We start from the raw sequence: 56482 nt of genomic DNA, 5'->3' as shown, positions 1-56482 counted from the left end.
TCGCTGCGCGATGCGTTGAGACCCAGGCGCAGCCCGTCGGCCAGGGCATAGCTTGCCCCGAGCGAGCCGGAGACGCTGTCGAAGCTGCGGCGATAGGTGGGGCTGCCGAGATCGGTGTCGGCGGCGGCGGTCAGTTCGTTGCGTTCGTAGCGCAGCGCCGCTTCGGCCTTGAGCGGGCCGAAATCGAGCGACTGCAAGGTGAAGAGGCCGTACTGGCTGCTCTGGGTGCGCGGCAGGAACTTTTCCTCGCCGATCACCTGAAAGCGGCGGGACGAGATCTGGGCGCCGGTGACGCCTTCCCATGCACCGCTGGGTGCCTGCACCAGCTCCACGCGGCCTTCCATCCCCTTGTTGAAGAAGCTGGTGCCGATGGAGCCATCGCTTTCCAGCTCGTCGTGGCGATACTCGGCCGCGGCTGCGCGCAAGCGGATGCGGTCGAGCACGCCGCCGCCGGTCTCGACCTCGCCGCGCAAGTCGAAGCGCGTCTGCTTGAGGTTCAGGCGAACATTGCTGTGGTCGTGGCCTTCCTCCTCATGCCCTGCGTCGCCTTCATGATCATGATCATGGTCGTGGTGGATCTCGAAGCGGGCGGGGACGCCGTACAGGCTTTCGTAGTGGCTGACGGCAAAACCGAGCGAGCCGGTGTCGGTGATGAGCGACAGGCCGCCGGCAACGTCCCAGGTCTCCGCCGCGCTGTTGCGCAGCCGCCCGCGGACATTGGCTTCCTCGAGCAGTTCGGGGTTGTTGTCCTCCGCGGCGTGTTCGGCGGCATGTTCACGCACGTCGCGGGCATAGAGATAACCGCCGGTGCGCAGGTCGCCGGTCTTGAGGTAGCTGCCATCGGCGTGCGCGACGATGCGGTCGCCGAGCGGCACGTTGAGCACGCCCGCGACCGAGCGCTCATCGGCGGCGGAGCCATAGCGGGCGATCGCGTCCACATGGACCGGCTCTTCGGGCAGGTGGCGGGGAATGCGGCTGTCGATCACATTGACCACGCCGCCGATCGCGGAGGGGCTGAACAGGAGCGCAGTGGGGCCGCGAAGGATCTCGATACGGTCGGCGGTGAGGGGATTGATCGCCGTCGCGTGATCGGCGGAGGTGTTCGACACGTCGATCGTGCCGATCCCGTCAGTGAGCAGCCGCGCGCGATCGCCCGTGAAGCCGCGCAGCACCGGGCGCGAGGCATTCGGGCCGAAGGATGTGGCCGACACGCCCGGCTGACGGGCGAGCGTTTCGCCGATGGTGGACCGCAGTTCGCGCGTGAGATCCTCGCCGGAAAGCACCGCGGTGCCGCCAAGCACATCGGCGGTTGCGCGGGGGCGGGCGCCGGTGACCACGACTTCCTGTGTCGGCTGTTGATGATCCTGGTCGGCGGGCGCGGCGGCGGCGGGGGCGGCCGGCATGTCGGTATTGGCGGGGGCCGGCACATCGTTGGCGTGGGCGGGCGTGGCGATCAGAGCGACAGAGGCAAGCAACAGGCGACGCAGCATTCGATGTCCTAATCGGCGATGGTTTCGCCAGGCATTAATTGCGATGTTATATAGTATCAAGCTATTTTCGGCGGACGGAGGACCTAAACCCGGAGGGCAACCACCCTACTTCGTTTTCGTCTGCTCCTTGGAAGTCGGCGGCGGTGCCTTGGGCGCGGGCCAGAAGGCTATCGGGGCGAGAATCGGCAGGTCCATTGCCTGCCCGTTCTTACGGACAGGCCTTACGCGGGCACCCTGCACAAGGCGGATGGCGGCGCGGTCAAAGCCGTCTCCGGGGCGGCTGATTGCGGCGACCTTGCAGCGATGGGGCCGGCCACTGGGCTTAACGTAGCAGGCAACCACGACGCGCACTTCGACGTCGAGTTTGCGGTGTTGCGGCGGCCATTCGCGCTCGAAAGCGGCGCGGGTTGGTTTCTCGATCCAGTCTGCGCGGGCGAAGCGGACCCCGCCCTCGCCACCGCCGGTGCCGCTGCCGCTGCCGCTGCCGGCGCCATTTCCGGCTCCGCTTCCGCTTCCCGCACCCGAACCCTGTCCGGTGCCGTCGCTACCCTGTGCGGTGCCTGGTGCTGGTGTGGTGGCGGGCGGCGCTTCCGGGTGGATCAGCGGTGATGGCGGCGCGAGCGCGAGAACGGGTGCTGGATTCGCCAAAGTGGGGAGGGGCGGCGGGCTGGCCTTGCGCCCGCCGGCGGCGGCTTGGGGTTTGGCGGTGCTGATGCGGCTAGGCTTCGGCTCGTCCTGCTCAGGCGGTGGTGGCGGCGGCAGCGGCGGTGGGACGTCGAAGATCGAGATCGGTGCCGGCTCGGGTGGCGCGGAGAAGCTGGCTGGCTTGCCGAAGAGGAGCAGGGCGAGTGCGGCGAGCAGAAGGGCGGCGTTGCAGCAGGCGATCAGCGTTCGCTCGCGCCGCCCCAGCCCCGCATAATGCGCGCGCGCGACGGAGTCGCGGCGCGGCGGTAGCGGTGGGGTGTAGCGGTTCAAGCGCGCAGCCCTGCCCTTCGGAATCGAGGTCCAGGCGGGCAGTGTGACGCGGGCGTCTCATCGTGGCAAGCGGCTCAGGGGCGTAGCGTTCGCGCCTCGTATACCAGCGTTTCGCCCTTTTCGGCGCGGAAGCCGATTTCGGTCGTGGCGCTCCCTGTGGCCGAGAGGGGGTAATCGATGGTGACGAACTTTGGCACCGCCGGCCCTGCGCGGCGCTCGGTGGCGAGCGGCTTGCCGTCGGCGGTGATCGCGGCGACCCGGTCGATGTCGGTGCCCCAATAAGTGATGCGCAGGATCGTCGCGCCGGGCTCGCGGGCGAGACGGAAGCGCATCGCTTCGCGGGTCAGCAGTTTGCGCCCGCTGCGGCCGTTCAGCTGAAAAGCCTCGCTCTTTGCCGACTGGAAGGCGTGGTCGCGCTCGGGCTGCATTTCGCCCAAGTAGAACACGTCGATCGTGCGGCGGGCGAGCTCGGCGCGGGCGGTGGCGTCGGCGACATAGGCGTCGCGGGCGGTGGCCCAACGCTCGGGCGTGAAGTGCTTGAGATAGACGGCGGTGCGGCGGTCATGGAGCGGGTAGAAGGGCTTGAGCGTGGTTTCGCCGCCCAGCGGGTCGGCGACGCGATATTGGTGCAGCGCGCCCAGGATCGGCTTGGCCGCTTGGACGGGATTGCCGGCGGCGACCAGCGCGGGACCAACACCTTCGAACGGGCGGTCGGCCGGGCCGAGATCAGCGGCGAGGACGAGCGGGCCGCTCAGGAAGGCGAGCGTGTTCGAGTCGCCAGGGATCGCTTCGGTGCGCAGCGCCATCGGCAGGGAGAGGGTGACGCGCTCGCCCGCCTTCCAGCGGCGCTTGAGGCGGGCATAGCCCTGCGTGGGTGCGAGCGGCATCGGCTTGCCGTCGAGTTCGAGCGTTGCGCCCTCGCTCCATCCAGGGATGCGGAGCGCTAGTTCGGAGGTGCGGCGGGGCGCCTTTTCGACCGTGAGGGTGATGCGCCCGTCCATCGGGTATTCGGTGTCGAGCGCGAGCTTCCAGCCGCGATCGGGCAGGTCGAGCGCGGAGGGGATGTAGAGGTTGACGTAGAGGGTGTCGGCGCTCTGCCAATAGATCGAGTCGGCATGCTTGGCGTGGCTCTCCATGCCTGAGCCGACGCAACACCAGAAGCTTTCCTCGGGCGTCGAATAGGAGCGGCGGCCACCCGCGGCCATGGGCATGAAATAGACGAACATGCCGGTGTCGGGGCGCTGGTGCGCGAGCATGTGGTTGAGCTGGACGCGTTCGTAATAGTCGAAGAGCGACGCGTCGGGCTGCCAGCCATAGAGGTGGCGGGTGAGCTTCAGCATGTTGTAGCTGTTGCACGCCTCGCAGGTGGTTTCGGCGATGGCGTCGGCGAGCTGGCCCGGCTTGCCGAAATGCTCGCGGTCGCTGTTGCCGCCAATCGCATAGCTGTGATGCTGGGTGACCGTGGAGTGGAAGAACCGCGCGGCGGTGGCGTGCGCCGGGTTGCCGGTCAGCTCGTGCAGGCGGGCAAGGCCGATCACCTTGGGGATCTGGGTGTTGGCGTGAAGGCCGGCGAGCTTGTCCTGCTGGGCGGTCAGCGGATCGAGCACTGCCTTGTGGCGCAGGCGCTCGGCCAAACGCAGCCAGCGGGGATCGCCGGTGATCGCATAGGTGTCGGCATAGGATTCGTTGATGCCGCCATGTTCGGCGCGCAGGATCTGCTGGACCTGATCGTCCGACAGGCCCTCGATGATCGTCCCGAAATAGCCCGACAGGCCGAGCAGGAGCGGGAGCGCGCGAGGATTGTTCGCCAGGCGGTGCGCGTCGACCAGGCCGGCATGCACCTTGTGCCAGGTATAGACCGGCACCCAGCCGCCATTGAGGTCGAAGCCGCCGGTGCGGATGTCGCCGCGGCGGACCTCTTCGAACACGATCTTGCCGTCGACGATCTTCCCGCCACGCTCGACAGTGGTGCCGCCGAGATAGCCGTCGCCATGCGCGGCCTGGATGCGGGCCATTTCGGAGAGGGCGTGGTCGAGCCGTGCGGCGATCTCACGGTCGCCGGTGTCCGCGATCACCAGCGCGCAGGCGGTGAGCCAGTGGCCGAGGGAGTGGCCGGCAATGCCCGCGGCTTCCCAGCCGCCATAGACGGGGGCGGGGGCGGGGAGGCCGGCGGAGGTGTAGAAATTGTGGAGCAGGCGCTCGGGATCGAGCGAGAGCAAGTACCGGCGGTTCGCGGCGGTGGCGTCGGCGAAGGGCGAGGGCTTCAGCGTGACGTGGCGCGCGGCGACCGGTTCAGCGCGGGTGGCGCGGTCGGGGACTTTGACCTGGGCGAGGGCGGGGCCGGTGAGGGCAAGGATGCTGGCGCCGGCGAGGAAGTTGCGGCGGGTGGGGGTGAGGGTCATCGGTCCGCTCCTGATTTCATGCGCGCGCTGCGCACGCCTCGATCCTCCCCCGGAGGGGAGGTGGCAGCCCGCAGAGCTGACGGAGGGGTAGTGCGCCACGGGCCGGATCGCTCGCGGAGAATACCCCTCCACCACGCTGCGCGTGGTCCCCCTCCCCCTCCGGGGGAGGATCTACCTACCCTTAGTGGTTGTCGCGGGGCAGGCCCATGGTCTGGGCGATCTTCTGGTACTTTTCAGCACCTTCGAGGATCGCGCCGGTGTTCATCTGGCCGACCACCGAGCGCTGGATTTCCTGCCACGGAGTCTGCGACGCCGGGTACTTGAAGCCGCCTTCGGCTTCCAGCTTGGCGCGGCGGGTAGCCAGCTCCTCGTCGGAGACCAGAACGTCGGCAGTGCCCTTGTTCAAGTCGATGCGGACGCGGTCGCCGGTCTGGATCAGCGCCAAGCCACCCATGGCTGCTGCCTCGGGGCTGGCGTTGAGGATCGACGGGCTGCCGCTGGTGCCGGACTGACGGCCATCACCGATGCACGGGAGCGCATGCACGCCCTCGCGGATCAGATAGGCTGGCGGACGCATGTTCACGACCTCGGCCGCGCCGGGATAGCCGATCGGGCCGGCGCCGCGCATGAACAGCAGCGTCTGATCGGTGATGCCGGTCGCCGGATCGTCGATGCGGTGATGATAGTCCTCGGGACCGTCGAACACGACTGCCGGACCCTCGAACGCGTCGGGATCTTCCGGGTTGGAGAGATAGCGGTCGCGGAACTCGGGCGAGATCACGCTGGTCTTCATGATCGCGGCGTCGAACAGATTGCCCTTGAGGACAATGAAGCCGGCATCTTCCACAAGCGGCTGTACGAACGGACGGATGACCTTCTCGTCCTCGATCGTCGCGTCGCGGCAATTGTCGCCCATCGACTTACCGTTCACGGTGAGCACGCCCTCGTGGATCAGGCCCTGTTGCATCAGCTGGGCGGTGACCGCTGGAACGCCGCCGGCGCGGTAATAATCCTCGCCGAGATATTCGCCGGCCGGCTGCAGGTTGACCAGCAGCGGAACCTTGTGGCCCTTTTCCTGCCAGGTCTCGATCGGCAGATCGACGCCGACATGGCGCGCGATTGCCGCCAAGTGGATCGGCGCGTTGGTCGAGCCGCCGATCGCCGAATTGACGACAATCGCGTTCTCGAACGCTTCACGAGTCAAAATGTCGGAGGGCTTGAGGTCCTCGGCCACCATTTCGACGATGCGTTTGCCGGTGATGTACGAGACTTCCTGGCGGTCGCGATACGGCGCGGGAATAGCCGCCGAGCCAGGCAGCGACATGCCGAGCGCTTCGCACAGCGAGTTCATCGTCGTGGCGGTGCCCATGGTGTTGCAATAGCCCGTCGACGGCGCGGACGACGCAACGAGCTTGATGAACTCCTTGTCGTCGATCTCGCCGGCGGCGAGCATCTGGCGCGCCTTCCACACGATGGTGCCCGAGCCGGTGCGCTCGCCCTTGTGCCAGCCATTGAGCATCGGGCCGACCGACAGGGCGATCGCCGGAATGTTCACGGTTGCCGCCGCCATCAGGCAGGCCGGCGTGGTCTTGTCGCAGCCGATCGTCAGCACGACGCCATCGATCGGATAGCCGTAGAGCAGCTCGACCAAGCCCATATAGGCGAGGTTGCGGTCAAGGCCCGCGGTGGGGCGTTTGCCGGTTTCCTGGATCGGATGGACCGGGAATTCGATGGCGATGCCGCCGGCTTCGCGGATACCCTCGCGCACGCGCTCCGCCAGCACCAGGTGGTGGCGGTTGCACGGGGAAAGATCGCTGCCGGTCTGGGCAATGCCGATGATCGGCTTGCCCGACTGGAGTTCTTCCAGGCTGATCCCGAAATTCAGGTACCGCTCCAGATAAAGGGCGGTCATGTCGATATTGTCGGGATTGTCGAACCAAGCGCGTGAACGAAGCTTGGGCGGGTTCTGAGCTGTCATGGCAGGTCCGTTACTGGGAAACCGAAAGGCGGTAGATCATGACATGCCTGTACGGCTTGCCCGGATCAACACGAGCGGAAACGAATTTCGACTGATTTGGTGCATCGGGAAATTTCTGGGGCTCCAGCGCAATGCCGTCACCCATGCGGTACAGATGGCCGGACTTGCCGTAATAGGTGCCGTCTAGGAAGTTGCCCGTGTAGAACTGGACGCCGGGCTCCGTGGTGAGCACTTCGAGCACGCGGCCCGAGGCGGGATCTTCCAGACGCGCGGCCAGTTCGGGCTTGGCGGTCAGGCCCTTGTCGAGCGCGAAGTTGTGGTCATAGCCCTGGCCATAGCGGATCTGCTGGTCAGTGCCGTCGCGAAGACCCTCGCCGATCATGCGGGCTTTACGGAAATCGAACACGCTGCCGGAGACCGGGCGAAGCTCGCCGGTCGGGATCAGCGCGGCGTTGACCGGCGTGTAGGTGGTGGCGAGGATGGTGAGCAGATGGCCCATCGCGCCCATCGGCGAGCCTTCGCCGGCCAGGTTGAAGATCGCGTGGTTGGTCATGTTGACGACGGTCGGTTTGTCGGTGGCCGCGTCGAACGCGATCTGGAGCGCGCCGTCTTCGTCGAGCGAATAGGTGACCTTCACGTCGAGCTTGCCGGGATAGCCCGAGTCGCCCTCAGCGCTGGTGAGGCCGAACACCACGCGCGCCGTGGGGCCGCTCTCGACCGAGAGGATGCGCCAGTTCTTCTTGTCGAAACCCTGGCCACCGCCGTGCAGCGAGTTGGTCTTGTCGTTGAGCGGCAGCTGGTAGCTCTTGCCGTTCAGCGTGAACTTGCCGCCGGCGATGCGGTTGGCATAGCGGCCGACGGTGACGCCGAAATAGTTGGGATGGTCGACATAGGAGGCGAGATCGTCATAGCCCAACGTCACGTCGGCGATCTTGCCGGCGCGGTCGGGCCCCTTGAGCGATTGCAGCGTGGCGCCGTAGGTCAGGATGCGTGCGGAGACACCCTTGGCGTTGGACAGGGTGACCGCCTCCACCGCAGTGCCGTCCTTCAGCGTGCCTGCCGCTTCGCGCTTGGCTTCGGCAGCCGTCGCCGACTGCGCCACAAGCATCACGCCGAGCGCCGCTGCGCCCATGAATGTCGCCTTGCCCATCCCGTGTATCTCCTCTCCAGTGCCTCGGCGCCGTTGACGCGCCCTTCCTCACCCATATAGTCAGACAAAAATCGTAATGGAAGCTGGCTGGGAATCCTTGGTTGGACTCGCTAGGCCTTCCATTCCAAGGAGAGAAGGATCGCGATGCCCGCACCCATAAACGCAGCATCCACCGCTCGGGCGCATTCGCCTGGGTCCGGCGGAAGCTATCGACCGGCCCTGACGCTGCTTGCCAGCCTGTTCTTTATGTGGGGCTTCATCACCGTTATCAACAACACGCTGCTGCCGCACCTGCGCAGCGTGTTCGAACTCGACTATACGCAGACGACGCTGATCGAGTCGGTGTGGTTCATCGCGTATTTCGTGGCGTCGATTCCGTCGGCCAAGCTGATCGAGCGGATCGGATACCAGAAGTCGATCGTGATCGGCCTGGTGGTCATGGCAGCCGGCGCGCTGCTGATGGTGCCGGCGGCGCGCATCCCGTCTTATGGCTTGGTGCTGACCGCATTGTTCATCATCGCCAGCGGCATCACGCTGCTGCAGGTCGCGGCTAACCCCTATGTGGCGGTCATCGGTCCGCCCGAGACTGGCTCGTCGCGCCTGAACCTGGTGCAGGCGTTCAACTCGCTGGGCACCACGCTCGCGCCTTTGTTCGCGGGCTATCTGATCCTGGGCCGTTCGAAGGGCGGCACCGCAGAGGCCGGCGTGACGCTGACCGCGGCGGAGCGTTATGCCGACGCGCAGTCGGTGATCCTGCCTTATCTGATCGTCGCGGCCGTCCTGATCCTGCTGGCGGTTGTGATCGCGCGCTTCCCGCTTCCGGCGATCGGCCAGGCGACGCAGCGCGTTTCGCGTGAGGATCGCCGCAGCCTGTCGCTGTGGAAGCACCGCAACCTGGTCTGGGGTGTTCCCGCGATCTTCATCTACCTGATCGCCGAGATCGGTGTCGCCAACCTGTTCATCAACTTCGTGTCGCAGCCCGACATCGCCAACATCACGCACGAGCAGGCTTCGCGCTATCTCGCGCTGCTGTGGGGCGGCATGATGGTGGGCCGCTTTGCCGGCAGCCTGATCATGCAGAAGATCCCGGCGGACAAGGTTCTGGCTGCCTTTGCGATCGGCGCGTTCGTCGTGATGCTGCTGGCGACCTTTACCACGGGGCCTGCCGCGATGTGGTTCCTGATCCTGGTGGGCCTGTTCCACTCGATCATGTTCCCGACGATCTTCACGCTGGGCATCAAGGGCCTGGGTCCGCTGACTGAAGAGGGTTCGGGCCTGCTCATCATGGCGATCGCTGGTGGTGCGCTCGTCGTCGTGCAGGGTTGGTTGGCTGACACGATCGGTCTGCAGATGTCGTTCCTGCTGACGGCGGCGTGCGAGCTGTACATCCTGTTCTACGCGCTGTGGGGCTCCAAGCCGACGCACGCGCTGCCGGACCAGCAAGTGGTGTGATCCGAAACGGGCCGCGCTTCGGCGCGGCCTGGACTGAACTGGAATGCACGGGAACGGGGAGCGGCGGTGCCGGTCCCCGTTTTCGTTTGTGTGGTCCTCAGGCCTGCATGGCGCTGCGGGTGTCCTCAAGCGCCAGGTCGACCAGCGTGCGCATTGCCTCCGCAGCAGCGGCGGCGTCGCCGGCAGCAATCGCGTCATAGACGCGGACATGGTCGGGAATCGGATTGCGGGGCAGGGCGCGGGCGCGTTGCTTGAACTGGGTGGTCCAGCTGACCGCCGCGCCGATGCTGGCGCTGAGCGCCACCACGGCTTCGTTGCGCGTCGCCTGGAGCAGCGCGTTGTGGAAGTCGCGGTCGGCGGCTCGGCCTGCCTCAGTGGCGAGCGAGTGCTTGCGCATCGCCGTCAGCGCTGTCTTCATCGACTTCAGGTCGTCGCGGTCGCGGCGCTGGGCCGCCAGGCTGGCAGCGGCGGGTTCGACGATCTGGCGCAGTTCAAACAGGTTGCGGATGAACTCGATGTCCGGCTCGCCGGTAAAGGCCCAGGCGAGCACGTCGGGGTCGAGCAGGTTCCAGCGGTTGCGCGGTAGCACGCGGGTGCCCGCCTTGGTCCGGCTTTCCACCAGGCCCTTGGCGACCAGCACCTGCACTGCCTCGCGATACGCGCTGCGCGAGACGTTGAGCGTTTCGGAAAAGGCGACTTCGCCCTCCAGCCGGTCGCCAGGGGCATATTCGCCCGAGACGATCGCGGCGCCCAGCTTGTGCGCTATCGCCCCGTGCAGGCGACGGCCCGTGCCGCGCCTGGGGCGTGATTCCGCACCCTCGTCTTCCCCCTGATCCACGATTTCCAGGGCCTCTCCGGCTGTCTTCATTCCACCCCGTTCATCATCGTGGTGCGTTGTTGTTGCACGTTTGTATCAGCCAAAGGAGAGGAACGAAAGATTGCCTAACGGGCGGAACGAGAATATGTCTGACTAAAAGGAGAGGACAGTGCCCGCTGAACGACCGTCTGGAGCAGAAGTGCCGCGTTTTCGCGCGCCATGCCGGCGGCTTGCGGATGTCCCGGCCACCATGCCCTGTTTCCCCAGCCGCCGACCGGCACGCCGCGCAGCAGCCGGCGCGGTCCGCGCACAACATCTGAAATCGAGGAACGCGAGATGAGCCTACGCCTGTTGCAGCATCGGGGCGCCGACGGCACCCTGTCGGTGGTCGCAGCCCAGGGAGGTCGCGCCGCGACCGTGCCCGGCGTGGCCAGCGTGCGTGAACTCGCGCTTCGGGCGATCGAGGCCGGGCAGAGCTTGGCGCAGGCGATCGAAGCTGCTGGCGAGGGCGCCGCGGTCGACCTGCAGGCCGAATTCACTGCTGGCAATTTCGTCTCGCCGATCAGCCATGAGGATCCGGCGCACCTGGTGATGACCGGCACTGGGCTCACCCATCTCGGCTCGGCCGAAGGGCGCGACAAGATGCATCGCGAGGCGGCTGCGGCTGAGAAGCAGACCGATTCGATGCGCATGTTCCTGGAAGGCGTGGAGGGCGGCAAGCCCGCTGCCGGCGAGACCGGACAGCAGCCCGAATGGTTCTATAAGGGCGATGGCTCGCAGCTGGTCGGCCCGGGCGAGCCGCTGGCCATGCCGGCATTCGCGCAGGATGGCGGCGAGGAGCCGGAGCTGGCCGGGATCTACCTGATCGGTCCCGACGGCACGCCGCACCGGCTGGGGCTGTGCCTGGCCAACGAGTTCAGCGACCATGTGACCGAGCGGCACAATTATCTGTGGCTGGCGCATTCCAAGCTGCGCCAGGCAGCGCTTGGCCCCGAGCTGCTGGTCGGCGAGGCGCCGCGTGACGTGCGCGGGGCGAGCCGCATCGTGCGCAATGGCGAGACGCTGTGGGAGAAGCCGTTCCTGTCGGGTGAGGACAATATGTCGCACAGCCTGGCGAACCTGGAGCATCACCACTTCAAATATCCGCTGTTCCGGCGCCCGGGCGACATTCACGTCCACTTCTTTGGCACCGCGACGTTGTCGTTCAGCGACGGCATCCGCACGGAAGAAGGCGACGTGTTCGAGATCGAAGCCAAGCCCTTCACGCTGCCGCTGCGCAACCCGCTGGCGCGCGAAGCCGCGCAGAGCGTCGTGGTGAAGGCGCTCTGATGGCCGCGATCAAGATTGCCATCGTCGGCATGGGCAAGATCGCCCATGACCAGCACCTCCCTTCTATCGCTGGGAACCCCGCCTTTGAGCTGGCCGCGACGGTCAGCTCGCGCGGCGAGGCCGTGAACGACCTTCCGCATTTCCGCACGCTCGGCGAGTTGCTTGAGGCCGGGGTGGACATCGACGCGGTGGCGCTCTGCACGCCCCCACAGGTCCGCTACGACCTGGCGCGGCAGGCGATCACCGCGGGCAAGCATGTGTTCCTGGAAAAGCCGCCCGGCGCGACGCTGGCCGAAGTGGCGCTGCTCGACGCGCAGGCAGAGGCTGCGGGCGTGACGCTGTTCGCCAGCTGGCACTCGCGCTACGCCGCGGGCGTGGAGCCGGCGCGCCAGTGGCTGACCGGGCGCAAGATCAACAGCGCTTCGATCGTGTGGCGCGAGGATGTGCGCGTCTGGCATCCCGGCCAAGACTGGATCTGGGAGCCGGGTGGCCTGGGCGTGTTCGACCCCGGCATCAACGCGCTGTCGATCGCCACGCATATCCTGCCGCCCTTCTTCCTGCAGGAGGGCCGCTTGTCGCTGCCGGCCAACCGGGCCGCGCCGATTGCCGCCGACCTGCATTTTCGCGCCGGTGACGGCACGCCGGTGCACATGGACCTGGACTGGCGCCAGACCGGCCCGCAGAGCTGGGACATCACCGTCGAGACCGATGGCGGTACGCTGAAGCTCGAAAAGGGCGGCGCGGTGCTGACCACGCCGGAAGGCACGCAGACCGCCGAGGATCGCGAATATCCCGGTCTGTATGCGCGCTTCGCCGAGCTGGTGCAGGCTGGTGAGCGCGATGTCGACACCGCACCGCTGCGGCTGGTGGCCGACGCGTTCCTGCGCGGCCATCGCCTGGCGGTGGAAGAATTCCACGACTGAAGACCTGATGCCGGTCGCTTCCAAGGGAGGTGGCGGCATCTTCATGCTGACGCCGGGCAATCCGGCAAATGGGAGAGAAGAATGATCCGCACGCTACGCCGCACGGCAATTGCCTTGCTGCTGTCGAGCACGCCGCTGGCCGCGACTGCGCAAACGGCGCCGCCCGCCGCGCCTGCGCCTGCTCCGGCGCCTGCAGCTGGTACCGCCATCGTCGAGGTGAAGGCCGATCCGGCCGCCCCGACCTATGACCGGCGCATCTTCACTCAGTTCGCCGAGCATCTCGGCACCGGCATCTATGGCGGCCTGTGGGTCGGCAAGAATTCCAAGATCCCGAACACCAACGGCTTCCGCAACGACGTGGTGTCGGCGCTGAAGAACCTGGCAGTGCCGGTGATCCGCTGGCCCGGCGGCTGCTTCGCCGACGAGTATAACTGGCGCGAGGGCATCGGCCCGCAGAACAAGCGCCCGGTCAAGATCAACACCCATTGGGGCGGCGTGACCGAGCCTAACACCGTTGGCACGCACGAGTTCTTCGAACTGCTGCGCCAGGTGAACGCAGAGGCCTATGTCGCCGGCAATGTCGGCAACGGTACCGCGCGCGAAATGGCCGAATGGGTCGAGTACATGACCTCGCCCGCCGGCAGCCTTGCCGATGAGCGCGCCAAGAACGGCCACAAGGCACCGTGGAAGGTCCCTTATTTCGGCGTCGGCAACGAGCTGTGGGGCTGTGGCGGCAACATGCGCCCTGAGTTCGCGGCGGACGAGACGCGGCGCTACGCGACCTTCATCAAGGCGCCTGCCGGCACCAAGATCCTGAAGATCGCCGCCGGCGCGAATGTCGACGATTACAAGTGGACCGAGGTGATGATGCGCGAGGCTGCCGGTCAGCTCGACGCACTGTCGCTGCACTACTACACGCTGCCCCAGGGTGGCTGGCCGCCCAAGGCCGATCCGATCAACTTCGACGAGAGCGGCTGGGCCGATGCGCTTGCCGGCGCGTGGCGCATGGACGAGCTGGTGACCAAGCACAGCGCGATCATGGACAAGTATGATCCGCAGAAGCGCGTCTTCCTGGCGGTGGACGAATGGGGCACCTGGTATGCCCAGGATCCGGGCACGCATCCGGGCTTCCTGCGTCAGCAGAACACGCTGCGCGACGCACTGGTGGCCTCGATCCACCTCGACATCTTCGCCAAGCATGCCGACCGCGTCCGCATGTCGGCGATCGCGCAGATGGTGAACGTGCTCCAGGCGATGATCCTGACCGACGGCAGCAAGATGGTGCTGACGCCGACCTATCACGTGTTCGAGATGTACAAGCCGTGGCAGGACGCCAAGGTGCTGCCGATCACGATCAACGCGCCCTGGTACAACAAGAACCAGTTCACCATGCCGGCCGTCAGCGGATCGGCTGTGCGCGGCAAGGATGGGCGGGTGCATATCGGCCTGTCCAACCTCGACCCGAACCGCCCGAACACGGTCAGCGTCAAGCTGAGCGGCGTGACTGCCGGATCGGTGTCGGGCCGGGTGCTGACCGCGCCGGCGATCAACACGCACAACACGTTTGACGCGCCCGAGGCCGTCAAGCCGGTGCCGTTCAGCGACGCGCAGGTGAGCGGTGATACGCTGACGGTATCGCTGCCGGCCAAGTCGGTGGTCGTGCTGAACCTGCAATAAGGACAAGGGCGGCGCCCAGGCGAATGCGCCGGGCGCCGCTTGCCCGTTTGACGTTTCCGGAGAGGTCCGATGAAGTTGCTTGGTTTATTGTCCGCCACCGCCGCACTGGCGCTGAGCGGAGCCGCTCCCGCACAGCAGGCCGCTTCGACGGGCACCACGCTCAACGCGCGGCTGACGGGCGATCTGGCACCGACCCACGACCCGGTGATCGCGCGCGATGGCGACACCTATTATGTGTTCGGCACCGGGCATGGCGAGCGGCTGGTGGAGACCAAAAGCTCCAAGGATCTGACCCATTGGACCGCCGGTGCGCCGGTGTTCACCAAGATGCCTGACTGGGCACTCAAGGCCGTGCCCGGCACCAACGGCATGTGGGCGCCCGACATCGCCTTCGTGAATGGCCGCTGGCGGCTTTATTATTCGGTATCGACCTTTGGCTCGAACCGCTCGGCGATCGGCATGGCGACCAATGCGACACTCGACCCCAAGTCGCCGAACTTCGCGTGGCGTGACGAAGGGCTGGTGGTGCAGTCGATGCCATCGGACAATTTCAACGCGATCGATCCTAACTTCGTGATCGACGCACAGGGGCGGCACTGGCTGTCGCTCGGCAGCTTTTGGACCGGCATCAAGCTGTTCGAGTTGGACCGTAAGACCGGCAAGCCGCTGAACGCCGCCAAGCCCTATTCGATCGCACAGCGCCCCGCGCCGGCAGGTGGTCCCGCACCGGTGGAGGCGCCGTTCATCGTGCCGCATGGTGGCTTCTACTATCTGCTCGTGTCCTATGATTATTGCTGCAAGGGCGTGAACAGCACCTACTACACCGTGGTCGGCCGCTCGAAGGCGATCACCGGGCCCTATCTGGGCAAGGACGGCAGCAAGCTGATGGAGGGCGGCGGCACGATCTTCCTGCGCGCCGACCTGCAGGAGCAGCAGCGCTTCCGCGGCCCCGGGCATCCGGGCTGGCTGCATGACAAGGATGGCCGCGATTACGTGGTCTATCACGCCTACGACAAGGAGACCCGCGGCGCGCCGACGCTGCGCATCGCCCCGGTACGCTGGGGTGCCGACGGCTGGCCTGTCGCTGAATATTGAGGAGAGTTTGAGATGATCGACGTGAACCGCCGCCTGTTCCTGGCCGGTGCCGCCGGCACTGCGGTTGCCGCACAGGCGCAAGCTGCCGGGCTGGCGACGCCTGCTGCCGCCACTGCCGCGCCCGTGCCGGTCAACCCGCTGGTGCGCAACCGCGCCGACGCGCAGGTCTTCCGCCACACCGATGGCTGGTACTACCTGACCGGGTCGGTGCCGGAATATGACCGGCTGGTGCTGCGCCGCTCGCGCACCATCGCCGGGCTGGCGACGGCGCAGGAGCGCGTGCTGTGGCGGCATGAAAAGACGGGGCCGATGTCGGGCTTCCTGTGGGCGCCCGAGATCCACCTCTTCCAGGGCAAGTGGGTCATGTATTTCGCGGCCGGCCCGAGCGGCGGTGGCGAGGATGTGTTCCGCATCCGCACCTATGCGATCGTGTGCGACGGACCCGATCCGATGACCGGCAACTGGAAGGTGCTGGGCAAGTTCGAGTCGCCCTTTGACGGCTTCAATCTCGACTCCACGATCTTCGAGCATCGCGGCGTGTCCTATTTCTGCTGGGCAGAGCGCGAGCCGGGGATCGATACCAACTCCAACCTGTATCTTGCGCCACTCAAGACGCCGCTGACGCTGGGCGCCAAGGCGGTACGCTTGACCGTGCCGACGCTCGATTGGGAAATCCGCGGGTTCAAGGTCGCGGAGGCGCCGGCGGTGCTTGCGCGCAACGGTCGGCTGTTCATGACTTACTCGGCGAGCGCCACCGACGACCGCTATTCGCTGGGCATGCTCACCGCGCGCGACGACGCGAACATCATGGACGCCAAGAGCTGGGTGAAGTCGCCGCAGCCGGTGTTCGTCAGCTCGGAGGTGACCAGCGTCTATGGTCCCGGCCACAATAGCTTTACCGTCGACGAGCAGGGCCGCGACGTGCTGGTCTATCATGGCCGCGACTACAAGGCGATCAAGGGCGATCCGCTGTTCGACCCGAACCGCCATACCCGCGTGCAGCGCATCTATTATCGCGAGGACGGCACGCCGGACTTCGGCATCCCGGTCGGTAACGGACCAGTGCCCGATCGCTTCAGCCCGGTGGGTGCTGCGGACAGCTTCCTGATGCATGAGGGCGATCGCGTTACCGTGGGCAAGGGTCCCATCCCCGCGTCGCAGTTCCGTGCGGTGCCGAGTGCCGGCGGCGCGGTGATGCTGGTGCCTGTGGATGCGCCGGATAAGTGCCTGATCGCAGGGACGGACGGCACGGTGCGCCTGGCGCCCATCGCCAAGGATCGTCAGTTCGCGATGCGCAGCGGCTTCCTGCGCCAGAGCGTGGGCAAGGATGAAGTGCGCTTCGCACTGGCCGGCCGGCCCGGACAGTATCTGCTCTATCGCGGGGGCAAGATCCTGGTCGGCGTGCAGGATCGGGCCTTTCCGCCCAGCACCAACTTCAAGGTCAGCTGAGCGTGGTGGTCAATCGTCGCGAGCTGTTGTCGGGCAGCCTGGCCGGGGCTGCACTGGCGGCGAGCATTCGTCCTGCGTCGGCGCAGGCGGTGCAACTCGCGGCGACACCGCCGATGGGGTGGAACAGCTGGAACAGCTTTGCGACGACCATCACCGAAGCGCAGGCGCTGGAGACCGCGGCGATCCAGGCCGCCAAGCTGCTGCCCTCGGGCTACGAAATCTTCACCATCGACATCCAATGGTACGAGCCCGAGGCGAAGAGCTACACCTATAACGCCAAGCCGCAGCCGGCGATGGACGGCTATGGCCGATTGCTGCCGGCGCCGAACCGCTTTCCCTCGGCGGCAGGCGGCAAGGGGTTCGCGCCGATCGCTGCGAAGGTGCATGCGCTGGGGCTGCGCTTCGGCATCCACCTTATGCGCGGCATTCCCCGGCTGGCGGTGGAGCGGAACTTGCCGGTGCTGGGCACCACGGCGCGGGCACGCGACATTGCCGATACGGGGAGCATCTGTCCGTGGAACCCCGACATGTACGGCGTGGATATGGGCAAGCCGGGCGCGCAGGCTTATTATGACAGCGTCTTCGCGCTGTATGCGAGCTGGGGCGTCGACTTCGTCAAGATGGACGACATGAGCCGGCCCTATGACGCGCATGCGCCCGAGATCGAGGCAGCGCATCTGGCGATCCAGCACAGCGGCCGTCCGATGCTGCTGAGCCTGTCGCCCGGCGAGACGCCGGTGGCGCGGGCGGGGCATGTTCGCCGCTTTGCGCAGATGTGGCGGATTAGCGATGATTTCTGGGACGAGTGGCCGTTGCTGGAAGCGCAGTTCACCCGGCTGGAGAACTGGGCGCAATATGCCGGGCCGGGCGGCTGGCCCGACGCCGACATGCTGCCGCTTGGGCGGCTGGCGCTAGGGGAGCGCGATACCAAATTCACGCCCGACGAACAGCAGACGCTGATGACGCTTTGGTCGATCGCGCGCTCGCCGCTGATCATGGGCGGCGACTTGCGGCATCTGGACGATGCGACGCTGGCGCTGCTGACCAATCCCGAAGTGCTGGCGGTCAACCAGCGCAGTAGCGAGAACCGCCCGCTTTTCCTGCAGGACGGGCTGCGGGTGTGGACTGCGCGGCGTGAGGCGGGGCGCTACCTCGCCTTGTTCAACACCAGTGCGAAGACTCAGCGCTTTGCCGTGCCGCTTGCGGCTTTAGGCTTGGGGCCGCGCGTTCGGGTGCGGGATTTGTGGGCTCGGCGGGACCTGGGGGTGGCGGAAGCCACTATCTTGTCGACGCTGACTTCGCATGGGTCGGCGCTCTACAAGCTGGAAATCTGACAGACAAATTCGCGTAAGCGCAGGTGCCGATTTGCCACGGTTGCGGCGAATCGTTGCACCTGCGCGAGATAAGGCTTGCGCTCCCCCGATCCGGCGTCCTAAAAAATTTAGTCAGACTAAAAGAGCGGCGGGTCGCCGCCCAAAGAGAGGAACTATGGCTTTGAAGCCCGCTTTTCTGTGCACCGCGTCGCTTTTTTCGCTGATCCTGGCCGCCGCGCCGGCCACGGCGCAGACCGCGGATCAGGCCGGAACCCCAGTAGCCGACGCTGCCGCAGATGCTTCTCCCGCCCAGGACGCGGGCGCTGAAGAAGAGATCGTCGTCACCGGCGTGCGCGGCTCCATTGTCGGCGCGCTCAACGTGCGCCGCGACTCCGTGCAGATCGTCGATTCGGTGGTGGCCGAGGACGTCGGGAAATTGCCTGACAATAACGTGGTAGAAGCGCTCCAGCGCGTCACCGGCATCCAGGTCACCGATCGTGCCGGCGGCGAAGCGGCGGCAGTGACCATCCGTGGCCTGTCCGACCCGCTGACCACGCTCAACGGCCGCAACATCTTCACTGCCGCGGGCACGTCGTTCGCGCTGCAGGACGTATCAGCGAATCTGGTCAAGCAGATCGACGTGTACAAGACGCGCGCCGCCGACCAGATCGAGACCGGCCTTGCCGGCCAGATCGACATAAAGACGCGCCGTCCGCTCGACTTTGACGGGTTCACCATCTCTGGCCTGGCACGCGGCATCTACAGCGAGCAGGCCGACAAGATTAACCCCAACGTCGCGCTGCTGGTCAGCGACCGCTGGGAAACGGGCATCGGCGATATCGGCCTGCTCGTGAACGGCAGCTACTCGCGCTACGAATATCGCAACCAGAACGTCCAGGCGGGCGCGCTGGTCCCGTTCGCGACCGAGAACCCGACTGCCGGCAGCGGCCTTGGCCCGCTCGAGCGGATCTTCCCGGGGCCGAACAACGTCAACTGGACGCCGGGCCTCGACTATGGCCTGCCCACCGCGCCGGGATCGACGCTCAACATCAACGGCGTCGCCACGCCTTATTATCTGTCGCGCGACGCGGTCATCAGCTCTGACCTGTACGGCAAGCGCGAGCGCCCGTCGGTCAACGCAGCGCTGCAATGGGCGCCCAACAGCAGCTCGGTCTATACTGCCGAGTTCTTCTACAGCGGCTTCCGTGGCAACACGTCCAACAACCTGCTGTTCAGCTTCGCCGACTGGTGGGGCAATCTGGGTCCGAACCCGGGTTCGACCTTCGAGCTGTATGACGGCACCAACATCATCAAGTCGCGCCGCGCCGGCGCAGTCGCGGGCTTCAACAGCGCCGATTATTCGACCAACCGCACCGACAGCTATGTCTATGCGCTCAACGGCGCCTGGGACGTGGGCACCGGCGGCAAGATCACCGCGGACGTCACCTATCAGGACAGCACCAACGAAACCGCGTTCTTCGCGATCCGCACCAACCGCGGTCCGCTCGACCTGGACGTCGACTTCAACGCTGGCGGCGGCATTCCGGCGTATAGCTTCGGCAATGCAGGCGTCCTGACCGATCCGAACGCGTGGACGCTGGGCGAGCTGTACGACAGCGGCACGCGTAGCACCGGCAGCGCCATCACCATGATGCTGGACGGGGAGCAGAAGTGGGACGAGGGCTTCCTGCGCCGCATCAAGCTGGGCTTCCGCTACGACAACCGCGATGCGTCGACCTTTGTGCGCGATCAGGGCGGAGCGCCGCTGGGCGCGTCGCTGGCGTCGCTTGGCGAGGACGGGATCTTCACCAATTCGGGCTTCTTCGACGGCCGGGCTGATATCCCGACGAGCTGGACGCTGCCGGATGCGCGGGCGCTTTATGGCGATGCCGATGCGCTGCGCACCCGCTACCGCGCAGTGAGCCCGAACCTGTTGCTGTCGGACCAGCTGTCCTTCACGCGCGTGTTCGACATCAACGAGATCAACACCGCGGCCTATGCGCTGGCCGATGGCGAGATTTCGGTGTTCGGCCGTCCGCTCCAGCTTCAGGCCGGTGTGCGCTTCGTCATGATCGACACCGACTACACCTATTTCGACCGCACCACCGGCGCGGCGACGCGGGTGTCGACGGGGTCGGAGAAGTTCCTGCCGAGCCTCACCGCGCGCTATGAGCTGGCGCACAATCTGCGGCTGCGCTTCAACTATGGCGAGACGCTGCGCCGTCCGGCGTTTGGCGACTTGAACCCGAACTACACGCTGACCGGCGATCTTTCGAACGTGGGCTTCGGCACCGGCACCGCCGGCACCGCCACGCTGACGCCCACCCATTCGAAGAACATGGATCTGGCGCTGGAGTGGTATTTCGAGCGCAACAGCGCGATCTATGTGACAGGCTTCCGCCGCGAGATCGACGGGCTGGTCGTGCCGCTCACCGTGCGTGAGACGCTGCCGAACAACTATCTGACCAACAACTATACCGAGATCTTCAACATCACCCGCCCGATCAACGCATCGAGCGGTGTGCTGAAGGGTGTCGAAGTTGGCGTGACCTACTTCCCGAACTACCTGCCCGGGCCGCTGGACGGCCTTGGCTTCACGGGCAGCGCGACGATCCTGGATTCCGAACAGACGATCCCGATCACCGACGCGAACGGCGCCATCACCGGCGAGACGACCTCGTCGTTCTTCGCGGTGTCGAAGTTCTCGTACAACGCCACGCTGGCGTACGATAACGGCCCGATCGGTGCCCGCCTGTCGTATATCTGGCGCAAGGGCTTCCTCAACAACAACGAGGGCCGTTCCTTCGCGAACCCGATCGGCATGTGGCGCCAGCCTGAGAGCAGCCTGGACCTCCAGCTGACCTGGAACGTCAAGGACGGCGTTGCGGTCACCTTCGACGCGGTCAACCTGACCAAGACGAAGCAGCAGAACTACTATCAGTTCGACAATGTCGGTGGACCGGAGCAGTTCAATTCGAGCACGCTGCTGCTCGATCGCACCTTCGCGCTGGGCCTGCGCTTCTCGATGTAAGGGCCTCCGGCGCCCGGGTGTTGGGCGACGGGTGAGGTTTGGTGGGGCGTCTCCTGCGGGAGGCGCGCCATTTTTTGTGCTGGTTCGCGGAGTTGGTCCTCGGGTTCCTCAACTCGGTTCTCGGGCGGGCCGGGGCCCAGATTCGGTGAAGCCGGGGGCGGGGAGTGCCGTCGCGGCGGCGTGGCGGCTGGGCCCCGGCCTTTGCCGGGGAACTGGCGGCGGCTTGGCCGCAGGCTCTCCCCTCGTGACCTCGGCCTTGCACCGGCAGAAGAAGAAGCGGGATCCCGGCTCAAGGCCGGGATGACGGGGGGAGGGGGCTCAGCTGAGGCGCTCCTCTAATCCGCTAAGTCAGCCTGTATTCAGGCGGTGGGTGCTAGGCGACTTGCATGCCCAAGCTTCTCACTTCCCTGCTCCTGGGTGCCGCCGTGCTGGCGACGCCTGCCCTGGCCGCGCCCCGTGAAACGCCCGAGATGCGGCTGCAGAAGATGCTGGAGGGCCGCGTGGCGGGTGCGCCGGTGAACTGCATCGCCCAGGGCCCCGGCATTTCGAGCACGATCGTCGACGGCAAGGCGATCGTATATCGCTCCGGCCGTACGCTGTACGTGAACGAGCCGGAATCCGATCCCCGGGCGCTGCGCGGCGACGATATCCTGGTCACGCGAACCTTTGGATCGCAGCTGTGTAGTACGGACGTGGTGCAAATGGTCGACAGGCTGGGCGGTTTCCCGCGCAGCCCCGTCTTCCTGGGCAAGTTCGTGCCCTACACCAAGCCCGAGGCGGCGCGCTGAAGCGCTTCCCGCGAACCGCTCAGGCGGTAGCCATGCGGCGGTCAATCTGGTCCAGCTCGCCGCTTTCGCGCGCCTTCTTGCCATAGACCGCTTCGAACAGCGGGGTTGCCATCACGGTGGTGACGATCGCCATCAGCACCAGCATCGAGAAGAGCGTCGGGCCGATGATGCCCTTTTGCAGGCCGATGTTGATGATGATCAGCTCCATCAGGCCGCGCGAGTTCATCAGGGCGCCGATGCCAAGTGCGGTGCGGTTATCCTCGCCCGAGAGGCGGGCGGCGGCGTAGCAGGCGCCGAACTTGGCGATGACCGACACGACCAGAATGCCGAGCGCGATCAGCAGCAGCGACACCGAATTGACCATGTCCATGCGGGTGTTGAGGCCCGAATAGGTGAAGAACATCGGCAAGAGCAGGACGACGGCGAGCGGCTCGACCTTGCGCTTCAGTTCCTCGACGAACAGCCCGCGCGGCATGCAGACGCCGATCAGGAAGCCGCCGAAAATGGCGTGAATGCCGATCGCGTCCATCAGGAAGGCAGACAGGCAAAACAGCAGCAGGGTGATGGCCAGCACCTGGGTGCTCATTTCGCCGCGCGCTTCCACAGCGCGGCCGAGCGGGGCCAGCAGGCGGCGGCCCCACAGGATCATGAAGGCGGTGTAGAGCACGGCGCCTACAATCGCGATAACCGCCACGCCAGCGCCTGCACCAAAGGTGGCGAGCACCACTGCGAGAACGCACCAGGATGCGGCATCGTCGAATGCCCCGGCGGTCAGTGTCAGCGTGCCTAGCGAGGAGTTGGCAAGGCCGCGTTCGTTGATGATGCGGGCCAGCATCGGAAAGGCAGTGAGCGCGATGCAGGCGCCCATGAACAGCGTGGCGTTGGCTTGCGTGATGCCGGCGGTGAACAGGCCCGGCACGGTGAGCAGGAAGGGCGTGATGAGCGCCGCGAGCAGGAACGGCGCGGCGATGCCGGCGGCGGAGACCGCGGCGGCGCTCTTGGCCTTGCTCTGGAAGTGATCCAGCCGCAGCGTCAGCCCGACCATGAACATGTAGAGCCCGACGCCCAGCTGTGCGCCGACATAGAGGACGTTGCGCGTTTCCTTGGGGAAGATCGCGAGCTGGAGATCGGGGAAGAACAACCCGAACAGCGAGGGGCCGAGCACCACGCCGGCGATCATCTCACCGACGACCTGGGGCTGGTGGAGCAGCTTTTGCCCCAACCAGCCGACGACGCGGCACACCAGGATGATGATCGCGAGCTGCAGGAAGAAATGGATGCTATAGTCCGCGGGCGAATAGCTTTTGGCGGCGTTCACCGCGGGGCCGTGTGGATTGAGCACATCGCCCAGTGCGGCCCACGCCTCGTGCAGCAAATCCGTCACGCAACTTCCCCCAAACCTCGCGGCAGCTTTCGTGCCTGCGCCCGCGTGCAGTTAAGCCGCGATCGGCGCGGGGTGCAATTGAAATTGTGCCGGTGAGGGGGCGCTGAGCGGGCGGGGGAGCGCGCCTCGCACTGTGGCGCTCTTACTTTGTCATAGGCCGGCGCTCTTAGTGACACCAGCGCGAGAAGGTCGACGATCGGGACAGGGCGCGAGCACAGGGTCACCGTCACCCGCGCCGATACTAACACTGGCACAACCTGATTGTGGGATTAGGCCACTCTATGGTGATATCGGGGTGATCTGGAAGGGGCGGAGGTCCCGCTTAGAGTGGAGGATGGGTAACCTCGCCGTAGCCTCCGCCCTTGTGGGAGTCGCTGAGCGCGCAGACGCCTCCTTGAATTCGGCTTATTGACGGCTGTGGTCGGGGCGCAGAGAATCGGCCAATGCCAAACGCCGACGATCGACGGGAACAGGTCCGTGCACGCACCCCCATCGCCGCCCTGATTGCCGAGACGGTGAACCTCGAGCACGAGCGATCTGCGCTGCGAGGAGCGTGCCCGCTACACCCCGACCGATATCGCGGGCTGTATGTCAGCGCGGACCGCGACCACTTTCACTGTTTCTCCTGCGGCGCCGGAGGCGACGTGGTGCAATGGATCATGCAACTCGAACATGTATCCGAAGAAGAAGCGCTTGCCCGGCTAATCAGCCGCGCTCCTCCTACGATCAGCTGATTAAGGCGGCTCAACAAAATCACACGGCCCGCCCAACATCTCATCGTCAGGTCCAACGCGGCTACAATCTTCGTTCAGCAGGTGGTTCGCCTCGACGGCGTGGACGCTGAAGTGCTCGCCTTCTTCATCGCGATAGAAGCCGAGCAGCCTTTTCCACCTGATGACGGCTAAGCTGGCCGCGAGAGCGTTCAGGTCGGCGACCTGCACGCCGGTCGAGTAAATGTCCTCGGCGCCACTCGAGTCCATCGGAATGCGGGCGCGCTTCCAAACGTGGTCGCGCGAGGCCGGAGTGCTCGTGGTGAGGCGGACGGATCCACCAAGCCCGGCTTCCGTGACGTTAAGCCCCATCCCGACGTCGATGAAGGCGAGTCCGCGCTGCTCAAGCTGGAGGACGAGGTCGCGCTTGTGGGAGGCGCCATCGGTGCACACGAACACGAAGTCGAGGCCGTCGAGCATGGCGTAGGTGCTCGGCCCGATCTTGGTCCTGTGCGGAACGATACCACGGTGAAGGCGGGAGTAGATGCGGTCGAGATATTCGACCTTCGACAACCGTCGCGTCAGATCGTCAACGGATGCCGAGCCGGGAGCTCGGAACGCGTTGTGCTGAAGAAACACGTCGTCGTCGAACAGGTGGATCGCGTGAACCGGCGTCTTGCTGACGAAGTCCAGCACATAGCTGCCGGTCCCGCCCAATCCGATGATGCCCACGCTCTGTCCGGCGAGTCGCGCTGCCAGTGCGCCCGTGCCCGATCGGGATGTGGCCGTGTCGACATAGTGAAACGGCGATCGGCCTTCATCGTCCGCCACCACGCTGCCGGTGCGAGCCGTTGCGGTCGGATCGAGCGCGGCGGCGTGACAGGAGATCTGGCGAACGAACGTGCTGACCTTCTCGTGATAGTCGACAAACTCGCGGCCGAGCGGGCGACTACAAAGCAGATGATCGACCTTGAGGCCCTGGGCCAGGTTCCCGCCGAAATTCAGGTGGACCATCTCGGTAAGCCGTCGTCCTTGGCTGTCGCAGGGAACGGCACCCGCGAACCACGACTGGTGGTCACGAGGTGCTACCGTGCAGTCGCCCGCCAGATCGAGGCGTGAGACCAGCCGACCCATTCGCACACGACGCTGGTCGTCGACGTAAGGAACGTGGTCGACGACAAGATAGCCGTGGACGACGGACAAATCGTAGCCGTCGTCCACGAGCCGCGTCAGATCAGCGCTACGACTTATCAGTTGCCGTGACACTGAACACCTCTCCTCCGGTAAGTCGGATTGCTTCCCGAGCGATCAGCGAACCTTCGGGCCGCTCCGGCGGACCGCGACGATAGGTGACCGTGAGCGACCGGCTTCCGGCGCTCTCAAGGCTGGTGCCCGGGAAAGCCTTCCCTACCAGATCCTCGAAGGTGACTTCCGGGCGATCGAGGACCACGGGTCTGCCGTTGATGTTGATTGGCACCATGTGCGTCACCGGCGCTGCCCGCTCCACCTCGACCTGCGGCGGCCACGGCCCGGTGAGGTCCAGCACCGATCCAGGACGCATCGGCGCCTGACCTGGCTGCGAGCGGACCTCATGGTCCTCACCGACACCGAGAATGGACCGGATCTCCTCCTCGATGATGGCGGGTCCACCCCAGTCCCAGGACACGCCATTGACCCGAAGATGGTACAACTTGGTTCCGCGGAACGTGCGGAAGGTCGGCGTCTCCTCCAGCGTCACCTTTCCGATCGGCGCAAAGTGCGCCGCATGCCCACCATCGATCCGAATCACAGTTCCAGACGGGAGGCCGGCGGCGGCAAGCACGTCGACCGTGTCGATGGAGCGGCTCTCGATCTGCACCGGCAGTCCATCGACGATGATGGTGTTATCCTGATGGTTCATTCAAATTCTCCTTCTTATAGGTGGGGGCAGGCTCAGCGAAGCGCCTCGCGGATCATCGCGCTCGTGCGCTGGTAGAGCGCGGCAGTGGAGCGTTCCCGGTTGCGACACCTGGTCTCGCCGATAATGCGCTCGACGAGGTGCCCGGACAGAGTCGATGCATTTTCATCGATCGCAGCCTCGGCGGCGACCTCGACGGCATGAAGCGGAAGGTCGTCGTCACTGGGCCATCGAAGTCGAACCGGGCGCAGGAGAGCCGCGAGCCTGGGCGAGAGCAGTCCCGGGACGTGCGACTGGATCATCCAGCTCACCTGGGACAGATCCACCGTGCCGCCGGCCGCATGATCTCGCCAAGCGACCGCTTCATGCGGATCGATCATGCGTGCGAGGTGACCTTGAGCGTCAGCTCCCAACTGCTCGATACCGGTCACCGAGATGACCGGATTGGCGCACCTGGCCGCAGCCATGGCGAGAACCGGCGCTGAGGGAAGCACAAGGTCCGGCCCCCGTCGGCTCTGCCACAGCTGCTGCATGCCGTCCGGCGCGCCCAGGTCCAACAACACGTGCGGCAGCCCAGCGAGATGAGAGAGCCGGCGCGCCAGATGCGTCCGGCCTGCGCCTGCCTCCCCTTCAAGGAGGACGGCGCCGAAGTTCATCCTGCCAGTCTCGGCCGAGCGGATCGCCGACTCGAGCAGCGAAGGGACATCGGGCTGCCAGCTGAAATCGGCCAATCGCAGCCCGTCGATCGCCGCCCTGCTGCCACCGAGCACGGGCAGAGGAGCTTCCAGGCCGAGCGACATGGGCCGGGACGTGTAGCTCCGGCCGACGATGGCCGTTGCTACCTTCTCGCCCTCGCCACCTTCCCACCTCGGCACGGTCAAGCTCGATGCAATAACAGTCGTGTTCATTCGCCCCTCCAGAACCGAAGCGGGCGCCGCCCGCCGCCAGACAGGCCGCGTGCCTTGATGTCGTGCTCGGTCTCGCGCATGCCGGCGAGGATCAGCCGCTCCAGCGCCAGCGCTTCCTCGCGCTCGACCAGATCGCGAAACCCGTGGAAGCGGTCCTCCTGCCACTTGAGCCAGTCCATCACGCGGTCCCGCTCCCACCGTTCGGTGAAGCGCATCACGAAGAAGGGTTCGCTTTCGTCTCCGCTCTCCAGGGAGAGCCCAGGCTTCCTGCCTTTGCGATCGAGCGTGAAGAGTTCGATCTCATCGTGCAGGATGCGACGCTCCTCCGCCGCCGCCCTGGCCTGCTCCTCGGCGTCCGCCCGGACCTGCGCCTCCGCACGGACACTCACCACGATCAGCACATGCAGAACCTGGCCATCGAACAGGTGCGCGACCCTCGCCCATAGCCTCCAGCTTGCCGGCCGCTCGCACATCCATTGGTAGATCAGGCGGTTCTCCTCGGGGCTGCCGTCATGCTGCCACAGGATCATCTCGTCGGGCTGTGCATCAAGGCCCGCGGTTCGCAGCGTGACGCTGCCCGCCCCGTGATCCAGCGCAGGAAAGAATGGGTGCTGCCTGCCTCCGAGGACCAGCGGCCGCTCGATCTTGACGGGCCCGACCAGATCGCGGTGCGCACCGGTGCTCACAGGAACCTCCCTGCGGCAGTCACCTGCTCGTAGCTTGGGCCAAGCACCCTCGCACCGGCGCCGGCGGTATAGACGTTGCCCGCGAGCCAGAACTCCTCGGCGATCCGGTCGTCGTCGGAAACCTCGGTCCACCAGACCTTGCGGCCAGGATCCCACCGATAGCCTCGTGCCTTCAGCAGATCCTTCGCCGCAAAGCCGGCACCTTCCGCCCGGATGATCCAGCTGGGCATGGCCGCATTCTCGAGCAGCACCGACAGCACGGTCCGATCGTGGGGAAAATTGTGACGAAGAAGCTGAAGGAGGGCGTCGACATCGGAGCCAGCCCGATGGCCTTCGTGAAACCAGCCGGTCTGCTGAAGAAGATAGCCGAGCGCCCTTCCATCGAAGCCGTTCGCGCGCCAGTCCACCTGACGGAAGGAGCACGCCCAGTCGAGGCCCCGGGCGCCTTCGAGCCGCCGCTCGACCCACGGGCGATCGAAGGCGGCGTGATGTGCGACGACGATCGACGCCGATCGCAGCAGGCGAACCGCCTCTTCATCGTCGATGCACCTGCCCGCAACGTCGGCGTCGACGAGCCCGGTGATCGCGGTGGTTTCCGGCGAAAGCGGCGTCCCGGGATCCTCAAGCCATTGATGAACGCGGCCGATATGCGTGATGACTCCGTCCCGATCGAAGCGAAACGGGCGCACCGCCAGCTCGATCATGGCACCGAGGTCGACGATCGTGCTGGTCGTTTCAACGTCCACCACGATGCCGACGCGGGAGGTAGCGTCGTTGCCGACCCCCGTCGGCCCTTCCCTCACGTCCAGGCGATGCAGGACGCGCGTGTTCTCCCCGCCGGCCGCGTCGATGCGGCCGGCGGCTGCCAGCTTTGCCATTTTCATTCTCCGAAAGTTCTCGTCGCGGCTGCGTGCGTCCCCGCGGTGGAAGCGCCGAGGCTAGGCTTCTAGGCGCTGCTCGATGTCGACCGCGAAGGTCGAATAGTCGGAGGAGTCGGCATCCTTCTCGATGCGGCGCAGCATGTTCGCGATACCGTTCGGGACGAGGGCGATCGCGAGCGGCGCCGCCGGATGGAACCCGGCCCGGATCTCGACGAGATCCACCACGTCTTCACCGAAGCGACTGCGCAGACGCTGGACGACCTCGCTGGGGTGTCGGGCAACCGAGGCATGGAACGCCTGGAGCAGCACGCCCTCTCCTTCATAGGAGATGGTCGCGCAGTAGAGGGTCTGCCTGGGAGCCGACCTGCACCTGCGGCTGCGCCCCCGGTTCGGCCGGGAAAGCGGCGCCCTCTCATCCTCACCGTCAGCACCCTGAAGCTGGCCGAAGACATCCGGCTCGGCATCCAAGCCGAGCGAGAGCCCATGCAGGATGATGGCTCGCACGAAATGCTCCCGATCGAGACACGCCTCGATAGCCGGCGAGCCATCGAACATGCGCCGCGGCGAAAGCATCCAGCCCATCGGATCCACACCACTGGCTTCCCGCTGAAAACGCGCACCCGCCTCGGCAGCGACGGTCGCGACGCGGCAGAGCGCGCGGCGAGTGGTAACGACCGTCGCGTCTTGCGGAAGGTCGGGATCGAGCGGATCGTCGTAGGTGAACGTCATGGGCGGAGTCTGGGTCAGGGGCAGACTCGAAAGAACGGTGGCTTGCACGGCCTTCTCCATGTCGCCGGGTTCTTCCAGCGGCTGGCGACGGGACCGGCTGGAACGCCATCACAGATGGTGCGTCACCCAGATATGTCAATGACTCTGGATATGTCGATATATATTGATGCCTGACCACTCGTGAACGGCCGAAAACCTTTCGGATCCTGGCACTTGCACGCGAGTAAATATCCATTAATCTAGAGGAGTGGAAAAGATGTCGGCCATCCAGCTCATGAGCGCGCTCGCTCAGCCAACCCGGATGGAGGTCTTCGCCATTCTCGCGAAGCACCGTCCCGGCGGCCTTCCGGTCGGCGAGCTGGCCAGGCTCGTCGATACGCCAGCCAATTCAATGTCCACCCACCTCGCCATCCTGGCGAGGGCAGGGGCCGTGATCGCCACCCGCAACGGGCGCGTGGTCACCTACACCGCCGCTCCCGAAGCGATCCGCGACCTCGCGCTGTTCCTGGTCGGTGAATGCTGCGGCGGCTGCGAGCACGTCAGCAAGAATCTGGTGCGCGAACTGGACAGCGCCTGCGGCCAGTGACCCGGGAAAGCGCCGAACGCTTCCACGCCCGTCCGATAGCAGCGGTGGAAGCTGCCAACGATGAGAGTAGTTCAGCACTGTTGCTGCACTAGCTGCAGTCCGGCACAGTGCTGCTGTGCAGCTAAACCGGACCGATCTCGCTGACTTCAGCTATTTCCTTGCGATTGCGCAACATCGCAGCTTCCGGCGCGCGGGGCTGGACGTCGGGGTAAGTGCCTCAGCCCTGAGCCATTCGCTCAAAGGACTCGAAGCTCGGCTCGGCGTACGCCTGCTCAATCGCACCAGCCGCAGCGTCACACTCACTGCAGCGGGCGAGGAACTCCGCGCAGCGATCGCGTCGCATTTCGAGGCGATCGGTTCAGCAGTCGATGTGCTCAACCGCTACCGCGACGACCCGGCAGGACGCATCCGTCTCAACGTACTGGAACATGCCGCGACGATGTTGCTCGCACCGGCGTTACCGAGCTTCATCTCCCGCTATCCGCACATCGAGATCGACGTGGTCGTCAGCAACGACATGGTCGACGTGGTGGAAGCAGGCGCCGATGCGGGCATCCGCTACGGCGGGACCGTGCCCGAGGACATGGTAGCGCAGCGGCTGTCCCCTGACATGCGCTGGGTCGGTACGAGTGCGCCGTCCTATTTCGAACGATTTGGGGCACCGCTTCATCCGGACGACCTGAAGTCGCACAACTGCCTTCGCTTCCGTTTGGGCGATGACAGCCGCTACGCTTGGGAGTTCGAGCGTGAGGACGAGGATGTAGCAGTGGACGTGCCCGGCGCGATCACGATCGACAACAGCGCACTCGCCCTGGACCTGGCGCGCCGCGGGGCGGCCATCGCCTATGTGCCTGAACCTCTGGTCTCACCTTATGTCGAGCGGGGCGAGCTTCGGATCGTTCTTGAAGACTGGGCATCATATGGTCCGGGCTTTCACATCTATTACCCAGGCCGTCGGCAGCTTCCGACCGCGATCCGCCTGCTGATCGATCACATCCGCGCAAGCGACTGGCGCGCATAGATCGTTGAGCGTCGCTCATCGGTCCATCAACACGACGACGGCTAATCGGTAGCGATCGCGCCCCCCATAATGGTCTTGTCCCGGCGGTTCGGGACGATTGATCGAGGTGGGATGCAATGGCGAGCAGCGCGCAGCCGGGACTCGCAGAAAAGCAAACTTCGGCGCACGCCGTGAGCGACGGGTGGGGTGCGGTTGTCGCGCTGACGCTCTGCGTTGCGACGCTTATCGCGTCGGAGTTCATGCCGGTCAGCATCCTGAGCCCGATTGCGTCCGACCTGCACCTCACCGAGGGCGCGGCAGGCCAGGCGATTTCCGTGTCCGGCCTCTTCGCGGTCCTGACCAGCCTGACGATCACGTCGGTGACGCGCGGTCTTGATCGCCGGACGCTTCTCCTTGGATTGACGGTTCTGATGCTCGCGTCGGGCGCGACGGTTGCATTCGCGCCCACCTTCGCGGTGCTGATGGCGGGCCGCGCACTGCTCGGCATCGTCATCGGCGGCTTCTGGTCGATGTCGGCCGCGACCGTCATGCGTCTGCTGCCTGCGGACCAGGTGCCCCGGGGTCTCGCGATGCTGAATGGCGGCAATGCGCTGGCGACCACGATCGCAGCCCCGCTCGGCAGCTTCCTCGGCCAGTATATCGGCTGGCGCGGCGCGTTCTTCGTCGTCGTCCCGCTAGCTGCGGTCACATCCATGTGGCTGTGGCGCACGCTGCCGCAGATGCCTTCGCCACGAAGCGCGCGTGCCGCCAACGCGCTCGCGGTGCTGCGGCGCCCCAAGGCGCGCATCGGCATGGCTGCGGTCGCCCTTCTTTTCATGGGCCAGTTCGCGCTCTTCACCTACCTGCGCCCCTTCCTCGAGGGCGTGACGCACCTCAGCGTCTCGCTGCTCTCGCTCGTCCTGCTGGGCATGGGCGGTGCGGGCCTTATCGGCACCTGGCTTATCGGGCGCGCAGTAACCTGGAGCCTGTCCGCCACGCTGATCATCGCGCCGCTCGCGATGGCGATGATCGCCCTCGGTCTGATCGCGCTCGGCACGATGCCCCTGCCCACCGCCGCGCTCCTGGCCGGCTGGGGACTGGTTGGCACTGCGCTTCCGGTCGCCTGGTGGACGTGGCTTAGCCGCACCCTTCCGGATGATGCCGAAGCGGGCGGCGGATTGATGGTCGCCGTGATCCAGCTGGCAATCACGCTGGGTGCAGCGGGCGGCGGGCTGATGTTCGACGCGGCAGGACATCGCGCAACCTTCGTGGCCAGCGCGGTCCTGCTCTGCGGCTCGGCCATGCTGGGGGTCCTCGGCAGCCGCAAGCCTGCACTTCCATGAACGACCGAAACCGGAGAATTCAGATGAACATCGACCCGAAAAGCACCATCGGTGGGCAGCTAAGCCGCCGCGGCATCCTCCAGATCAGCGGGGCGGCCGCGGCTGCGACAAGCCTGATGACCCTCCCATCTACGGCCGCTGCCGCCGATCACGCGGCGGGCTGGGACAAGGTGTTTCCGAAAAGCAGCCGCGTCGATCATCGCAAGGTGAACTTCAAGAACCGTTACGGCATCACGCTTTCCGGCGACCTCTATCTGCCGAAGGCTCGAGGCGCCGGCCGGCTGCCAGCCTTGGCTGTCAGCGGCCCGTTCGGCGCGGTGAAGGAGCAGTCGTCGGGGCTGTATGCCCAGACGATGGCGGAGCGCGGCTTCGCGGTGATCGCGTTCGACCCGTCCTACACCGGCGAGAGCGGAGGCCAGCCGCGCAACGTCGCCTCGCCCGACATCAACACCGAGGATTTCAGTGCCGCTGTAGATTACCTCGGCCTTCAGCCCTTCGTCGATCGTGAGCGCATCGGCGTCATCGGCATCTGCGGCTTAAGCGGCATGGCGCTGACCGCCGCGACAAGCGACTCCCGGATCAAGGCGGTCGCCACCGCCTCGATGTATGACATGTCCCGCAGCATCAGCCGGAGCTACCACGACAGCTATACGCCTGAGCAGCGTCGCAAGGTCGTCGACTATCTCAGTCAGCAGCGCTGGGCCGACGCCGAGGCAGGCAGGCCCGCATTAGGGCTTCACGAGGTGCCGTTCGATAAAGCCGGCAACATCGTCAAGGGAACCCGCGTCCTCCCCGAAAGCCTGCCCGCGAACCCCGACCCCGTGCTCGCGGCGTTCTTCGACTACTACCGCACGCCACGCGGCTTCCACGCGCGAGCGATCAATTCCACCACCGCGTGGACGGCGACAACGCCGATGTCGTTCTTCAGCTTTCCCATGCACGCGAACATCGGGATGATCTCGCCCCGCCCGATCCTGCTCATCGCGGGTGAGAACGCCCATTCGCGCTACTATTCGGAAGACGTGATCGCGGTTGCGTCGGGCCCCAAGGAGCTGATGATCGTTACCGGGGCCGACCATGTCGATCTCTATGATCGCATGGACAAGATCCCGTTCGACAAGCTGCAATCCTTTTTCAACCAGCATCTCGTGCTGCGCTGAAGGATGCAGCCTTATGCAGCCACTTATCGGTATCGTTACCGCGGCGCTGGTTCAATTCACAATCACCGATACGCCACGGATCGGCGCAGAAGCTGGAGTTGAAGACATGGAAATCACCCGCAAGGAAGAGATGAAAACCGTTGATGGCCCAGCCGACTATTTCACCGGCGAGGTTACCATTGCCGGGCAGTTCCAGCGGCCAGGCCCGTCGCGTGTCAGCGGCGCCATCGTCCACTTCGAGCCGGGCGCGCGCACTGCCTGGCACACGCATCCCGCCGGCCAGACCCTGATCGTCACCGAGGGCGTGGGCTGGACGCAGGTCGAGGGTGGGCCGAAGCTCGAGTTCCATGCCGGCGACATCCTGTGGTGCCCGGCCGAACACAAGCACTGGCATGGCGCGACGCCGCACGAGGGAATGACGCACATTGCCATTCAGGAGTCGATGAACGGCACGCCGGTGACCTGGATGGAGCAGGTAACCGAAGAACAATATCTCGCGCCGCTTGGCGAGGCCACGGAGGTAGTATCGTGATACTGGACGAGGCATTCACGCTTGCCAACGGCGTCACCATTCCGAAGCTCGGCCTCGGCACCTGGCGGATCGGCGATGACGCGGTCGGCCAGGTGGTGCGGGACGCCATCGGCACCGGCTATCGCCACATCGACACCGCTCAGGCCTATGGCAATGAACGGGGCGTCGGCGAGGGCATGCGCGCGAGCGGCGTCGCGCGCGACGAGTTGTTCGTGACCACCAAGCTCGCCGCCGAGTGCAAGAACTTCGCGGAGGCCCGCGAGCGGATCGACGGCTCACTGCGGTCGCTCGGCGTCGATCACATCGACCTCATGCTGATCCACAGCCCACAGCCCTGGGCGGAGTTTCGCGACGGCGAGCATTTTTTCGAGGGCAATCGTGAGGCCTGGCGGGCACTCGAAGAAGCGTATCGAGCCGGCAAGCTCCGCGCGATCGGGGTCTCCAACTTCGAGGCCGCTGACCTGGACAATCTGATCGACCACGGGAGCACTGCACCGATGGTCAACCAGATCCTCGCCCACGTCGGCAACACGCCGTTCGATCTCATCGACTACAGTCGCAGCAAGGGCCTGCTGGTCGAAGCCTACTCGCCGGTCGCGCATGGTGCGGCGCTCAAGGATGAGAAGCTGGTTGCGCTGGCCGCCAAATATGGCGTCGGGGTTGCGCAGCTCTGCATCCGCTACTGCCTGCAGCTAGACTTGCTGCCGCTGCCGAAATCATCGACTGCCGGACATATTCGCGACAATGCGGCGATCGACTTCGTCATTTCCGACGAAGACATGGCAGCGCTGCGGAAGGCGGGTGATCGCACCGATTACGGTGAGGCGAGCGCGTTTCCAGTATTCGGCAAGAAGCGGCAGCCCGTGCGGGGCGGATAGCTGACAATGGCCGCGCGTCTCGCCTCGAATGTATTGGCCATCGCGCTGCTGAGCGCGGCTGGATGCAGCAATGCCGAACCGGGCGACACGAAGCGAAACGAGAATTCGATCGTGATCAGTCCGGCGGAGAAGGCCCCAACCATGACAGCCGTTCAGATTGTTTCCGGCTCCCGAAGATGGATCGCGCGGATCGATGATGGTCCTGCAGCGCGCGACTTTCTCGCCCAGCTTCCGCTGGAACTGACGCTGGAGGACTATGGAGGCAACGAGAAGATCGCGGATCTGCCCCGCCCTTTGACGCGGAAGGGAGCTCCGGGTGCCATAACACACCCCGAGCAGGCGACCTGGCATTCTACGCACCATGGGGAAATCTCGCGATCTTCTATGGCGATGGGCATCACTCGCCAGGGCTGATCCGCCTTGGCCGGCTCGAGGACGGCCTGGCGGGACTCGCCGGGGGAGCACAGCTTTCGGTGAACATCCTGCGCCTATAGCAGCGGTCTTCCGCGAGTGCCCCGCCTGGCGGCATCCTGCTCTATGGCGATCCCTAGCTTCTGAGCCGTACCCTCCGGCTGCGACAGGACGATCTGACCACCCCGCATGTTCACGTCAGCGGCCATCCGGCTCGTATCGCTTTCGCCAAGACAGCTTGCCTTCCCGCACCACCGGAAATGCAGACCGTCACTTTCAACACCTCCGCTGTCTGTCGATGGCGGACCATACTTGCTCGTCAGCATGGAGTGCTAGGCGGCAGGGGTGGTTCCCGCCGGCGGCAGATAGGTAACGTTGCGGATGCGTGCGCCGTCCGGCCATCCCAGCATCCGTATGGAGATCCTACCGCCCTTGCCGTCGTCGAGATCCGCGTTGTCGAGCACGCTTCCGCCCTTGAGCGGCAACCGCCCGCCACGCACGTTGACGAGGTCGCGAACCCGATCCTCGAAGGTCGTGGCGCGCGTGCGGCGTCGCACCGTCAGGCGTCGTTCGCGGATCACTTGCTCCACGTCGGCCTCGCTCATGCCAAGTCGGAAGCCGGCGAGGTCGAAGGTCGCAGGGCTGCCCTTCGTCGTCTGTGGCGCTGCCGAGGTCACGCCGGTCTGACCGGCTGCGGGAACCTGCGCCGCCGCCAGGGCGAACGCCATCAAATGGATCATCACAGTTCCTTCAGATGTCGATTTGGCCGGATCGCCGAAGCGAGCGAATGCGCAGCTGCGCGACGCCGCCGATGACCAGGTACATGATGAGGTAAGGCCAGCCATTTTGAGCAAGGCCGATGCGCATCGCGACTGCCGTCAGTGCCGCGACGATAAACGGCACCGTTCGCATCGCGCACAGCACGGTGAACAGTATCCAGCTCGCCGTCGGGCGCACCAGAGCGGCGATTGCGGTAAGCATCACGACTGCGAAGCCGAGTGGATCGCTGTTGGTGAAGAGAGTGACGATCATGCCCGGCGCGATCAGGAAGAATCCGCCGAGGATGAAAATCGGGACGAACGGTACGGTCTGGACCACCATGCTCAGACCCCGAAGTTTCGCGTCGATCCTCTGCAAGTGGCCTGCGTGGCCGAGGCTCTCGGTGGTCTGCTCTGATCCCCAATCATCGTCGCCCTCCCTCGTGGAAGGGACGCAGCTCAGTCGGCGGCGTCCCGTTGAATGGGACGCCGGCCCCCTGAGCCGGGTGTTGGAAACCAGAACGAGCTGGCGCGGGCACCTTTAACCGGGTGGTCTGGACATACGTGTCCGCCACCCGGCCGAAGAAGCTCTTCGACCGTCTTTGGTCTTTCGACCGACTCTCGTTCAGGGTTTCCACGCCCCGGCTCGGGAACCGCTTCCCGTGCATCGGGGAATATAGATCGACCTTTTCCGCATGGCGATCATTTTCAGGATGGATCGTAAGGTACCACGATCATCGGGAGTACGCGTGATCAATCCGCGTGATCGAAGATCTGGTGATATTCACGATGCTCGTGCGGCCGCACACAGTAGCTGGTCGACCGGTCTTTCGAACGGAAGTCGGCTGGGGGCAAGTTGGCGGGAGATGCGCATGCGGCGCCGTCGACATCAAGCAGCTCGTCGACCTGCTGGTCAGCGCAGGTGTCTCCCTGCGGACCGGATGAGGGCGTTCAGGTCGGCGACGCGCATCGAACGACGCGCCGGCTCGCGGGCCACCTCCTTGCGGAGATAGGCGACGTTCGGACCATCCGCGACGTGACCGGGCAGCGGCCTGGTCGGAATCGGCTCGATCCTGAACCCCGCGCCAGACTTCATATGTGCGGAGCGCACGAACCCTACGCCCGACCCGTTCGTCGCCCCTGAAAGAGGAAGCCGAAACGGCAGCTTGGAGAACCAGCGCGAGGGCACGGGATACACCGGCGAGTGCGAAGTTATGCGCGTCGCTCTGGTCTGCAGCTCTTCGGGCGTCGCGCGCCGGTAGCGCTCGTAGATGCCCTCGTCCTCGATCTGGATGCCAACCCAGTGGCGGAACCGATCTGCCGGCCGCCGCGGTTCCGCTTCCTCGAAGGCCAGCCGGAGACGATCAGCGTCATCCGGATCGCTGAAGTACAAGTTGGCGACCGAGTTTAGCAGCTGGAACTCGTTGATGGCGTCAATATCAACCATTCGGTCCGCGACGATCCAGCCCTTGGATGCGCCCTTCGGCGCGTAGGCCTTCGGGTCGAAGGACATCATCGCCACTCGGGGCGTAATGGGCATCACGACCTGCGTACCGACGCTGATCAGACCGAAGCTATGGTCCTTCATCCGCTGGAGATACACACGGTTCGTCAGAGCGGCCGGATCGTCGGAGGTGAAGAAGTCGCGCGCGGTCTCGTTGCGCACGAGCAGCACATCGAGATCATGGATGTGCCGGGCCGTCTCGGCCCACGTCTTCATGACGGACAGCATGACACGCCGGTGGGATGTGTCCGCCTCGTCCTTGCGGATGTCCTCGAACCCCTGATGCGAGACCCTGTCCATGTCGACAAGCGCGGCCCGACGCCGTTCCATGGCCGCCGCAGTCCTGCTCACCTGCAGGTAGGCGAAGTCCCGCAGCAGCCGACGCTGCGCCTCGTCGATCGCCGCGCCTGCGATCACGTCGCGCACGATGGCCGCGTACTTGCCTTCTTCGCCCTGAAGCAGCTTTTCCAGCACGAGATCCTCGCCGTAGAAGTAGCTCCGCGAGCACTGGTTCTTCACGGGCGCTCCCAGCACGACCCGCCCGCTTCCGTGATTGAGCAGGTTGATCGCGAGCCCCTCGCCGTTCCGGGTGAACGGCTTTAGGTGGCAGCGCGGCACGTAGTGCTGGTTCTTGTTGTCGGGCATATCAGCCGCAGGCCTGATCGGCCGAGGGGGCGAATGCCTCCAGGATCCTGCATTCGGCGACCGTACCACCCGCGCAGCTCGCAATCACGCCGGCCAGTTCCCGGCGCAACGCGGTCAGGTCGGCGATCTTGCGGTCGATCTCGTCCAGATGCTGAGTCGCTATCGCATCGACGGTGCCGCAGTCGCGGTCGCGCTGCTCCGCCATCGCCAACAGCGCCCGAACCTCGTCCAGCGAGAAGCCAAGGTCGCGCGTGCGCCGAATGAAGCGCAGCCGTTCAACATCCTCTGGCCGGTACGACCGGTAGTTGCCCTCCGTCCGGGCTGGCGCAGCGATGAGCCCGGCGCGCTCGTAGTAGCGCACCGTCTCCACCTTGGTACCGGTGGCCGCCGCCAGCTTGCCGATCGTCAGCGCAATCACGTCTTGACCCTGTACCTGCTACAGGGTCCATATAGCGCGTCGCACGACGAACACGAAGGGCGACGACCATGGCCTGCGGCAGTTGCTGCGCATCATCTCCGACCACCGCAACTGGCAATCCGCGCTGGCGTCGCGCGCTGTGGATCGCACTGGGCGTGAACGCCGCGATGTTCGTCGCCGAGATCGTGGCTGGCGTGGCCGGCGGATCGAAGGCGTTGCAGGCGGACGCACTCGACTTCCTCGGCGACAGCGCAAATTACGCGAGCGGCATCGCTATCTACGTCTTCATCGAGGCGAGCCGGCGCTTCATCTAGATAAAGTCCTAGGGCAGGATGATCGTCGCTGCCATCGGGGTCTCGTCGTGAATTTCGCCTCGATGCAGCTGCACCGCGGGCAAGGGCGCCAGCTTTAGCGTCAAGACGCATACTTTGAGGTCATGGCCGACATGATCGGCTCGAGCGGCGTCATCGCCGGTTCAGTTGCGATCCGCTTCGCTGGCTGAGCCTAGATCGTTTCGGTCATGGCCGTCGCGATTGGTTGTGGGTGCTGCCGCGCACCTGAATCCTGCTGCGCGACACCATCAACGTGCATCTCAAGGGCGTGTCGTCGAGCCTGCGGCTGAGCTAGGTCCACGCCGCCGTCACGACAGTTGCGGGCGTCGCCGGCTGCACGACCTACACGTCTGGTCGATGTCGACGACGTCAGCTGCACCGTGCACGTCACGCTAACAGCGCAGGCGGATGTCGACGCGGTGCGGCGTAAGGCGGCGGAGACACTGGACAGAGCACGTCACCGTGCAGACCGAAGGCGCCAAGGCGGCGACGAGGAAGAAGTGCGGGTGATTGCCTGACGACCTCGACTTTACGAGCTTCCCCATGCACAATCCCTGCAACGCTTTGCTGCATCCTGAGGACGATCATAAGCCAGCCACCATCCGAAAAGCTCAGCTTCCGGCCGCGAGCTCGATTACTGCAGCTGCTGGGCGACCAGCTGATCGGTACGCCGCGGCTCGCCGTGTTCGAGCTGGTCAAGAACGCATATGATGCCGATGCCGAGGAAGTGCGGGTTGTCATCGACGGCATCGCGAGCGGCTCGCCCTGTATCACGGTGACCGACGATGGCGACGGCATGTCACCAGACACGGTCCGCGACATCTGGCTGGTGCCGGCACATGACCATAAGGAGATTCAGCGCAAGGCGATGCGACGGACTCGGCTCAATCGCCTACCACTCGGCGAGAAGGGCGTGGGACGCTTCGCCGTACACAAGCTGGGCGATCACATCGAACTGGTGACGCGTGCGGCTGGGCAGCAGGAAGTCGTGGTGGTGATCGACTGGAGCGCGCTGATTGCTAAGCCGTTCCTTTCCGACGCGACCGTCGAGGTCGTCACGCGGGAGCCTGTGGTATTCAAGGGTCAGAAGACCGGAACCCGGATCACCATGACGGAGCTGCGGGACCGCAAGTGGACACGCGGCGATGTCCGGCGGCTCCAGCGGCAGATCACGTCCATATCCTCGCCGTTCACCACCCGGTCGGACAGGTTCGAAGCGACACTTTCGGTGCCTGAGCACAAGGACTGGGTCGCCGGCGTGCCTGACGTAGAGGCGCTTCTCGCAAGGGCACCTTGGAGGTTCAGCTTCTCGTTCGAGAACGGCCGCCTCAAGTACGAATACGACTTCCGCGGGGTCACCGGCATCAAGCTCGCGTCACGTCACGTCGAAAAGAGCGATCAGCCGCTGCAGATCGTAGCCGAGCGCGACGACGATACGCCTGGCGGCGGTCGTGGAACGCGGCAGGTGACCGCCGATGCCACGCTGGCCGCCGGCATAGGTCCCGTCGCCGGCACCTTTTACGTCTACGATCGTGATCGGGCCATCCTGAACAAACTCGGCGACAGCCAACTCGTAACTGGATTTCTCGACGAAAACGGCGGCGTGCGCGTCTATCGAGACGGCATCCGGGTCTACAACTACGGTGAGCCCGGGGACGACTGGTTGGGGCTCGACCTACGCCGCGTAAACACGCCCACGCGCAATATCAGCCGCAACATCGTCGTCGGCGCGCTGGATCTCCAGCTAGGAAGCAGCGACGGCCTTACCGAGAAAACGAACAGGGAAGGCTTCGTTGAGAACGACGCCTATCGCCGGTTCAGGCAGATCGTGCTGGGCGCGCTTGCGCTGCTCGAAACCGAGCGCAAGATCGACAAGGACAACATCCGGATTCTCACGGACACGGGTAGGGATCCGGAGACCGATCGGGTCCGCAGGCCACTCGCCGAACTGCGAGCCGCGGCGAGCCGCCACAAGCTGTCGGCCGAGATGGACCCGCTGATCAACCGGGTCGAGCGCGATTACGAGGAAATGCGCGAGACGATGCTGCGCGCTGGACTGTCCGGCATGAACCTCGCCGTGGTCTTTCACGAGATCGAGCAGGGTGTGCGGGTCCTATACGACGCCATCGAAGGGGGCGGCAATCCAGGCGCCATCCAGACCCAGGCGAAAGAGCTGGTGCGCATCCTCGACGGCTTCACCGAGCTGCTGCGCAAGGGCGACAGGAAGCCGCACAGTCTCAAGAACCTCGTGCGACGAGTCCGTGACATCAATAAGATCCGGTTTCGGACGCATGGCGTGCGACTTGCCGCGCCCATGCTGGAGGAGGACGCACCCGACCTGGAGCCGAGCTTCGCCTTCAGCCTAGCGCTGGGCGCGCTCAACAACCTGCTCGACAATGCCTTCTATTGGATGCGCTTCCGTTGGCCCGAGGAAGACGGACCTCCGCCGGCGCGTTCGCCGCGTGCGGTGTGGATGGGCATCAGCCACGACATAGCGGAGGGGCCGGCGATCGTGATCGCCGATACTGGACCGGGTCTCCAGGACGATCCCGAACGTCTCACACGACCGTTCTTCAGTCGTCGCCCCGACGGCATGGGCGTGGGCCTCTACTACGCCAACATGGTGATGGAACTGAACGGAGGACGGCTCGCCTTTCCCGACCGCGAGGACGCCGGTGTACCCGAAGAGTTCGACGGCGCCGTTATCGCCCTGGTCTTCCCGAAACCGAAGAGGAACTGATGTTCGCCGCTCCTCGCTTCCTGGCCGTCGACGACAAGGCCGAGCACCTCACGGCAATCCTGGAAACCTTCCAGCGGCTCGGAGCGCCCTGCATGGGCATTCAGTTCGATCCGGCTCAGCCCCTTGAAAGGTTATCCTTTCGAGGGGTCCGAGCCCTTTTTCTCGATCTTCACCTCATTTCCGGGGTGAAGACCACCGACGACAAACAGCACTATGCCAATATCGCATCGATCCTCGAAGACAACATCAGCGAGATCGGTGGCCCGTTCATTCTGATCCTGTGGACTGAACATGCGCAGTTGGCCACCGCGCTTAACGACTATCTCGATCAATCGCTCGATCCGGATAAGCCATGGTGCCGTCCGCTGGCAGTGATGTCACTGCCCAAGGAGAAGTTCATCAACGTCGGTACCGGGGTCACCGAGGCTGCCGATGAGCTTCGCCAAGCCGTCGAGAGCGCGCTGGACGCCAATCCGCAGCTCGCCGCGCTGATCGGATGGGAGACTGATGTCCTTGCGGCGGCTGGTGAGACGCTGTCCTCCCTGACATCTCTCGTTCCGGCCGCCAGCCGGACGACTGCTGCATTCGGCGGCGCACTCGATGAGGTTCTGAGCCGGCTGGCGGTGGAAGCAGTCGGCAAGAAGCATGTCGCGGACGATCCGCGTGCTGCGGTAACCAGTGCGCTTGCGCCGATCCTGGCGGATCGGATCGTGAACCAGGAGGGGGATGGCTCCGTCGCCGCACTGTGGACGAAAGCAGTAACGAGACATGGCCAGAAGCAGCTGCCGCAAGCGACGCTGGCCGAGGCCGGAGGCATCAACCGCATGCTGCACGTCGCAGTGGCTGGCCCCGAGCGGATCGCATCGGCGGACTGGGGCGCGGTGAGCGAGACACCCCCAAATTTTTGGAGCGACGCGGCGCTAACCGACTTGCTCGGTGTGGACATTGATCACCTGCTCAGGGCAGAGTTCAAGGTTCACCGTGATCACCACGCGAAGTGTCGTCCAAGGCTCGTTCGCATCGGAGCGGTGTGCGATCACGCGCAGAAGCGCCCGGGTCCAATTCCCTTCTTGTTCGCCATTGAGATACCCGTGGCGGTCCCCCGCCTTGCGGGCCCGGACGGGAAGGTGGTTCCACCCGCCGCGGAATGGCGTTCACCCGTTCTGACCTTGCCTTCCGTACCAGATCCGTTTGTGCTGCATGTGAACAGCCGCTTCGAGATTACCCGCCCAGCGGCCGCCACTGAAACATGGTTGGCGATCTACCGCTTACGCGAACAGCTCCTCATGCAGCTCATCGGGCACACTACCACTTACGTCGGCCGACCCGGCATCGTGCGCTTGGCCTGAGCCGATCAGCGCCCGCACGACCGCTTCCATGACGGGTGGGCAGACGCCGTTGCCGAGAAGCCTCACGCGATCACGGCGCGTGCCGTGGTTCAGCAGGTAGCTGGGTGGCAATCCCATAGCCCGCCGCAGCTCTGATACCTGCAGCATCCGCATGCGTGGGCCATCGACACTAGGCGTGACCAGCGCGAAGCGGTCGACGGTCGTTATGGTACGCAGCGGGCGTTCGAGCGGCTGCCATCCGCCGCTCCCGTCGGTGCCGTAATATACCAGCAGGAACGGCGTCTCCCGCCCCAGTGCCTGGAAGGCCCGTTCCGCCCGCGCGAGGGTTCCCGCGGCGCGCCCTGGACGGTCGAGCAGCGTGGTCTTCCATGTGCCTGCAGGGTCTAGAATGGTCGAAGCGGGGACTGGGACCATCGTTCCCGACGGCACAAGCCGAGGTGCACGCTCCCGGTCTCCGACGATGAACAGCCGCCGCCTGCTCTGCGGCACGCCGATGGTGCTAGCATCAAGCACCTGCTCCTCGAGATGGTATCCCAGGGCCTCGAGCTCCCGCTTCAGCTCGCCGTAGCGGGACCAGGGCCGCATATGGACAACGTTCTCCATCACCAGCCACCGCGGCGAGAAAGCCTTCGCATATTCCACTGCCGACATGGCGGTCGCGCGGCTCTCCTCGCTGCGCGGCGCCGCGCCCTTGGCGCAGGTGTGGTTGGTACATTCGGGCGATGCAAGCAGCAGATCCACGTCGCCGATACGATCATGAAGAGCCTGGACGTCGATCTCTTCCAGCCGACCGGTCACGACATGCGCGTCCGGATAGTTGTCCCGATAGCTCGCAGTCGCGACCGCATCCATGTCCACGGCCCCGCGCATCGTCACGCCGGCGGCACGCGCGCCTGCGCTACTTCCTCCCGCGCCGCAGAAAATGTCTAAACCCGTAATCATGTCGCCTCCGCTTATGGAAGGCTACCAGGTTATCCAGTCCGCCGCCAGGCTCGACCCGCACGCAGCGGGAGCAGATGTTACCGCGCCACTACGGATCAACGATAATCGCGTCCAGACGACGGGAGAGACTATTCGGATCGCGGGCTTCGCATTCCCAGATCGTCTCCACCCGCCATCCAGTTGCGGTGAGCGACTCCGCTGCCCTCACATCTCGAGCGACGTTCGCGTCGAACTTGTTCTGCCAGAACTCGCGACGGGTGCTCGGCGTCGTACATCCTCGGCATCCTGCGTGTCTGTGCCAGAAGCACCCATGCACGAACACGATCAGCCTTCGTCCGGGAAGCACGATATCGGGCGTTCCCGGCAGATCGCGTCGATGGAGGCGGAAGCGTAGACCCCGCGCATGCAGAGCACGCCTGACGATCAGTTCAGGTCCGGTGTCGCGCGCCCTGATCTGTCGCATGTTCTCGCTGCGGCGTTTCGGGTCTATCCGATCCATCGACGGTCGCACCGCAGCAGGCGGCGGCCACGTCGGAGTGCCCTGTACCGCCCCACTTCGCCGTTCACAGCGCTTCGTATCTTGCGCGATCCGCCAGAAGTGCTGCCGCGAACGCGGACATCCGATCAAGGGCGTCCGCATAGACGACGAGCGCACCGTCAGGGTCGTTCTCGATCCCGACGCCGGCCAGTTCAGCTGCACTGAGAAGCAGCGGCACATGTTGGCGGCGCGCGTAGAAGGCGACGAGGGGATAGCGTTCGTGATGATGATCGCCGTGGGCGCCACCGTTGCAACTTGAGATAGTGATGCAGCCAGCGGCCGACAGCGCCGCCACGGTTGAAGCAACACCTAAATCTAACAGCACAAGCAGGCCGGGATCGTCCTCGAGTTCATCCTGAATGACAGTCCACTCATCATCAGGATCGTCGGCTCGCCCGATCCGGTCGCTGATCTCCCGTTCTTCACGGGCAACAGCAATTGCGTCAGCCCAGGAGATGTATCGGAGATCGACATACTCGTGGTTGCCGCCTAGCCGGCTGCCTTCCTGCAGCTGGCGAGTTCCGGGCCAGCCCAGGCGGGTATCGTCCACCGCACGCACCAATTCGATGTCGAAGTGCATTTGCTCGTTCACCAGTTCTAGATACCGCCTTTGATGGGAGTCGTGAAGCAACTTGGCAGATCAAGTGCTAGGCGATTTACCTACTGCTTGGAAAACAGCCGAAACCGGGATCAGCACGGGAATCACACGTCCACGACGTCGGCTGGGTCTAGCCCGATGACCCGACGTCCCGACGGATCGGCCCGTACCGGCCAGTGGGACTGGTCGCCCTCCCGGCCGGAGCGCACGTCCGCCATGGCGACGTGCGGGTCGCAGCTGTCCTCGCCGTCGGCGCCGCGGATATAGGCAGGCAGGGGCACCCGGCGCGCGCGACCAACCCACGCCAGCACCAGGTCAGGCTCGACCAGACCCCAGTCGTTGCACCAGACGTCGTGGCCGTCGTCATAATCGAGACAGCTCCAGTCCCAGCCGCGCGCCTTCATCTCGACGTCTGCGTCCTCGACCGCGAGATGCTGAAATCAGTGTCGATGCGATAGGCGAACATCGTCCCTCCTGCTCGCTCCCGATCTAGGCGCGAATACTTGCCGGCGCGTCAATGCGTCCGGTCAATCCACGGCGGCCGACACCGCCGATCCGCGCCGCCCCCCTGATGTGTCCGGCGAGGCGCAAGCAGAACCAACATCGAAGGAAAAACAGATGGAAGGCATCGACCTGTCCGGCGTCGATCCGACGCGCTGGCCCGAGATCCGCCGGCGCGTTGAGATACTCGACGAGTACTGCGCCATTCCCGAGCGATCGCAGCGGTCGCGTCGGGCGTTCGCGCAACGTCTGGGACTCGGCGAGGCGCATTTCAGCTACCTGGCGCAGATCTGGCGAGAGCGGCGCAACCCGGCTATCCTCCCGGGAGCCCAAGCCCACCATTCCCCCAAGATCGCCAATCGTCTCCCCGTCGCCTCGACCAACATCGCCCGGGAGGTCATCGCCGACCTCGGTGCCATGGCCCGCCGCCGGGACGTGCTGATCGAGGTGACGCGGCGCTGCGCGGAGGCGAGGATCGTCGCCCCTTCCAACGCGACCATCACCAACATGCTGGCCGCCGCACGAGCCCAGCTGGACCAGCCGACCTCGTTCGAACCGGAAATCCTGATCGACAGCTGCGCGGCGAAGCTGCCGGCGGCTCATGGCGAGGGTGTGGTCCTCCCGCGACTGCTTGTGGCGGTGCAGCTGCCCGAACGGGTCATCGTGGCGTACGAAATGTCATTGGACCCGGCCGTGCCGCCGTCGATCGAGGGACTGATGGCAACTGTACGTGCCGCGGCAGACCCTGAGGGGCGACCGATGCGGATCCGAGCTCCGCACCTCGGCGAGCTCGAGCAGGCCGCGATCGGTGCGACCGTTCCGCCAGGGCGACCCGCCGGGCTGCCGACCCTCACTCAGCTGCTCGCCCCGGCGATCGGCGGCGTCGGCATCGTCTTCCAGCTGTCCCGGGCGAAGCCGGCCGAGCGACTCGCCAAGGTGCGCAACGTGACGGCGCTGCCGGCGCAGGACGTAAGGATCGCGATCGACCAGGCAGTCGCCGCGCACAACGCTCGTCGGCCGCCGGCAGCGCCCTTCGCCCTGGCGGATCAGCCCCTTGCCTGAAGGTCAGTCGCGTCCGCGATGAAGCGCAGGATCTCGATCGTGGCAGGCGCTGGTCGCGGCGCCCCGGTCGTCGTCGACGCCGCCCGCACCTCGGAGTTGTGCCGCGCTACGTCTATCTCGATCGCCTCGATCGCCTCCGCGTCCGTATAGACACGGGCATCAGCGCTGACCTTGCCGCTACCGTCGGTCTTCATCGGCACGATCCTGAGGTTCCCGATTGTCGAACCTGCGACCAGCTTGAAGTAGCGGCCATAGCGGCCATCGCTGACGACGGGGTCGAACTTGCCCACGATCGGGTGTGCAGCGTGCGCCTGGAATACGGGCGCCCATGCATCTTCGTCCTCTCCCACGATCACGTCGACCCGCTCGGTGAGGTCGGCCCAGGGCAGCGCGCCGCCATCAGGCCCCTCGATCCGGCGAAGCGCATCGCGCGCCGCGCGCGCGTACGCGGACAGACTGTCGTCGATGTGCCCCACAGAAAAGCCGAGAATGTAGCGGGCCGTTCGGTCGACCACGGCGAACATCAGGTGGTGCGTACCGTCCCGACGGAGCAGGTCGCACGCCACGACGTCCAGTCCGGGACGCTTTCCGGCCTGCTGCTCGCCGCGGACGCGCAGAAGTTCGCGCTCGACCATGGTGCGAAGCGTATTCACGTGCGGAAGAGCGAGCCCTTCCAGATCAGGGTGGTTCTGCAGCGCGGTGACTATCGTCCCGACCTTCGTGCCCGAGTCGGCGGCGAGGCGCTCCGCGACCGTCGGCACCAGCACCGCCTGAATCCTGTTCACGATCTCGCCGTCGAGCCTCGGCCCCCGGCGGCCAGGCCGGTTGGCGAAGGTGCCGAGAGCCGTGATGCTCTTCGCGGCCTTCCAGGCACCGACGATCTCGTACCAGCGACTGACCTTCACTTTCGCCAGACCGGCCGCCTCCGCAGCGGTCATCTCGCCTGGTCGATCCACCCAGTCCTTGACCACTTCGATCCGCTTCAGCGTCAGCGCCCGTCGATCAGGCAGCATCGACATCCACAGGTGCCGTTCCTCGTCATTCGCCTCGCGCCCGAGTGCATTCTCCAGGGCCGCGATCAGATCCTCGCGGGGCGTGTGGGAGAAAAGGATCGGCGTCTGCGCGTCTGGGACGTCGAAGCTCTGCGACATAGCTCCATCTACCTAACGTCAGCATTAACTACAAGAATCTTCTGGACCCCGTTGTCGCCGGAAAAGTTCTAGCATATCTCCCTAGTCGGGAAGGTTGTTAGAGGTTCTACGGCAATATAGGAGTTGGCATGAGGGATTACAGTGGGACGGGGTCGGATCGGGCGAGGCGTCACCGCGAGACGGTGTGGATTCGCCGGCGTCACGGCGCGATCCGGTACGGCAGCCGGTGGCTGACGTCCGCGGAGATGATCCGGCTGCTCGAGAAGCTGAGCGCGGAACGGCGCCATCGCCTTGGCCGCGGAGACGACGCATGAAGCCGCCCCAGAGCCGCGTTGCGGCTCCTCCCCGCGCGCAGCGTCGCCGCCACGGGTCGGCGCCGGGCACCAGATCGAACCGCACCCGTTCGGGCCGCGACGGGCGGCGTTCCTCGCCGCCGGTCGACGTCGAAGTCGTCACCACGGACCATCGCGACTTGGCGGAAGGTCTCGGGTCGCCCATCGCTCCACTGGCGAACTGGAACCCGACCCGTCGTCCGCCGCGCCATCCCGTCCGCGCGGTGCCCTACGCCCTGCTCAACCCGACCAGGCTCGACGATCTCAAGAATCCCGCGCGGTGGGAGCTGGTCGCCATCGAGTCGGCGGAGGGCCTCGGCCACGTCAGGAACGGCATTACTTACGCGCAGGACTACACCACCTGCGGCAGCATGTTCGAGAAGCCGCGCCGGATCCAGTTCATGGAAGGTCCGAACGAGCCCGCCATCGCCGACCACCTCGAGTTGTGCCCGCGGTACATCGACTTCCAGTTTCAGCCGCTGGCTCTGCTGTTCCGTCGCGCCGATGGCGTGCTCATCAGGAAATATCCCGACGTCGCCTACGAGATCGCTGACCACCGCGTCGTCTTCGGCGAGATCAAGTCCAACGACGCGTGGTTCGCCGCCGAGGGTGTCCGGCGCCCGCTGGAGCGAGTCAGCCTCGCCCTCGAGGCGAGCGGTCTTGGCCCGATCCACCGGATCAAGGGCGAGCCCTTCCGTCGGGACGAGACCGTGGAAGCCCACTCCATCGCCATGGAGGCCCGGCTCACGGCCTTCGACCCGGAAGCCGACGGCACCGCCGCGCGGCAGGTCATCATGGCCGGCGGCGGCCGCACCCGCTACGCCGACGTCGTCGGTGCGCTCGGCGGACCGGCGAGCGTCGGCGCGGACAAGCTCTACGCCATGCTGCTCCGCCGCATCGTCGACTTCGATCTCCGGTGCATCCCGACCGCGGATACGATCGTCACGGCGCCGCGCCCGGTCGCCCCCTATGCCCTGCGCGAGCTGCTGGGCCGCTTCGAGCGAAAGGCGGCCTGACCATGAACCCCCTTGGCCTGGTCTTCGGGACCGTCTTCATCCATCGCCAGCAGCACCAGCAGCAGCGCATCGTCTTCGTCGAGGCGGTGGACGCCTTCGTCCTGCGTTTTCTCGTCGATGGCACCGAGGAAGAGGAGTATGCCGTCGAGATCGCGCCGGGCGTCATGGCCCGCCCGACCGTCCGCTGGCTGCTCGAGGAATATGCAGCCGGCCGGCTGCACGAGTGCAGCCATGACGAGGACACCCTGTCGGAGTGGCGGGGCCGCTATCTAGGCTGGGACATTTCCGCGTGCCTGTCGAAGGATCCGCGGTCGGTCCTGAAATATGACCTCGCGCTGCGTGCGCTTCAGGCCGGGAAGCCAAGGTCGGACGGGATTCTCGTCAGCTTCGCCAAGGAGACTTGGCCCGCAGGGGCCAAGGTGCCTTCCGGCCGATCGATCATCCGCTGGATGGACAACCTGCAGGCCTTCGATCGCAGGATTGGCGCCATGTGCAACAGGAGCGGGCGCGAGAAAGGGCAGTCGCAGCTCCCGCCGATCGTCGATCGCCTGGTTCACCAGTCGATGGCGCTCTTCTACGCGGAGGAACAGTTCAAGAAGATGGACGCCCACGCGCTGGTCGTCGCCGCCTGGAAGCGGCTGCAGGACCGCGGCGTGCCGGACATCGGCGACCGCCCCCCGAACAAGTCGACTGTGATCAACCGCATCAACAAGTGCGAGAATGCCGAGACCTACTCATCGAAGTGGGGTCGTGAGCGGGCGGAGAAATACTTCCACGCCTCCGGCAACGTCATGGCGGTCAGCCGCCCCTTCGAGCTGGTCCTCATGGACGGCACGGAGCTGAAGCAGGTGACGCTCTTCTCCAAGGACGTCCAGATCCCGAGCCAGAAGCTGAAGGTCATCGGGCTCATGGATGCCTACAGCCTGTTCGCATTTCCGAGTTCACCATTCGGCGGTGCCTACCGCACCGAGATGAGCTTCGGCGCGATCATGGGCGCACTCACCCCGCCCGCGCTCACCGAGGAGATGATCGCCGACGACCCCATGCTCCTCCTCTGCTTCGGTCGCATCGGACACCTGAGGGCCGACAACGACAAGGCGCTGATTCCCCGCTTCGCCTTCGGTAACATCACAAGCGTCGTCGGGACCATGGAGCTGGCCAAAAGGTTCGCGTCGGACGAGAAGTCCAACCTCGAGAACTACTGGGGCTGGATCAAGCACCGGCTCGACGGGGAACCTGGCACGGTGCTGTCCGCGCGCAGCCGCAGGAGGAACATCCGGTACGATCCGCTCGAGGACGCTTCCCTGACCCGCCAGGCGCTCGCCGAGAAGTACGAGGCACTGCGCCTCGAATGGAACGACACCGGACATAAGGCACTGGGCTGGCGGACCCCGAACGAGGTCATGCTCGAGCATGTCATGAAATCCCGCGTCCGTTTCACGCCGCCCGCCGAGGTCCGGCGGCACTTGGCGCGCACCGAACGCGGCGTCCTGACGAACGACGGCGTCGTCCACGACGACATCCTCTACAAGTGGAACCGCGAAGGCGTCACGCAGACGCTCTCGCGCAATCATGCTGCACAGAAGATCCGGTCGCGTCTGACCGGCACTGCCAAGTGCGACGTCTGGCTGCGCGTCTACGACTGGAACCTCGATATGATCGAGGTCGTGGACGTGGCGGGCAACGAGTATGTCGAGCTCTGGTCCGACGACCCCGACTACATCAAGTTCCTCACCCGCTACGAACACGCCTTCCACAAGTCGTGCGTCGCGTCGGGCGCGACCGGCGCCCAGACGACGATGGAACGTGCGCTGCGTCGTGCGAAGTCGCTCGACCAGCAGATGAAGGTGGTCGAGGAAAAGCCGTTCACCATCGCTAAGAAGGCAGCCGCCGTCCTCGAGCAGTACGAGATCCGGCAGCTCGGCGGCAGGCTGGCCGAAGATCCCGACCTGACCGAATTCGACCATCTCCTGCTCCCCACCGACGTCGGCGGAGTCGATCGTGTCGATCCCCCGACCGGGCCCTCTCAGAAGCGGTCCGAGGATGACGCCCGCAGGAAGAAGAAGCGCAGCAAGGGCCCGCCAGAAATCCCACCAGACTGGAGCGGGCTCGACCCCGATCCGAAGTCGAACTCGGACCTGCTCAGCGGACTGCAGGAGGGCGAGGACCTGGATGATGGGATTGTCTGGGAGGAACAGGATGACGCGCAACACGATCAGGGGGACGGTCAATGACGCCGAAAAAGAAGCTCGATCCGCTCGGCGTGCAGCCGCAGCCTACCCGTGGGCATGATGTCCCCGACTATTCGAACAAGGCACGGCAGAACCGGGTCGTTCAGGTACTGCCATTCTTCAAGACCAACTGGATCGACCATAAGCCCCAGAAGGATCTCGTAACGAAGCTGATCACCTACATGGCGTCGACGTTGCCCCTTCTCGATGGGCCGATCGACGGCTGCTGTCTCTCCGAGTTCACCAATGCGGGCAAGTCGCGGATGATCGAGGCGCTGGTGGCGGAAGTCGCTCGCCTGAGGACCGAGGCGGGGCTTTCGCCCAACAAGTACCAGGTCATCACCGTGGAACTCGATGAAGCGACGTCGCTCAAGAGTTTCTTCCGGAAGATCCTCAAGGAACTCGACGACCCTAATTGGAATAACAAGCACGACACGATCGACGATCTCGAAGACCGGATCCACCATTTCTCGCGGAAGCTCGGCGTCGAAGGACTGGTGGGCGACGAGGTCCAGCACCTGGATCGCAAGACCACGGAGGCGACCGCAGTGACGAACCGACTCAAGTCGTTCCTCAACCGGGGCATCGTTCCACTCATACTGGTCGGCAACGAGAAGGCCGAAGAGTTCTTCAAAACGAACGGTGATCTTGCCGCCCGGTTGGGAACCCCGCTCGTCTTGAAGCCGCTCGACCCGCGCAACGACAAGGCCGATCAGAAGCTGTTCGTAGAATTCTGCAAGAAGCTGGACGAGTCGATGGTGAAGGCCGGCATCATCGATGAGCCGGCGGGGCTCGACGGGCCCGGACTTCGTAGCCAGCTCGTCGCGGTCAGCAGCGGACACGTCGGCCGTGTGTGCCGCGTCGTCTGCGAGGCGACCAAGCATGCCCTGTGGCGAGGTTCGCCGCTCGTAGAGAAGCACGACCTCAGCGTCGCCACGCGGCAATATGCGATGGGGCCGGTGAATTGGATCGGGCGCGACCCGTTCTCGAGCAGGGTCGCGTGATGATCCGACAGCTGAAACGCCTGCGCTTCGAATATCATCCGCAGCCGGACGAGAGCCTCGCCGGAGCTCTCGCCGCCGGCTGCCGTGACTCACGCCTCGTGCGGGTCGCAACGGCACTCGAAGGAGGGGGCGTCCTGATCACGAAGCCCGGCCTGGTGCAGCTGGCCGACCCCGCCTCAATCGAGCTCCTGGCCCAGGTCATGCGGACGGACGTGGAGCTGCTCAACGCCATCGCCTTCGCCACTACCGACCGCCGTGGCAGCATCATGCTTGGCGATCTGCTCATGCCGCGGCCCGCGTTCGATTTCGTCCGCCGCCGCATCGGGCCGAATTCGTTGTATAGCGAAGCCTATCATCGCAGCGCCTGGCTCAACCGGCTCCTGCCGTACTGTCCGCAATCGTTCGAGCACCTCGTGGAGGACTGCCCGGGCTGCGGCCCGCTGGGCTGGCGCCGCACCCGCGGGATCGCCAACTGCGAAACTTGCGGCAAGCAGGTGCCGGCGTCGGAACAGCCGCCGCTTTCACCCGACCTGGAGGACGATTACCAGCTGGCCGCCGACCTGATGTCGCGCGATCCCGCGGCCGGTCAGCGCGCGCTCGCTCGACTCCCCTCGTGTCTCCGGCCATATCCCCGATCCGCAATCGTGGACGTGATGCTGAAGTCGGGAGTCATGGCCAGCCATCTGCCGACGCGCTGGGAGCTCGACCGACTCCGAACCCAGCCGTCCCCTAGCATCGCCGCGGTCGTCTCAGCGGGGGCCCGGCTTCTGCGTGCATGGCCGACTAGCATCCAGCAGATTGTAGCGCGTCGAATGGAAGCGAACGCCGACGACCTTGCCGCCTACGACGAAGTGCGGAACGAGGTGCGCTGGATCAGCAAGTATGCCGAGAAGGAGGGGCAGGCGATCCTAGCCATGGCATTCCCGCAGCTAGACGGGCGCACAGTAAAGACCTTCTCCTCCGCGACCAGGTTCTACACCGCAACCGAGGTCAACCAACGCCTCTGGACATCCAGCTTGGAGCTCGGGCAGCTGCGAGAGGCGGATGCGATCCAGTTCGAGCCGCTCCCGAGCAGGCAGCGTCTTCGCGCCAGATACGATGCCGACGATGTCGACGAACTACAGCGGCAGCTTCAGGCCGGCGAAACACCGGGAAAAGACCGCTGCCCGGTTCGATCTGCCAGTATATGCCGTGAGCCAGTTGGTGGTCGCGAAGCGCCTGACCTTGATGGATCATCCTGGCGTTCGCGTTCTCCGGGGCAACCTGATCGACACAACATCGGCACAGGCGCTGGAGGACGACCTTGCCAGCGTCGCTATCAGGTCGGCAGCGCCGAGAGGCTTCGTCTCGTTGCGGTATGCGATGGTTCGGTTCGGAGGCGAGAAGCCATGGGCCAGGATCATCGGCGCGATGCTGGACCGAAAGTTCAGGTACTACCTGCTAGATGGGCAGGCTCCCGAAGTGCGCGACATGATGGTCAACCCAGCCGATCTTTCCGTTGTCCCCGCGGATGACGCCGACATGCACGATCCGCTCGGGCTGACACTTGTCTCGCTCAGAGACGCACATGAGATCCTTGGCGCCGCTCACTACGAAGCGGAAGCCTCCATTGCATCCGCCGGGCTGACGATTGTGCCCTTCGGCAAGGGAAAGGGCGTGGACCGGCGCGCGCTAAACCGTCTCGCTTCCGTTGTGGCCTATGTGGGTGAGGCTTCTGCATCGTCGCCTTTAAGCCCGATTGCGCTTCATCACGAACTCAGCGGTGAGGGCGTTCGGCGTGTTCACGAGGGGTGGTGCCGACTGGCGCTTGCGGAACGCGGGCTGGTAAGCCGCCTGCCTTTGCAACTTTCCGCCCCTGCGGATGAGGTCAGCTAATGCCCTTGGCCCGCCCCGTCGCCTGGTGCAAGGGGCGTTCGTCTCTTAGGCCTCTTGTGACAAAGTAAGAGCGCCGCAGTGCCTCGGCCGTTCGAGTGGTGGGTCCGATGGGATTCGAACCCATGACCTCTCGATTAAAAGTCGCTTGCTCTACCGACTGAGCTACGGACCCACATGCGCGCACCTAAGCGCGAGGACGGGGCGGGTCAACCGGGTGCGCAACTGGCGCACGCTCAAGTTGGTCAGCGGGTCGCGCCAGTCCGGGGCGATGCGCACCAGCGGATCGAGCACGAAGCGGCGGGTGCGGAACTGAACATGAGGCACCGTAAGGCCGGGGCTGGACCAGGTGCCGCCGGACCAGAGCAGGATGTCGAGATCAATCACCCGTGCTGCCCAATTGCGGCCCCGGCGGCGGCCGAAGGCACGCTCGATGGTCTTCAGCCGGGCAAGCAGGGCGGGGGGCTGCTCGTTGGTCTCAATGACCGCCGCGGCATTGGCGAAGCGGCGCTTGGAGGGGCCGAGGGGGGCAGTTCCTATCACCGGCGAGACCGCGCAAACGCCGCCGATCGCAGCCAGCGCCGCGGCGATCTCCCGCTCCGGCCCGCCATGCCGCCCCCGCCGGTTGGATCCTAGCGCAATCACATAGCGCGACGCGGCCACTCCGGGCTCAGATGTCGGCGACCAGCCGCCCATACAGCTCCGGCCGCCGGTCGCGGAAGAAGCCGAAGGCGGCGCGGTGGCGCTTGACGCGGTCGAGGTCGAGCGTGGCGGTGATGATGCCGGTCTCCTCGCGGTCGAGTTCGGCCAGGATGTCGCCGCGCTCGTCGGTGATGAAGCTGGTGCCGTAGAAGGTCTGGCCATGCTCGGTGCCGACGCGGTTGGCGGCGACCACCGGCACGACGTTGGAGACGGCATGGCCGACCATCGCCCGGCGCCACAGCCGCGCGGTGTCGAGGCTGTCGTCATGCGGCTCGGAGCCGATCGCAGTGGGGTAGAACAGGACTTCGGCGCCCATCAGCATCATCGCGCGGGCCGTTTCGGGATACCATTGGTCCCAGCATACGCCGACGCCGAGCTTGGCGCCCGGGCCGTTCCACACCTTGAACCCGGTATTGCCGGGGCGGAAATAGAACTTCTCCTCATAGCCCGGCCCGTCGGGGATGTGGCTCTTGCGGTACACGCCGTCGACCTTCCCGTCGGGACCGATCATGGCGAGGCTGTTGTAATGGTGGGGACCATCGGCTTCGAAGAAGCTGGTCGGGATGTGGATGGAGAGTTCGGCGGCGAGCGCCTGCATCGCCAGCACCGCCTTGTGCTCGTCGACCGGCTTCGCGTTGGAGAACAGCCCCTCGTCCTCGACGCGGCAGAAATATTCGCCCTCGAACAATTCGGGCGGCAACACGACCTGCGCGCCGCGGCCGGCGGCCTCGCGCACCATCTCGCTCACCGCCTTGATGTTGGCGTCGATGTCGTTGGAAAAGGCGAGCTGGAGCGCGCCAACCGTGATCTGGGTCATGTCGGGGTCCTTCAGAGCCGGGGAAGCTGCTGGCTGATGCAGTGCACGCTGCCGCCGCCGGTCAAGATATGGTCGGCACGTACGCCGACAATCTCGCGGCCGGGGAACAGCGCCGCCAGCGCGTCGAGCGCGGCCTGGTCGTTGGGCTGGCCATAGACCGGCGTCACGACGGCGGCATTGCCGATGTAGAAGTTCATGTAGCTTGCCGGAATGATCTCGCCCTCCTCATCGAGCACGCGGCCGGGCGAGGGGAAGCGCACCACTTCGATCCCGGCAGCCTCAGCGCGGGCAGCGGCGTCGTCATAGATCGCGGTGTTGGGATCGTCCTGCGTGCCCCGGGGCACTAGCAGCCGGTTTTCGCCCACGAAGCGGGCAAGGTTGTCGACATGGCCGTCGGTATGGTCGTTGGCGAGACCCTCGCCCAGCCAGAGTACCGAGGTGTAGCCGAGGTCGGCCTTCAGCCGCGCCTCGATATCCTCGCGGGTCAGGTCCGGGTTGCGGTTGGGGTTCAGCAGGCACTGTTCGGTGGTGACGCAGCGCCCGGTGCCGTCGCCATCGATGGCGCCGCCTTCGAGGATCCAGTCGTGGCGCTCTGCCTTCAGCTGCGCGCGGGTGGCGAGGCGGGCGCCAATGTCCTGATCGCCGGGGAGGTCATATTTGCCGCCCCAATAGTTGAAGTCGAAATCGTGCGCGGTGCCGTTGCCGTCGAGGATGGCGGCGGTGTCACGCAGCCAGATATCGCCGAACGCTTCGACGATCACCTCGGCATGCGGCGCCAGCTTGCGTGCCGCCTCTGCCGCCTCGTCATTGGCGGCAACCAGGATCACCCGCTCACCGCGGCCATCGGCATGAACGGCATTGGCGAAGCCGGCGACCTCCTGCTGGGCAGGTTCCAAGTCCTCAAGCCAGAGTTCGGGGTGGCTGGGGAAGCCGATCCAGACGGCGTCGTGCGGGGCCCATTCGGCGGGTGGGGGTAGAGTCATGGCGCGCCATGTA

Annotated in this window: 53 protein-coding genes and 1 tRNA gene (1 of these 54 cut by a window edge); 28 read left to right on the top strand and 26 right to left on the bottom strand. The window is 65.4% G+C overall.

Translation table 11 applies throughout. From position 1 onward, the window contains the following. The 5 genes from LQ953_RS03505 to LQ953_RS03485 form a co-directional block, all read right to left on the bottom strand. A protein-coding gene (locus tag LQ953_RS03505) for a TonB-dependent receptor (protein WP_231029290.1) crosses the window boundary here: on the bottom strand, positions 1–1490 show its 5' portion. 679 nt of this gene lie to the left of the window's left edge; 1490 of the gene's 2169 nt are visible here — the first part of the coding sequence; it begins with the start codon at positions 1488–1490; the stop codon falls past the left edge of the window. A 105-nt stretch (positions 1491–1595) separates the two neighbouring features. Beyond that, positions 1596–2465 carry an energy transducer TonB gene (locus LQ953_RS03500; RefSeq protein WP_231029289.1) on the bottom strand — a complete coding sequence of 290 codons (870 nt, stop codon included), beginning with the start codon at positions 2463–2465 and terminating at the stop codon, positions 1596–1598. 74 nt (positions 2466–2539) lie between these two features. Further along, complete coding sequence (locus LQ953_RS03495; RefSeq protein ID WP_231029288.1) at positions 2540–4867, bottom strand: glycoside hydrolase family 127 protein; 2328 nt, start codon at positions 4865–4867, stop codon at positions 2540–2542. Between the two features lie 181 nt (positions 4868–5048). Then, the gene (locus LQ953_RS03490; RefSeq protein WP_231029287.1) at positions 5049–6845 is read right to left on the bottom strand and encodes an IlvD/Edd family dehydratase; all 1797 of its coding nucleotides are present in this window, start codon (positions 6843–6845) and stop codon (positions 5049–5051) included. Positions 6846–6855: 10 nt separating this feature from the next. Further along, on the bottom strand, positions 6856–7995 hold the full coding sequence (locus LQ953_RS03485; protein ID WP_231029286.1) for an aldose epimerase family protein: 1140 nt from the start codon (positions 7993–7995) through the stop codon (positions 6856–6858). Positions 7996–8139: 144 nt separating this feature from the next. On the opposite strand from LQ953_RS03485, the gene LQ953_RS03480 reads away from it, so the two are divergent. Beyond that, entirely contained in the window at positions 8140–9447 is a 1308-nt protein-coding gene (locus LQ953_RS03480) for a sugar MFS transporter (protein WP_231029285.1), read from the top strand. A gap of 97 nt (positions 9448–9544) precedes the next feature. Here the strand turns inward: LQ953_RS03480 and LQ953_RS03475 are convergent, their stop codons facing one another. Further along, positions 9545–10315 (bottom strand): FadR/GntR family transcriptional regulator, encoded by a 771-nt coding sequence (locus LQ953_RS03475; protein WP_231029284.1) that lies wholly within the window; start codon positions 10313–10315, stop codon positions 9545–9547. Between the two features lie 285 nt (positions 10316–10600). Here LQ953_RS03475 and araD1 point away from each other — a divergent pair, with 285 nt between their 5' ends. The 8 genes from araD1 (at position 10601) to LQ953_RS03435 (ending at position 21869) form a co-directional block, all read left to right on the top strand. Further along, positions 10601–11593 carry an AraD1 family protein gene (gene araD1 / locus LQ953_RS03470; RefSeq protein WP_231029283.1) on the top strand — a complete coding sequence of 331 codons (993 nt, stop codon included), beginning with the start codon at positions 10601–10603 and terminating at the stop codon, positions 11591–11593. Next, positions 11593–12516 (top strand): Gfo/Idh/MocA family protein, encoded by a 924-nt coding sequence (locus LQ953_RS03465; RefSeq protein ID WP_231029282.1) that lies wholly within the window; start codon positions 11593–11595, stop codon positions 12514–12516. Before araD1 ends, LQ953_RS03465 begins: the two co-directional genes overlap by 1 nt. An 81-nt stretch (positions 12517–12597) precedes the next feature. Further along, the gene (locus LQ953_RS03460; RefSeq protein WP_231029281.1) at positions 12598–14193 is read left to right on the top strand and encodes an alpha-N-arabinofuranosidase; all 1596 of its coding nucleotides are present in this window, start codon (positions 12598–12600) and stop codon (positions 14191–14193) included. Between the two features lie 69 nt (positions 14194–14262). Continuing rightward, positions 14263–15288 carry an arabinan endo-1,5-alpha-L-arabinosidase gene (locus tag LQ953_RS03455; protein ID WP_231029280.1) on the top strand — a complete coding sequence of 342 codons (1026 nt, stop codon included), beginning with the start codon at positions 14263–14265 and terminating at the stop codon, positions 15286–15288. 12 nt (positions 15289–15300) lie between these two features. Further along, positions 15301–16737, top strand: a complete 1437-nt coding sequence (locus LQ953_RS03450; RefSeq protein WP_231029279.1) for a glycoside hydrolase family 43 protein — start codon at positions 15301–15303, stop codon at positions 16735–16737. Next, the gene (locus tag LQ953_RS03445; protein WP_231029541.1) at positions 16734–18071 is read left to right on the top strand and encodes a glycoside hydrolase family 27 protein; all 1338 of its coding nucleotides are present in this window, start codon (positions 16734–16736) and stop codon (positions 18069–18071) included. The genes LQ953_RS03450 and LQ953_RS03445 overlap by 4 nt, the downstream gene beginning before the upstream one ends. A 154-nt stretch (positions 18072–18225) precedes the next feature. Beyond that, positions 18226–21081, top strand: a complete 2856-nt coding sequence (locus tag LQ953_RS03440) for a TonB-dependent receptor (RefSeq protein WP_231029278.1) — start codon at positions 18226–18228, stop codon at positions 21079–21081. Positions 21082–21467: 386 nt separating this feature from the next. Further along, positions 21468–21869, top strand: coding sequence for a hypothetical protein (locus LQ953_RS03435; protein WP_231029277.1), 402 nt, complete (start codon positions 21468–21470; stop codon positions 21867–21869). Positions 21870–21888: 19 nt separating this feature from the next. Here LQ953_RS03435 and LQ953_RS03430 read toward each other — a convergent pair whose 3' ends face one another. Continuing rightward, on the bottom strand, positions 21889–23253 hold the full coding sequence (locus LQ953_RS03430; protein WP_231029276.1) for a cation:proton antiporter: 1365 nt from the start codon (positions 23251–23253) through the stop codon (positions 21889–21891). A 443-nt stretch (positions 23254–23696) separates the two neighbouring features. On the opposite strand from LQ953_RS03430, the gene LQ953_RS03425 reads away from it, so the two are divergent. Further along, complete coding sequence (locus LQ953_RS03425; protein WP_231029275.1) at positions 23697–23987, top strand: CHC2 zinc finger domain-containing protein; 291 nt, start codon at positions 23697–23699, stop codon at positions 23985–23987. On the opposite strand, the gene LQ953_RS03420 is transcribed toward LQ953_RS03425, so the two are convergent. From LQ953_RS03420 to LQ953_RS03395, 6 genes are read right to left on the bottom strand one after another with little or no spacing between them, the layout of a single operon-like run. Beyond that, positions 23988–25229: a ThiF family adenylyltransferase gene (locus LQ953_RS03420; RefSeq protein ID WP_330999373.1), complete on the bottom strand. Its 1242-nt coding sequence runs from the start codon at positions 25227–25229 to the stop codon at positions 23988–23990. Further along, entirely contained in the window at positions 25204–25863 is a 660-nt protein-coding gene (locus LQ953_RS03415) for a multiubiquitin domain-containing protein (RefSeq protein ID WP_231029273.1), read from the bottom strand. Before LQ953_RS03415 ends, LQ953_RS03420 begins: the two co-directional genes overlap by 26 nt. Positions 25864–25895: 32 nt before the next feature. Continuing rightward, on the bottom strand, positions 25896–26768 hold the full coding sequence (locus LQ953_RS03410; RefSeq protein WP_231029272.1) for a hypothetical protein: 873 nt from the start codon (positions 26766–26768) through the stop codon (positions 25896–25898). Next, the gene (locus LQ953_RS03405; RefSeq protein ID WP_231029271.1) at positions 26765–27454 is read right to left on the bottom strand and encodes a hypothetical protein; all 690 of its coding nucleotides are present in this window, start codon (positions 27452–27454) and stop codon (positions 26765–26767) included. The genes LQ953_RS03410 and LQ953_RS03405 overlap by 4 nt, the downstream gene beginning before the upstream one ends. Next, positions 27451–28332: a 3'-5' exonuclease gene (locus tag LQ953_RS03400; RefSeq protein WP_231029270.1), complete on the bottom strand. Its 882-nt coding sequence runs from the start codon at positions 28330–28332 to the stop codon at positions 27451–27453. Before LQ953_RS03400 ends, LQ953_RS03405 begins: the two co-directional genes overlap by 4 nt. Before the next feature lie 60 nt (positions 28333–28392). Beyond that, the gene (locus LQ953_RS03395) at positions 28393–29124 is read right to left on the bottom strand and encodes a hypothetical protein (protein ID WP_231029269.1); all 732 of its coding nucleotides are present in this window, start codon (positions 29122–29124) and stop codon (positions 28393–28395) included. Between the two features lie 196 nt (positions 29125–29320). Here LQ953_RS03395 and LQ953_RS03390 point away from each other — a divergent pair, with 196 nt between their 5' ends. The 8 genes from LQ953_RS03390 to LQ953_RS16395 all read left to right on the top strand — a co-directional run bounded on the left by LQ953_RS03390 (position 29321) and on the right by LQ953_RS16395 (position 35057). Beyond that, on the top strand, positions 29321–29650 hold the full coding sequence (locus LQ953_RS03390) for an ArsR/SmtB family transcription factor (RefSeq protein ID WP_231029268.1): 330 nt from the start codon (positions 29321–29323) through the stop codon (positions 29648–29650). A 115-nt stretch (positions 29651–29765) separates the two neighbouring features. Then, on the top strand, positions 29766–30671 hold the full coding sequence (locus LQ953_RS03385; RefSeq protein ID WP_231029267.1) for a LysR family transcriptional regulator: 906 nt from the start codon (positions 29766–29768) through the stop codon (positions 30669–30671). A gap of 116 nt (positions 30672–30787) precedes the next feature. Then, complete coding sequence (locus LQ953_RS03380) at positions 30788–31993, top strand: MFS transporter (protein WP_231029266.1); 1206 nt, start codon at positions 30788–30790, stop codon at positions 31991–31993. A gap of 23 nt (positions 31994–32016) precedes the next feature. Next, entirely contained in the window at positions 32017–33153 is a 1137-nt protein-coding gene (locus LQ953_RS03375) for an alpha/beta hydrolase (protein WP_231029265.1), read from the top strand. 13 nt (positions 33154–33166) lie between these two features. Next, positions 33167–33685 (top strand): (R)-mandelonitrile lyase, encoded by a 519-nt coding sequence (locus LQ953_RS03370; RefSeq protein WP_231029264.1) that lies wholly within the window; start codon positions 33167–33169, stop codon positions 33683–33685. Continuing rightward, complete coding sequence (locus tag LQ953_RS03365) at positions 33682–34563, top strand: aldo/keto reductase (RefSeq protein ID WP_231029263.1); 882 nt, start codon at positions 33682–33684, stop codon at positions 34561–34563. The genes LQ953_RS03370 and LQ953_RS03365 overlap by 4 nt, the downstream gene beginning before the upstream one ends. A 6-nt stretch (positions 34564–34569) precedes the next feature. Next, positions 34570–34977 carry a cyclophilin-like fold protein gene (locus LQ953_RS03360; RefSeq protein ID WP_231029262.1) on the top strand — a complete coding sequence of 136 codons (408 nt, stop codon included), beginning with the start codon at positions 34570–34572 and terminating at the stop codon, positions 34975–34977. Beyond that, positions 34908–35057 (top strand): cyclophilin-like fold protein, encoded by a 150-nt coding sequence (locus LQ953_RS16395; RefSeq protein ID WP_443026542.1) that lies wholly within the window; start codon positions 34908–34910, stop codon positions 35055–35057. Before LQ953_RS03360 ends, LQ953_RS16395 begins: the two co-directional genes overlap by 70 nt. A gap of 249 nt (positions 35058–35306) precedes the next feature. Here the strand turns inward: LQ953_RS16395 and LQ953_RS03355 are convergent, their stop codons facing one another. From LQ953_RS03355 to LQ953_RS03340, 4 genes are all read right to left on the bottom strand, one after another. Next, a complete protein-coding gene (locus LQ953_RS03355; protein WP_231029261.1) occupies positions 35307–35714 on the bottom strand; it encodes a hypothetical protein in 408 nt (135 codons plus the stop codon). 10 nt (positions 35715–35724) lie between these two features. Continuing rightward, positions 35725–36075 carry a hypothetical protein gene (locus LQ953_RS03350; RefSeq protein ID WP_231029260.1) on the bottom strand — a complete coding sequence of 117 codons (351 nt, stop codon included), beginning with the start codon at positions 36073–36075 and terminating at the stop codon, positions 35725–35727. Positions 36076–36645: 570 nt separating this feature from the next. Beyond that, positions 36646–37881 carry a DUF4238 domain-containing protein gene (locus LQ953_RS03345; RefSeq protein WP_231029259.1) on the bottom strand — a complete coding sequence of 412 codons (1236 nt, stop codon included), beginning with the start codon at positions 37879–37881 and terminating at the stop codon, positions 36646–36648. Between the two features lies 1 nt (position 37882). Next, positions 37883–38296, bottom strand: coding sequence for a MerR family transcriptional regulator (locus LQ953_RS03340; protein ID WP_231029540.1), 414 nt, complete (start codon positions 38294–38296; stop codon positions 37883–37885). A gap of 71 nt (positions 38297–38367) precedes the next feature. Between LQ953_RS03340 and LQ953_RS03335 the strand changes: the two genes are divergently transcribed. The 3 genes from LQ953_RS03335 to LQ953_RS03325 all read left to right on the top strand — a co-directional run bounded on the left by LQ953_RS03335 (position 38368) and on the right by LQ953_RS03325 (position 42720). Further along, the gene (locus LQ953_RS03335; RefSeq protein WP_443026537.1) at positions 38368–38613 is read left to right on the top strand and encodes a hypothetical protein; all 246 of its coding nucleotides are present in this window, start codon (positions 38368–38370) and stop codon (positions 38611–38613) included. A gap of 700 nt (positions 38614–39313) precedes the next feature. Beyond that, positions 39314–41371, top strand: coding sequence for an ATP-binding protein (locus tag LQ953_RS03330; protein ID WP_231029258.1), 2058 nt, complete (start codon positions 39314–39316; stop codon positions 41369–41371). Then, on the top strand, positions 41371–42720 hold the full coding sequence (locus LQ953_RS03325; protein ID WP_231029257.1) for a hypothetical protein: 1350 nt from the start codon (positions 41371–41373) through the stop codon (positions 42718–42720). Before LQ953_RS03330 ends, LQ953_RS03325 begins: the two co-directional genes overlap by 1 nt. Here LQ953_RS03325 and LQ953_RS03320 read toward each other — a convergent pair. The 4 genes from LQ953_RS03320 to LQ953_RS03305 all read right to left on the bottom strand — a co-directional run bounded on the left by LQ953_RS03320 (position 42640) and on the right by LQ953_RS03305 (position 45202). Beyond that, a complete protein-coding gene (locus LQ953_RS03320; RefSeq protein ID WP_231029256.1) occupies positions 42640–43662 on the bottom strand; it encodes a DNA cytosine methyltransferase in 1023 nt (340 codons plus the stop codon). The genes LQ953_RS03325 and LQ953_RS03320 overlap by 81 nt on opposite strands. A gap of 88 nt (positions 43663–43750) precedes the next feature. After that, positions 43751–44161 (bottom strand): very short patch repair endonuclease, encoded by a 411-nt coding sequence (locus LQ953_RS03315; RefSeq protein WP_269141280.1) that lies wholly within the window; start codon positions 44159–44161, stop codon positions 43751–43753. Positions 44162–44225: 64 nt separating this feature from the next. After that, entirely contained in the window at positions 44226–44780 is a 555-nt protein-coding gene (locus LQ953_RS03310; RefSeq protein WP_231029255.1) for a hypothetical protein, read from the bottom strand. A 122-nt stretch (positions 44781–44902) separates the two neighbouring features. Beyond that, positions 44903–45202: a hypothetical protein gene (locus LQ953_RS03305; protein ID WP_231029254.1), complete on the bottom strand. Its 300-nt coding sequence runs from the start codon at positions 45200–45202 to the stop codon at positions 44903–44905. Positions 45203–45416: 214 nt separating this feature from the next. On the opposite strand from LQ953_RS03305, the gene LQ953_RS03300 reads away from it, so the two are divergent. Continuing rightward, entirely contained in the window at positions 45417–46361 is a 945-nt protein-coding gene (locus LQ953_RS03300; RefSeq protein ID WP_231029253.1) for a hypothetical protein, read from the top strand. Here LQ953_RS03300 and LQ953_RS03295 read toward each other — a convergent pair. Next, on the bottom strand, positions 46346–47512 hold the full coding sequence (locus LQ953_RS03295; protein ID WP_231029252.1) for a hypothetical protein: 1167 nt from the start codon (positions 47510–47512) through the stop codon (positions 46346–46348). The two genes, LQ953_RS03300 and LQ953_RS03295, sit on opposite strands and share 16 nt — an antisense overlap. 128 nt (positions 47513–47640) lie before the next feature. Between LQ953_RS03295 and LQ953_RS03290 the strand changes: the two genes are divergently transcribed. The 6 genes from LQ953_RS03290 to LQ953_RS03265 are packed head-to-tail and all read left to right on the top strand — an operon-like array spanning position 47641 to position 53970. Further along, a complete protein-coding gene (locus LQ953_RS03290) occupies positions 47641–47826 on the top strand; it encodes a hypothetical protein (RefSeq protein ID WP_231029251.1) in 186 nt (61 codons plus the stop codon). Beyond that, on the top strand, positions 47823–48860 hold the full coding sequence (locus LQ953_RS03285) for a hypothetical protein (RefSeq protein WP_231029250.1): 1038 nt from the start codon (positions 47823–47825) through the stop codon (positions 48858–48860). The genes LQ953_RS03290 and LQ953_RS03285 overlap by 4 nt, the downstream gene beginning before the upstream one ends. A gap of 2 nt (positions 48861–48862) precedes the next feature. Continuing rightward, positions 48863–51094: a hypothetical protein gene (locus tag LQ953_RS03280; protein WP_231029249.1), complete on the top strand. Its 2232-nt coding sequence runs from the start codon at positions 48863–48865 to the stop codon at positions 51092–51094. Continuing rightward, positions 51091–52095, top strand: a complete 1005-nt coding sequence (locus tag LQ953_RS03275) for a TniB family NTP-binding protein (protein WP_231029248.1) — start codon at positions 51091–51093, stop codon at positions 52093–52095. The genes LQ953_RS03280 and LQ953_RS03275 overlap by 4 nt, the downstream gene beginning before the upstream one ends. Then, positions 52095–53609 carry a hypothetical protein gene (locus LQ953_RS03270; RefSeq protein ID WP_231029247.1) on the top strand — a complete coding sequence of 505 codons (1515 nt, stop codon included), beginning with the start codon at positions 52095–52097 and terminating at the stop codon, positions 53607–53609. Before LQ953_RS03275 ends, LQ953_RS03270 begins: the two co-directional genes overlap by 1 nt. Further along, the gene (locus tag LQ953_RS03265; RefSeq protein WP_231029246.1) at positions 53557–53970 is read left to right on the top strand and encodes a hypothetical protein; all 414 of its coding nucleotides are present in this window, start codon (positions 53557–53559) and stop codon (positions 53968–53970) included. Before LQ953_RS03270 ends, LQ953_RS03265 begins: the two co-directional genes overlap by 53 nt. Before the next feature lie 96 nt (positions 53971–54066). On the opposite strand, the gene LQ953_RS03260 is transcribed toward LQ953_RS03265, so the two are convergent. The 4 genes from LQ953_RS03260 to LQ953_RS03245 form a co-directional block, all read right to left on the bottom strand. Then, positions 54067–54142: transfer RNA gene (locus LQ953_RS03260), tRNA-Lys, on the bottom strand. Then, complete coding sequence (gene folK / locus LQ953_RS03255) at positions 54133–54630, bottom strand: 2-amino-4-hydroxy-6-hydroxymethyldihydropteridine diphosphokinase (RefSeq protein WP_231029245.1); 498 nt, start codon at positions 54628–54630, stop codon at positions 54133–54135. The genes LQ953_RS03260 and folK overlap by 10 nt, the downstream gene beginning before the upstream one ends. Before the next feature lie 7 nt (positions 54631–54637). Next, positions 54638–55486, bottom strand: coding sequence for an N-carbamoylputrescine amidase (aguB, locus tag LQ953_RS03250; RefSeq protein WP_231029244.1), 849 nt, complete (start codon positions 55484–55486; stop codon positions 54638–54640). 11 nt (positions 55487–55497) lie between these two features. Then, positions 55498–56469 carry an agmatine deiminase family protein gene (locus LQ953_RS03245; protein ID WP_231029538.1) on the bottom strand — a complete coding sequence of 324 codons (972 nt, stop codon included), beginning with the start codon at positions 56467–56469 and terminating at the stop codon, positions 55498–55500. Positions 56470–56482: the final 13 nt, after the last annotated feature.

The sequence above is a fragment of the Sphingomonas sp. IC-56 genome (assembly GCF_021043375.1).
GTDB lineage: Bacteria > Pseudomonadota > Alphaproteobacteria > Sphingomonadales > Sphingomonadaceae > Sphingomonas.
The sequence above is the reverse complement of the archived record's forward strand: the minus strand, read 5'-3'. Positions and strand labels throughout refer to the sequence as shown.

What these genes read in the sequence shown, in the direction of transcription:
- araD1 (WP_231029283.1), top strand. Translation starts at nt 10,601, where the DNA reads ATGAGCCTACGCCTGTTGCAGCATCGGGGCGCCGACGGCACCCTGTCG.
- LQ953_RS03460 (WP_231029281.1), top strand. Translation starts at nt 12,598, where the DNA reads ATGATCCGCACGCTACGCCGCACGGCAATTGCCTTGCTGCTGTCGAGC.
- LQ953_RS03440 (WP_231029278.1), top strand. Translation starts at nt 18,226, where the DNA reads ATGGCTTTGAAGCCCGCTTTTCTGTGCACCGCGTCGCTTTTTTCGCTG.
- LQ953_RS03320 (WP_231029256.1), bottom strand. Translation starts at nt 43,662, where the DNA reads ATGATTACGGGTTTAGACATTTTCTGCGGCGCGGGAGGAAGTAGCGCA.
- LQ953_RS03480 (WP_231029285.1), top strand. Translation starts at nt 8,140, where the DNA reads ATGCCCGCACCCATAAACGCAGCATCCACCGCTCGGGCGCATTCGCCT.
- LQ953_RS03450 (WP_231029279.1), top strand. Translation starts at nt 15,301, where the DNA reads ATGATCGACGTGAACCGCCGCCTGTTCCTGGCCGGTGCCGCCGGCACT.
- LQ953_RS03290 (WP_231029251.1), top strand. Translation starts at nt 47,641, where the DNA reads ATGAGGGATTACAGTGGGACGGGGTCGGATCGGGCGAGGCGTCACCGC.
- LQ953_RS03395 (WP_231029269.1), bottom strand. Translation starts at nt 29,124, where the DNA reads ATGGAGAAGGCCGTGCAAGCCACCGTTCTTTCGAGTCTGCCCCTGACC.
- LQ953_RS03345 (WP_231029259.1), bottom strand. Translation starts at nt 37,881, where the DNA reads ATGCCCGACAACAAGAACCAGCACTACGTGCCGCGCTGCCACCTAAAG.
- LQ953_RS03435 (WP_231029277.1), top strand. Translation starts at nt 21,468, where the DNA reads ATGCCCAAGCTTCTCACTTCCCTGCTCCTGGGTGCCGCCGTGCTGGCG.
- LQ953_RS03295 (WP_231029252.1), bottom strand. Translation starts at nt 47,512, where the DNA reads ATGTCGCAGAGCTTCGACGTCCCAGACGCGCAGACGCCGATCCTTTTC.
- LQ953_RS03465 (WP_231029282.1), top strand. Translation starts at nt 11,593, where the DNA reads ATGGCCGCGATCAAGATTGCCATCGTCGGCATGGGCAAGATCGCCCAT.
- LQ953_RS03455 (WP_231029280.1), top strand. Translation starts at nt 14,263, where the DNA reads ATGAAGTTGCTTGGTTTATTGTCCGCCACCGCCGCACTGGCGCTGAGC.
- LQ953_RS03275 (WP_231029248.1), top strand. Translation starts at nt 51,091, where the DNA reads ATGACGCCGAAAAAGAAGCTCGATCCGCTCGGCGTGCAGCCGCAGCCT.
- LQ953_RS03355 (WP_231029261.1), bottom strand. Translation starts at nt 35,714, where the DNA reads ATGATCCATTTGATGGCGTTCGCCCTGGCGGCGGCGCAGGTTCCCGCA.
- LQ953_RS03305 (WP_231029254.1), bottom strand. Translation starts at nt 45,202, where the DNA reads ATGAAGGCGCGCGGCTGGGACTGGAGCTGTCTCGATTATGACGACGGC.
- LQ953_RS03245 (WP_231029538.1), bottom strand. Translation starts at nt 56,469, where the DNA reads ATGACTCTACCCCCACCCGCCGAATGGGCCCCGCACGACGCCGTCTGG.
- LQ953_RS03410 (WP_231029272.1), bottom strand. Translation starts at nt 26,768, where the DNA reads ATGAACACGACTGTTATTGCATCGAGCTTGACCGTGCCGAGGTGGGAA.
- LQ953_RS03350 (WP_231029260.1), bottom strand. Translation starts at nt 36,075, where the DNA reads ATGGTGGTCCAGACCGTACCGTTCGTCCCGATTTTCATCCTCGGCGGA.
- LQ953_RS03300 (WP_231029253.1), top strand. Translation starts at nt 45,417, where the DNA reads ATGGAAGGCATCGACCTGTCCGGCGTCGATCCGACGCGCTGGCCCGAG.
- LQ953_RS03495 (WP_231029288.1), bottom strand. Translation starts at nt 4,867, where the DNA reads ATGACCCTCACCCCCACCCGCCGCAACTTCCTCGCCGGCGCCAGCATC.
- LQ953_RS03370 (WP_231029264.1), top strand. Translation starts at nt 33,167, where the DNA reads ATGCAGCCACTTATCGGTATCGTTACCGCGGCGCTGGTTCAATTCACA.
- LQ953_RS03415 (WP_231029273.1), bottom strand. Translation starts at nt 25,863, where the DNA reads ATGAACCATCAGGATAACACCATCATCGTCGATGGACTGCCGGTGCAG.
- LQ953_RS03400 (WP_231029270.1), bottom strand. Translation starts at nt 28,332, where the DNA reads ATGGCAAAGCTGGCAGCCGCCGGCCGCATCGACGCGGCCGGCGGGGAG.
- LQ953_RS03335 (WP_443026537.1), top strand. Translation starts at nt 38,368, where the DNA reads ATGGCCTGCGGCAGTTGCTGCGCATCATCTCCGACCACCGCAACTGGC.
- LQ953_RS03310 (WP_231029255.1), bottom strand. Translation starts at nt 44,780, where the DNA reads ATGCACTTCGACATCGAATTGGTGCGTGCGGTGGACGATACCCGCCTG.
- LQ953_RS03285 (WP_231029250.1), top strand. Translation starts at nt 47,823, where the DNA reads ATGAAGCCGCCCCAGAGCCGCGTTGCGGCTCCTCCCCGCGCGCAGCGT.
- LQ953_RS03380 (WP_231029266.1), top strand. Translation starts at nt 30,788, where the DNA reads ATGGCGAGCAGCGCGCAGCCGGGACTCGCAGAAAAGCAAACTTCGGCG.
- LQ953_RS03270 (WP_231029247.1), top strand. Translation starts at nt 52,095, where the DNA reads ATGATCCGACAGCTGAAACGCCTGCGCTTCGAATATCATCCGCAGCCG.
- LQ953_RS03390 (WP_231029268.1), top strand. Translation starts at nt 29,321, where the DNA reads ATGTCGGCCATCCAGCTCATGAGCGCGCTCGCTCAGCCAACCCGGATG.
- LQ953_RS03490 (WP_231029287.1), bottom strand. Translation starts at nt 6,845, where the DNA reads ATGACAGCTCAGAACCCGCCCAAGCTTCGTTCACGCGCTTGGTTCGAC.
- LQ953_RS03280 (WP_231029249.1), top strand. Translation starts at nt 48,863, where the DNA reads ATGAACCCCCTTGGCCTGGTCTTCGGGACCGTCTTCATCCATCGCCAG.
- LQ953_RS03485 (WP_231029286.1), bottom strand. Translation starts at nt 7,995, where the DNA reads ATGGGCAAGGCGACATTCATGGGCGCAGCGGCGCTCGGCGTGATGCTT.
- aguB (WP_231029244.1), bottom strand. Translation starts at nt 55,486, where the DNA reads ATGACCCAGATCACGGTTGGCGCGCTCCAGCTCGCCTTTTCCAACGAC.
- LQ953_RS03375 (WP_231029265.1), top strand. Translation starts at nt 32,017, where the DNA reads ATGAACATCGACCCGAAAAGCACCATCGGTGGGCAGCTAAGCCGCCGC.
- LQ953_RS03315 (WP_269141280.1), bottom strand. Translation starts at nt 44,161, where the DNA reads ATGGATCGGATAGACCCGAAACGCCGCAGCGAGAACATGCGACAGATC.
- LQ953_RS03425 (WP_231029275.1), top strand. Translation starts at nt 23,697, where the DNA reads ATGCCAAACGCCGACGATCGACGGGAACAGGTCCGTGCACGCACCCCC.
- LQ953_RS03325 (WP_231029257.1), top strand. Translation starts at nt 41,371, where the DNA reads ATGTTCGCCGCTCCTCGCTTCCTGGCCGTCGACGACAAGGCCGAGCAC.
- LQ953_RS03360 (WP_231029262.1), top strand. Translation starts at nt 34,570, where the DNA reads ATGGCCGCGCGTCTCGCCTCGAATGTATTGGCCATCGCGCTGCTGAGC.
- LQ953_RS03475 (WP_231029284.1), bottom strand. Translation starts at nt 10,315, where the DNA reads ATGAAGACAGCCGGAGAGGCCCTGGAAATCGTGGATCAGGGGGAAGAC.